The organism is Nitratireductor sp. B36, assembly GCF_020833685.1.
GTDB lineage: Bacteria > Pseudomonadota > Alphaproteobacteria > Rhizobiales > Rhizobiaceae > Nitratireductor.
Map to the genome: position 1 here is coordinate 906,821 of NZ_JACKZY010000001.1, position 57,407 is coordinate 964,227.

The 57,407-nt window shown below is 61.4% G+C and carries 51 protein-coding genes (1 of these 51 cut by a window edge); 21 read left to right on the forward strand and 30 right to left on the reverse strand.

What is annotated here, in order from left to right; translation table 11 throughout:
• Positions 1–34 precede the first annotated feature (34 nt).
• Complete coding sequence (locus tag H7H48_RS04530) at positions 35–574, forward strand: hypothetical protein (RefSeq protein ID WP_229447597.1); 540 nt, start codon at positions 35–37, stop codon at positions 572–574.
• 100 nt (positions 575–674) lie between these two features.
• The gene (locus tag H7H48_RS04535; RefSeq protein WP_229447598.1) at positions 675–1,088 is read left to right on the forward strand and encodes a hypothetical protein; all 414 of its coding nucleotides are present in this window, start codon (positions 675–677) and stop codon (positions 1,086–1,088) included.
• Here the strand turns inward: H7H48_RS04535 and glyS are convergent, their stop codons facing one another.
• A complete protein-coding gene (gene glyS / locus H7H48_RS04540; RefSeq protein WP_229447599.1) occupies positions 1,089–3,401 on the reverse strand; it encodes a glycine--tRNA ligase subunit beta in 2,313 nt (770 codons plus the stop codon).
• Between the two features lie 142 nt (positions 3,402–3,543).
• On the opposite strand from glyS, the gene H7H48_RS04545 reads away from it, so the two are divergent.
• On the forward strand, positions 3,544–3,789 hold the full coding sequence (locus tag H7H48_RS04545; RefSeq protein ID WP_229447600.1) for a hypothetical protein: 246 nt from the start codon (positions 3,544–3,546) through the stop codon (positions 3,787–3,789).
• 88 nt (positions 3,790–3,877) lie between these two features.
• Here H7H48_RS04545 and H7H48_RS04550 read toward each other — a convergent pair whose 3' ends face one another.
• From H7H48_RS04550 to H7H48_RS04570, 5 genes are all read right to left on the reverse strand, one after another.
• The gene (locus tag H7H48_RS04550) at positions 3,878–4,261 is read right to left on the reverse strand and encodes a VOC family protein (RefSeq protein ID WP_229447601.1); all 384 of its coding nucleotides are present in this window, start codon (positions 4,259–4,261) and stop codon (positions 3,878–3,880) included.
• A gap of 80 nt (positions 4,262–4,341) precedes the next feature.
• Complete coding sequence (locus H7H48_RS04555; RefSeq protein WP_229448103.1) at positions 4,342–5,268, reverse strand: glycine--tRNA ligase subunit alpha; 927 nt, start codon at positions 5,266–5,268, stop codon at positions 4,342–4,344.
• A gap of 97 nt (positions 5,269–5,365) precedes the next feature.
• Positions 5,366–6,079: a TylF/MycF family methyltransferase gene (locus H7H48_RS04560; protein ID WP_229447602.1), complete on the reverse strand. Its 714-nt coding sequence runs from the start codon at positions 6,077–6,079 to the stop codon at positions 5,366–5,368.
• Between the two features lie 64 nt (positions 6,080–6,143).
• The gene (locus tag H7H48_RS04565; protein ID WP_229447603.1) at positions 6,144–8,204 is read right to left on the reverse strand and encodes a tetratricopeptide repeat protein; all 2,061 of its coding nucleotides are present in this window, start codon (positions 8,202–8,204) and stop codon (positions 6,144–6,146) included.
• Between the two features lie 135 nt (positions 8,205–8,339).
• The gene (locus H7H48_RS04570; RefSeq protein ID WP_229447604.1) at positions 8,340–9,353 is read right to left on the reverse strand and encodes a polyprenyl synthetase family protein; all 1,014 of its coding nucleotides are present in this window, start codon (positions 9,351–9,353) and stop codon (positions 8,340–8,342) included.
• A 180-nt stretch (positions 9,354–9,533) separates the two neighbouring features.
• On the opposite strand from H7H48_RS04570, the gene H7H48_RS04575 reads away from it, so the two are divergent.
• The 8 genes from H7H48_RS04575 to H7H48_RS04610 all read left to right on the forward strand — a co-directional run bounded on the left by H7H48_RS04575 (position 9,534) and on the right by H7H48_RS04610 (position 15,644).
• Positions 9,534–9,773, forward strand: a complete 240-nt coding sequence (locus tag H7H48_RS04575; RefSeq protein WP_223005036.1) for a DUF2007 domain-containing protein — start codon at positions 9,534–9,536, stop codon at positions 9,771–9,773.
• Positions 9,766–10,548, forward strand: coding sequence for a tRNA1(Val) (adenine(37)-N6)-methyltransferase (locus H7H48_RS04580; RefSeq protein WP_229447605.1), 783 nt, complete (start codon positions 9,766–9,768; stop codon positions 10,546–10,548). Before H7H48_RS04575 ends, H7H48_RS04580 begins: the two co-directional genes overlap by 8 nt.
• Positions 10,549–10,631: 83 nt before the next feature.
• Entirely contained in the window at positions 10,632–11,507 is an 876-nt protein-coding gene (locus H7H48_RS04585) for a S49 family peptidase (RefSeq protein WP_229447606.1), read from the forward strand.
• A gap of 49 nt (positions 11,508–11,556) precedes the next feature.
• Positions 11,557–11,742 carry a hypothetical protein gene (locus H7H48_RS04590; RefSeq protein ID WP_229447607.1) on the forward strand — a complete coding sequence of 62 codons (186 nt, stop codon included), beginning with the start codon at positions 11,557–11,559 and terminating at the stop codon, positions 11,740–11,742.
• Positions 11,743–11,766: 24 nt separating this feature from the next.
• Positions 11,767–12,678 carry a 4-(cytidine 5'-diphospho)-2-C-methyl-D-erythritol kinase gene (locus H7H48_RS04595; protein WP_229448105.1) on the forward strand — a complete coding sequence of 304 codons (912 nt, stop codon included), beginning with the start codon at positions 11,767–11,769 and terminating at the stop codon, positions 12,676–12,678.
• Positions 12,656–13,210, forward strand: coding sequence for a molybdenum cofactor biosynthesis protein B (moaB, locus tag H7H48_RS04600; protein ID WP_229447608.1), 555 nt, complete (start codon positions 12,656–12,658; stop codon positions 13,208–13,210). The genes H7H48_RS04595 and moaB overlap by 23 nt, the downstream gene beginning before the upstream one ends.
• A 323-nt stretch (positions 13,211–13,533) precedes the next feature.
• On the forward strand, positions 13,534–14,688 hold the full coding sequence (locus tag H7H48_RS04605; RefSeq protein WP_229447609.1) for a PA0069 family radical SAM protein: 1,155 nt from the start codon (positions 13,534–13,536) through the stop codon (positions 14,686–14,688).
• Between the two features lie 212 nt (positions 14,689–14,900).
• Positions 14,901–15,644: a ribonuclease HII gene (locus H7H48_RS04610; protein WP_229447610.1), complete on the forward strand. Its 744-nt coding sequence runs from the start codon at positions 14,901–14,903 to the stop codon at positions 15,642–15,644.
• Between the two features lie 172 nt (positions 15,645–15,816).
• Here H7H48_RS04610 and H7H48_RS04615 read toward each other — a convergent pair whose 3' ends face one another.
• From H7H48_RS04615 to H7H48_RS04650, 8 genes are all read right to left on the reverse strand, one after another.
• Positions 15,817–16,296, reverse strand: coding sequence for a F0F1 ATP synthase subunit B (locus H7H48_RS04615; RefSeq protein ID WP_229447611.1), 480 nt, complete (start codon positions 16,294–16,296; stop codon positions 15,817–15,819).
• A gap of 9 nt (positions 16,297–16,305) precedes the next feature.
• A complete protein-coding gene (locus H7H48_RS04620) occupies positions 16,306–16,887 on the reverse strand; it encodes a F0F1 ATP synthase subunit B (protein ID WP_229447612.1) in 582 nt (193 codons plus the stop codon).
• A 65-nt stretch (positions 16,888–16,952) separates the two neighbouring features.
• On the reverse strand, positions 16,953–17,177 hold the full coding sequence (locus tag H7H48_RS04625) for a F0F1 ATP synthase subunit C (RefSeq protein ID WP_065816112.1): 225 nt from the start codon (positions 17,175–17,177) through the stop codon (positions 16,953–16,955).
• 127 nt (positions 17,178–17,304) lie between these two features.
• Positions 17,305–18,054 (reverse strand): F0F1 ATP synthase subunit A, encoded by a 750-nt coding sequence (locus H7H48_RS04630; RefSeq protein WP_229447613.1) that lies wholly within the window; start codon positions 18,052–18,054, stop codon positions 17,305–17,307.
• A gap of 39 nt (positions 18,055–18,093) precedes the next feature.
• Entirely contained in the window at positions 18,094–18,447 is a 354-nt protein-coding gene (locus tag H7H48_RS04635) for an AtpZ/AtpI family protein (RefSeq protein WP_229447614.1), read from the reverse strand.
• Between the two features lie 245 nt (positions 18,448–18,692).
• Positions 18,693–19,877 (reverse strand): cell wall hydrolase, encoded by a 1,185-nt coding sequence (locus H7H48_RS04640; RefSeq protein ID WP_229447615.1) that lies wholly within the window; start codon positions 19,875–19,877, stop codon positions 18,693–18,695.
• Between the two features lie 168 nt (positions 19,878–20,045).
• Entirely contained in the window at positions 20,046–21,476 is a 1,431-nt protein-coding gene (gene der / locus H7H48_RS04645; protein WP_229447616.1) for a ribosome biogenesis GTPase Der, read from the reverse strand.
• Between the two features lie 20 nt (positions 21,477–21,496).
• Positions 21,497–22,162 (reverse strand): tetratricopeptide repeat protein, encoded by a 666-nt coding sequence (locus H7H48_RS04650; RefSeq protein WP_229447617.1) that lies wholly within the window; start codon positions 22,160–22,162, stop codon positions 21,497–21,499.
• A 213-nt stretch (positions 22,163–22,375) separates the two neighbouring features.
• On the opposite strand from H7H48_RS04650, the gene H7H48_RS04655 reads away from it, so the two are divergent.
• The gene (locus H7H48_RS04655; protein ID WP_229447618.1) at positions 22,376–23,365 is read left to right on the forward strand and encodes a polysaccharide deacetylase; all 990 of its coding nucleotides are present in this window, start codon (positions 22,376–22,378) and stop codon (positions 23,363–23,365) included.
• A 59-nt stretch (positions 23,366–23,424) separates the two neighbouring features.
• Here H7H48_RS04655 and H7H48_RS04660 read toward each other — a convergent pair whose 3' ends face one another.
• On the reverse strand, positions 23,425–25,014 hold the full coding sequence (locus tag H7H48_RS04660; protein WP_229447619.1) for a BCCT family transporter: 1,590 nt from the start codon (positions 25,012–25,014) through the stop codon (positions 23,425–23,427).
• Between the two features lie 423 nt (positions 25,015–25,437).
• Between H7H48_RS04660 and H7H48_RS04665 the strand changes: the two genes are divergently transcribed.
• The 3 genes from H7H48_RS04665 to H7H48_RS04675 all read left to right on the forward strand — a co-directional run bounded on the left by H7H48_RS04665 (position 25,438) and on the right by H7H48_RS04675 (position 29,021).
• Positions 25,438–25,707: a YMGG-like glycine zipper-containing protein gene (locus tag H7H48_RS04665; RefSeq protein WP_229447620.1), complete on the forward strand. Its 270-nt coding sequence runs from the start codon at positions 25,438–25,440 to the stop codon at positions 25,705–25,707.
• A gap of 249 nt (positions 25,708–25,956) precedes the next feature.
• Positions 25,957–26,922 (forward strand): sugar-binding transcriptional regulator, encoded by a 966-nt coding sequence (locus H7H48_RS04670; protein ID WP_229447621.1) that lies wholly within the window; start codon positions 25,957–25,959, stop codon positions 26,920–26,922.
• Between the two features lie 44 nt (positions 26,923–26,966).
• The gene (locus H7H48_RS04675; protein ID WP_229447622.1) at positions 26,967–29,021 is read left to right on the forward strand and encodes a bifunctional aldolase/short-chain dehydrogenase; all 2,055 of its coding nucleotides are present in this window, start codon (positions 26,967–26,969) and stop codon (positions 29,019–29,021) included.
• 678 nt (positions 29,022–29,699) lie between these two features.
• Here the strand turns inward: H7H48_RS04675 and H7H48_RS04680 are convergent.
• From H7H48_RS04680 to H7H48_RS04690, 3 genes are all read right to left on the reverse strand, one after another.
• A complete protein-coding gene (locus tag H7H48_RS04680) occupies positions 29,700–30,755 on the reverse strand; it encodes a substrate-binding domain-containing protein (RefSeq protein WP_229447623.1) in 1,056 nt (351 codons plus the stop codon).
• Between the two features lie 37 nt (positions 30,756–30,792).
• On the reverse strand, positions 30,793–31,782 hold the full coding sequence (locus tag H7H48_RS04685; protein ID WP_229448107.1) for an ABC transporter permease: 990 nt from the start codon (positions 31,780–31,782) through the stop codon (positions 30,793–30,795).
• A 78-nt stretch (positions 31,783–31,860) separates the two neighbouring features.
• On the reverse strand, positions 31,861–33,375 hold the full coding sequence (locus H7H48_RS04690; protein ID WP_229447624.1) for a sugar ABC transporter ATP-binding protein: 1,515 nt from the start codon (positions 33,373–33,375) through the stop codon (positions 31,861–31,863).
• A 292-nt stretch (positions 33,376–33,667) separates the two neighbouring features.
• Here H7H48_RS04690 and mtnK point away from each other — a divergent pair, with 292 nt between their 5' ends.
• On the forward strand, positions 33,668–34,933 hold the full coding sequence (mtnK, locus tag H7H48_RS04695) for an S-methyl-5-thioribose kinase (protein WP_229447625.1): 1,266 nt from the start codon (positions 33,668–33,670) through the stop codon (positions 34,931–34,933).
• A complete protein-coding gene (gene mtnA / locus H7H48_RS04700) occupies positions 34,930–36,039 on the forward strand; it encodes an S-methyl-5-thioribose-1-phosphate isomerase (protein ID WP_229447626.1) in 1,110 nt (369 codons plus the stop codon). The genes mtnK and mtnA overlap by 4 nt, the downstream gene beginning before the upstream one ends.
• Before the next feature lie 128 nt (positions 36,040–36,167).
• Here the strand turns inward: mtnA and H7H48_RS04705 are convergent, their stop codons facing one another.
• The 8 genes from H7H48_RS04705 to H7H48_RS04740 all read right to left on the reverse strand — a co-directional run bounded on the left by H7H48_RS04705 (position 36,168) and on the right by H7H48_RS04740 (position 44,513).
• Entirely contained in the window at positions 36,168–36,935 is a 768-nt protein-coding gene (locus H7H48_RS04705; protein WP_229447627.1) for an SDR family NAD(P)-dependent oxidoreductase, read from the reverse strand.
• A gap of 83 nt (positions 36,936–37,018) precedes the next feature.
• Complete coding sequence (locus tag H7H48_RS04710) at positions 37,019–37,801, reverse strand: SDR family NAD(P)-dependent oxidoreductase (protein ID WP_229447628.1); 783 nt, start codon at positions 37,799–37,801, stop codon at positions 37,019–37,021.
• A 2-nt stretch (positions 37,802–37,803) separates the two neighbouring features.
• Positions 37,804–38,640 carry a purine-nucleoside phosphorylase gene (locus tag H7H48_RS04715; RefSeq protein ID WP_229447629.1) on the reverse strand — a complete coding sequence of 279 codons (837 nt, stop codon included), beginning with the start codon at positions 38,638–38,640 and terminating at the stop codon, positions 37,804–37,806.
• A 23-nt stretch (positions 38,641–38,663) separates the two neighbouring features.
• The gene (locus tag H7H48_RS04720; protein WP_229447630.1) at positions 38,664–39,983 is read right to left on the reverse strand and encodes an amidohydrolase family protein; all 1,320 of its coding nucleotides are present in this window, start codon (positions 39,981–39,983) and stop codon (positions 38,664–38,666) included.
• Complete coding sequence (locus tag H7H48_RS04725; RefSeq protein ID WP_229447631.1) at positions 39,980–40,894, reverse strand: ABC transporter permease; 915 nt, start codon at positions 40,892–40,894, stop codon at positions 39,980–39,982. The genes H7H48_RS04720 and H7H48_RS04725 overlap by 4 nt, the downstream gene beginning before the upstream one ends.
• Positions 40,887–41,948 (reverse strand): ABC transporter permease, encoded by a 1,062-nt coding sequence (locus H7H48_RS04730; protein ID WP_229447632.1) that lies wholly within the window; start codon positions 41,946–41,948, stop codon positions 40,887–40,889. The genes H7H48_RS04725 and H7H48_RS04730 overlap by 8 nt, the downstream gene beginning before the upstream one ends.
• Entirely contained in the window at positions 41,945–43,480 is a 1,536-nt protein-coding gene (locus tag H7H48_RS04735) for an ABC transporter ATP-binding protein (RefSeq protein WP_229447633.1), read from the reverse strand. The genes H7H48_RS04730 and H7H48_RS04735 overlap by 4 nt, the downstream gene beginning before the upstream one ends.
• 22 nt (positions 43,481–43,502) lie before the next feature.
• Positions 43,503–44,513, reverse strand: a complete 1,011-nt coding sequence (locus H7H48_RS04740) for a BMP family ABC transporter substrate-binding protein (RefSeq protein WP_229447634.1) — start codon at positions 44,511–44,513, stop codon at positions 43,503–43,505.
• Between the two features lie 214 nt (positions 44,514–44,727).
• Between H7H48_RS04740 and H7H48_RS04745 the strand changes: the two genes are divergently transcribed.
• On the forward strand, positions 44,728–45,096 hold the full coding sequence (locus H7H48_RS04745) for a cupin domain-containing protein (RefSeq protein ID WP_229447635.1): 369 nt from the start codon (positions 44,728–44,730) through the stop codon (positions 45,094–45,096).
• Between the two features lie 89 nt (positions 45,097–45,185).
• On the opposite strand, the gene H7H48_RS04750 is transcribed toward H7H48_RS04745, so the two are convergent.
• The 4 genes from H7H48_RS04750 to H7H48_RS04765 form a co-directional block, all read right to left on the reverse strand.
• Positions 45,186–45,899, reverse strand: coding sequence for a response regulator transcription factor (locus H7H48_RS04750; protein WP_229447636.1), 714 nt, complete (start codon positions 45,897–45,899; stop codon positions 45,186–45,188).
• A gap of 536 nt (positions 45,900–46,435) precedes the next feature.
• A complete protein-coding gene (locus tag H7H48_RS04755) occupies positions 46,436–47,191 on the reverse strand; it encodes a Crp/Fnr family transcriptional regulator (protein WP_229447637.1) in 756 nt (251 codons plus the stop codon).
• A 306-nt stretch (positions 47,192–47,497) separates the two neighbouring features.
• A complete protein-coding gene (locus tag H7H48_RS04760) occupies positions 47,498–48,703 on the reverse strand; it encodes a polysaccharide pyruvyl transferase family protein (protein WP_229447638.1) in 1,206 nt (401 codons plus the stop codon).
• Positions 48,700–50,109 (reverse strand): hypothetical protein, encoded by a 1,410-nt coding sequence (locus tag H7H48_RS04765; protein ID WP_229447639.1) that lies wholly within the window; start codon positions 50,107–50,109, stop codon positions 48,700–48,702. Before H7H48_RS04765 ends, H7H48_RS04760 begins: the two co-directional genes overlap by 4 nt.
• 325 nt (positions 50,110–50,434) lie before the next feature.
• Here H7H48_RS04765 and H7H48_RS04770 point away from each other — a divergent pair, with 325 nt between their 5' ends.
• From H7H48_RS04770 to H7H48_RS04780, 3 genes are all read left to right on the forward strand, one after another.
• Positions 50,435–51,136 carry a glycoside hydrolase family 16 protein gene (locus H7H48_RS04770; protein ID WP_229448109.1) on the forward strand — a complete coding sequence of 234 codons (702 nt, stop codon included), beginning with the start codon at positions 50,435–50,437 and terminating at the stop codon, positions 51,134–51,136.
• A gap of 255 nt (positions 51,137–51,391) precedes the next feature.
• The gene (locus H7H48_RS04775; RefSeq protein ID WP_229447640.1) at positions 51,392–53,326 is read left to right on the forward strand and encodes a non-ribosomal peptide synthetase; all 1,935 of its coding nucleotides are present in this window, start codon (positions 51,392–51,394) and stop codon (positions 53,324–53,326) included.
• Positions 53,323–57,407, forward strand: partial view of a non-ribosomal peptide synthetase/type I polyketide synthase gene (locus H7H48_RS04780; protein WP_229447641.1) — the 5' portion only. It continues 3,901 nt past the right edge of the window; the window shows 4,085 of its 7,986 coding nt (coding positions 1–4,085); it begins with the start codon at positions 53,323–53,325; its stop codon lies off the right edge, out of view. Before H7H48_RS04775 ends, H7H48_RS04780 begins: the two co-directional genes overlap by 4 nt.

Consider the following 57,407-nt stretch of genomic DNA (forward strand, 5'->3'; position numbering starts at 1 on the left):
CGCCAGAACCGCCAATGATTGGGGGGCAGGAAGAATGCAGTCATGGCCGATCAAGCCACTGCTCGTCAGCATGCTGCTCGTTTTGGCGGGCGGCACGAAGGCGACTTCCTTGCTCGAGCTGACAGGCAGATCCGCGGAACACCCCACATCGACAGTCACTCTAGAGGAATTTCAGCGGAAAACGCCTGACCGGCCTGTTTTGCTTGAAGCACCCCTGTCCTACCCTGCCCCTTCGCTCGGCCCGTCGTTCTCGGCGGAGAAACTTCGGCTTTCGCCCTCCATTGTCGGCATAGGAACGGCGCTGCCCGACATGCATCCCGAAGCTGGAGAAACCACCAGCGCCATTCCACATGCGCCGCGCCGCATGCCGCAAATCATCCGGGGTGGAGAAACCGGTTCTGCCCCCCCGCGAGAGGTGGCCGCTCCGTATCAGGCCACCTCGCCGGAGCCTGTGTCTCGGCCAGACCGCAAACCTGCATCTCGCCCGCATCCTGAAAATGAAAGCAGCGCGGCCGCGAAGCCTCCTGCTTCTGCGCCACCGCCCTCGCGCGCGCCAGTGGGCCAGCCCGAATAGGCTCCTGCCATAAGGCTGACAGGAAAGCATTTCCCGGTACGCTTGACGTTCCACGCAGCGCGGCGCACCCTCCGCGCATCATTGTCCGGAGACCAACGCCATGCTGACCTTCCTGAAAATCCTGCACCTGTTCGGCCTCATGCTGGGCGCTGCCGGCGGTCTGGGCGGCATGATGGTGGCCATACAGGCCAAACGCTCCGAGGGCGCGCCGCCACCAGCCCTTCTGGCGCTGCGCCCGCGCTTCACACTCATCACGCTTTCAGGCGTTGTGCTCCTGTGGCTGACAGGCCTTTGGTTATGGCTGGTGCGCTATGAGGGCGCGCTTTTGAGCACGGCCTTCCTGCTCAAACTCGTGGCGGCAGCCTTCATCCTTGCCGTCGCCCTGCTCGGTTTCATGGCTGTCCGGCGCGGCCAGCCCGGCACGCCACCTCCGGCCTATCTGCAGCGGCTCGGCCCGCTGGCGGGCCTCGCCTCCTATATCGCCGTGGCGCTGGCGGTCTACGTTTTCGGCTAGCTACCCGGTGATTTTCGAGAAATCCGCGACCTGTGCCGTGGCGCTGCGAATGCGTGAAAGCAGCGCCAGCCGGTTTGCCCGAACCGCTTCGTCATCCGCATTGACCATCACGCCATCGAGGAAGGCATCGACCGGCTGGCGCAGCCGCGCCAGGAAGGAGAGCGCCTTCACATAATCATTGGCGGCGATGGCCTGACCGGCAAAGTTCTCCGCCTCTTCCAGACTGTCGAAGAGCGCCCGCTCCTCATCGGTCTCGAAGAGCTTCGCATCGACCGTCCCGGCGATGGCCGTCCCCTTCTTTTCCGCATCGGCCACGATGTTCGCTGCCCGCTTGGCGCCCGCCAGAAGGTTCTCGCCATCCGTGGTCGCCAGAAACTCCGAAAGCGCCTCCACGCGCCGCACGATCAGGAGGAGATCGTCCGCATCGTCAGAGATCACCGCATCGATCAGATCATACCGCGCACCCTGATCGCGCAGATAGACCTTGAGGCGATCATGGAAGAAGGAGAGGAGGTCACTGGATTCTTTCAGTACAATTTCATGCTTTTCTACGATTATTTCTTTTGCACGACCAGGATCTACTTCACGTTGAAGTATACGATTAACATCTTCTACATCCCCGTCACTCAACCCCAAATCGGCCACGACCTGAAAGGCCTCTCTCTTCTGATCAAAAGAGCGGAAGTGCTCATCCACGACATGCAACGCAAAAGTCCGAGCGAAGGAGACCTTAAGGCCAATCTGAATAGATTTTTCCAGAATTATCCGGATCACACCCAGCGCCGCGCGTCTCAGCGCATAGGGGTCCTTCGATCCCGTCGGCTTCTCGTCAATCGCCCAGAAACACACAAGCATGTCCAGCTTGTCCGCCAGCGCAACAGCCACGGCCACCGGGTCGGTCGGCACGGCATCATTCGGCCCCTGCGGCTTGTAATGATCCTCGATGGCCGCCGCCACCGCAGCACTCTCGCCTTGCAGTTCGGCATATTTACGGCCCATGAAGCCCTGCAGTTCGGGGAATTCGCCCACCACCTCGGTCTGGAGATCGGCCTTGGCCAGATGCGCCGCGCGCACGGCCTCTGCCGGGTCCGCCCCCGCCACAGGCGCAAGCTCCTTCGCCAGTGCCGCGATCCGCGCCACGCGCTGACCCTGCGTGCCGAGCTTGGCATGGAAGGTCACGCCCAGATGGTCGAGCCGCGCCATGCGCTGGTCGAGTGGCTTTGAAAGATCGAGCCCGAATTTTTTGGCCGAGGCTTCAAGCTTGCCGAGATCAGGCAGGTCCGCCTGGTCCGTCTTCCAGAAATAGAGCGCATCGGAAAGCCGCGCCCGCACCACCTTGCCATTGCCGTGGGCGATTTCCCTGCCGCCGTCCTTCGCCTCGATATTGGCGGTGATTACGAAGCGATTGGACAGCTTTTCCGTCTCGCCCTGCGGGCGGCAGACAAAGCACTTCTGGTTGGCGCGGATCGTCAGCCGGATCACCTCAGGCGGGATCGTCAGATAGTCTTCCTCAAATTCCCCCAGAAGCACCACCGGCCATTCCACGAGGCCCGAAACTTCCTCCAGAAGCCCCTCGTCTTCCACAAGCTCCAGCCCGTTGGCGAAGGCGAGATTGCGCGCGTCGTCGAGGATGATGCGCTTGCGGCGGTCGGGGTCGAGCACAACCTTCGCCGCTTCCAGCTTCTCCACGTAATCATCGAAGCGTCGCACGGTGATGGCGCCCGGCGCATGGAAGCGGTGGCCGAAGGTGACATTGCCCGAGCGGATGCCGTCGATCTCGAAATCGACCACCACCGGCTCCTCGGTTTCCGGCCCGAAGGTGCACAGGATCGATTGCAGCGGGCGCACCCAGCGCAGGCTGCCGGGCTTTGCCGATGCCGCGCCCCAGCGCATGGATTTCGGCCACGGGAAATTGCGGATGATGCCCGGCATGATCTCGGCGACGATCTCTTCGGCCGCCCGGCCGGGTTTCTCGATCACCGCGACATAGAAATCGCCCTTCTTCGGGTCGTTCTGGATTTCCGCCTCATCGATGGAGGAGAGCCCCGCCCCGCGCAAAAAGCCCTGAATGGCCTTTTCCGGCGCGTCGGTGCGCGGGCCCTTGCGCTCTTCGCGCACATCCTTGGAGCGGGCGGTCACGCCGCGAATGTCGAGCGCCAGCCGGCGTGGCGTCCAGTATTCGGTCGCCGCCTCATAGGTGAGCCCCGCATCCACCAGACCGTCCGTCACCAGCTTCTTCAAGTCGCCGGCGGCCTTGCGCTGCATGCGGGCTGGAATTTCCTCGGAGCGGAGTTCGAGAAGAAGATCGGGCATTGGGAGGTCTCTGAAAAGCGGACTGTATCGCGCCCGGCAATAGCAACTCCGCCCGCCAATGTCACCCGCCACGCGGTGCGAATGAACCTTTTCATCGCTCGGTGCGACTGACCGGTATCAGATCACCACCCGGACGAGAACCATGACAGCCGCCCCCGCCCTCCTGCATTCCATCGCGCTCAGCGCCTGCCTGATCCTTCAGGCCATGCCCGGCAGCACCGAGCGCCCCTCCGGCATCCGCCGCGCCTTGCAGACGCTTTCGGCAGAGCGAACACCAGTCACCGTCATCCCGGAAGCCCGAAGGGCTATCCGGGACCCATTGGAAGAACATCAGGAGGCGCGGCCCGGTTCTGTTTGGGCGACCCTCGGCGATGCCGGTCTCTTCTGAGGAAATCGGCCCCGCTGCTCAATGGGTCCCGGCTCTCCCTTTGGTCGGCCGGGATGACGCGGATAAGGTCCGACCGAGAAACCAGAACCTACTCCTGCGGCGCAGGCGTCATCCAGCCGATCATCGCGCCACCCGGCTCGCGCAGGATGGCGATGCGGCCAATGCCCGGCACATCGAAGGGTGCACGCAAAACCTCCGCACCCTTTCCCTTCGCCTTTTCCAGAACCCCATCCACGCCATCGACCGCCAGATAGGGCATCCAGTGCTCCTCGACGCCGTCGAAATCCGGCCCTGCCATGGGAAAAAGCCCTGCAACCGGCGTGTCTCCGACCTTGGCGATCCAGTAGGTCCGACCGTCACCCATATCCATGCTCTCAAAGGTCCAGCCCACCGTGTCCGCGTAGAAGGTCTTCATCTTCTCCGTGTCGCGGGTCATCAGTTCGTTCCAGTGGAAACAACCATGCTGTGTCATGATGTCCTCCCTTGGCCCCATACGAAAAACGGGGCGCATCCATGATACGCCCCGCCGCTTCAATCACCAAAGAAGATCGTTCAGGCTGCCGCCTTCTCCGCGCCACCCGCATCCGTCTGCAAAAACGCCTCGCCACAGGCCTTCGCCAGTTCGCGCACCCGCAGGATATAGCTCTGGCGTTCCGTCACCGAGATCACGCCGCGCGCATCGAGCAGGTTGAAGACATGGCTTGCCTTGATGCACTGGTCGTAGGCAGGGAAAACGCATTTATGCAGATGCCCCTCATCCGCCGGTGCACCGGCCGCAAGGATCGCCCGACACTCGGCCTCGGCATCCTTGAAATGCTGGAACAGGATGTCCGTGTCGGCATATTCGAAATTGAAGCGCGAATATTCCTGCTCGGCCTGCAAAAACACGTCGCCATAGGTCACCTTGGCATCGCCTTCGAGGCCGTTGAAGTTGAGGTCGTAGACATTGTCCACGCCCTGCACATACATGGCAAGACGCTCAAGACCATAGGTCAGTTCGCCTGCCACCGGCGCGCATTCGATGCCGCAGACCTGCTGAAAATAGGTGAACTGCGAAACCTCCATCCCGTCGCACCAGCACTCCCAGCCAAGGCCCCAGGCACCCAGCGTCGGGCTTTCCCAGTCGTCTTCCACGAAGCGCACATCATGCGTCGCCATGTCGAGGCCGATGGCCTCCAGCGAGCCGAGATAGAGCTCCTGCAGGTTGGACGGGTTGGGCTTCAGGATCACCTGATACTGGTAATAGTGCTGCAGGCGGTTCGGGTTCTCGCCGTAGCGACCGTCGCTGGGCCGGCGCGAGGGCTGAACATAAGCCGCATTCCACGGTTTCGGCCCGAGCGAGCGCAGCGTCGTTGCGGGGTGAAACGTGCCCGCGCCCACTTCCATGTCATAGGGCTGCAGGATCACGCAGCCATGCGCGGCCCAGTAATTGTGCAGGGTCAGGATAAGTCCCTGAAACGAGCGCGTGGGGTGCGTGATGGGCAGATCGGTGCTTGGCGCGGTCACAATGCTTCTCCGGATGGTGCCGGCACGTCCTATTCCGCGCCCCGGCAAGCGTCAAGGCACAGCGCGTTTTTCATACCGGCTGCTTCCTGATGACAGCGTGCGGCAGCGTCCGCTCCAGCCGCAATGAGGCATTCTCGGCCAGCACTTTGTCCACGGCGTTTCGGCAGCCCTCATAGTCGTTGTAATCGTCGACGATCACCACCCCGCCCGGGCTCAGGCAGCGGGATACCGATGTGAGGCAGAAGAGGACCGGGTCGTACCAGTCGCAATCAATATGCACCAGGCAGAAACGGTCGCTCTCAGAGGGTAAAAACGTCTCTTGAAACAAGCCTTTGCGCAGGATGATCGATTGGTTGTCGACGCTCAGCCCAAATTTTTCGAAGGATGAGACGACCCGGCCATACAGATCATCCACGTAACCGTAATACTCGCCATCGCGAATGCCGGTCGACTTTCCCTCGGCAATCACCTTGAATCGGTTGTGCGCATCCGAGGCATCGCGATCAGTTGGCGGGGGTATCCGACCGAACACGTCGAAGCCGAGAAATCGGCGCTTGCCCCGACTTTTGGCCAGCACGATCGCAGACCCACCCAGCGCCATGCCGAACTCGGCAATATCTCCTGGAACATCTTGTGCCACCACGCGCTCAAGCTCGGCGTTGAGCGATGCCATGCGCTCGAGCGGCAGATAGGTCAGCCCGTCTCTCATCACCTCCCGTGCAACGGGCGGCAGGGACAGTTTCTGTCTGCGTTTCGTGAGCGAGCGCCGCAGTTTCTGAAACATCCCCACGTTTAACCCGCCCGTTCTTGTCGTGAAGGAAACACGAAAACGTTAGCCGTTCACAATCTCATTGTTCCTGGGGAGGAAGCCGAATTTCCTGTCCGGCCCGAAGCAGATCGGGATTGCGCTGAAGATCCGGATTGACGGCCAGAATATCGCGGAACCGCTCGCCGTCGCCCAGTTGATCGACAGCGATGGACCAGAGGGTCTCACCATCCTTGATCGTATAAAACGCGTCACCCGTAGCCGTCTTCTCCGGGGTCTCGACCGCCTTGGTTTCGGTCTTAGGCTCTTCGGAGGCTTCCGGCTCTGCGGTCTTCCCGGCAGTTGGTTCTTCGGGCGTCGCCGTCCCGTCGACGATCACTTTCTCCGGCGTCGAAGCCTCAGCCAGTTTCTTCGGTTCTTCGTCAGGCAAACCTTCCTTCAGCTTCTTTTCCACCTCGGCGAGCAATTCAGGCTCCGGATCGAGGTCGCGCGCATGCGACCATTGATAGGTGGCTTCCAGCTTGCGGCCCGTGCGCCAATAGGCGTCGCCAAGATGGTCGTTCAGAACCGGGTCCTCGGGACGCAGCGAAACCGCGCGCTCAAGCTCCTTCGCGGCTTCCTCGTAGCGGCCAAGCCTGTAATGCGCCCAGCCAAGCGAATCGACGATATAACCATCATTGGGACGAAGCTCGACGGCCCGACCGATCAGTTCGAGCCCCTCTTCCAGCTTCATGTTCATATCGACCCAGGAATAGCCCAGATAGTTGAGCACCTGCGGCTGATCCGGATAAAGCTCCAGCGCCTTGAAGAAATTCGGCTCTGCCTTCTCCCACTCCTTCAAACGCTCATAAGCAATGCCGCGCTGATAGAAGAGGCTCCAGTGCTCACGTTCCGGCTCGGCAATTCGCTCGACCGCTCGGTCATAAACACCGGCGGCAGATCGATAATCCTTCTGTACCGCATAAACACGGCCCAGGGAGAGATATGCACGAATATCGTCGGGGTCTTTCTCTATAGCGGCATTGAGATAGGTTTCAGCCTCCTCGTGCCGGTCGAGATCGGCAAGATTAAGCCCGGTCTGAAGCTCGGCCAAGCGGCGCCAGGGCGAGCCGGGCTTGATCCGGTCATAAAAGCTGATGGCCTTTTCCGGCTCACTCTGCTGTTCGGCCAAGGAGGCAAGCTGGACGAGGATGTCGTCATTGTCCGGGCTCAGCGCCAGCGCATAATTCAGGTAGAGCTTCACAAAAGGCTCGCCGCCACCGCGATTGAGAGCGGTGGCGATGTTAAGCAGGATCTCTGCCGCTCCGGCGCGAGGATCAGGAATCGGAAAAGCCACCGCATCGCCAGCCTCGATCTTTTCACGCAGAATTGTCGTGGCAGCGCGGCCGGTGATGTATTTCTCGCCATTTTCAAGCGCTGCGAGCGCCTTGTCCTTCTCGCCGCGTTCGGCCAGCCAGGACGCATAGGCTTCAGCCGCGCGCATATAGGTGTCCGGGCCCGCCGACGCGGCTGTCACGTCACCCAGCAAGGCATCGAACGCTTTCTCGGCCTCGGCATTCTGCCCACTTTGTGCGAGCATCAACGCGCGATGGTAGGAGCGGAACAGGCGGTACCAGTCCGGCCCGTCGAGTTCTTCAAGCGACGATAGAGCCTGGTCGGTCTGCCCCTGCCCCAACTCCGTCCAAGCGGACATGATTGACGTGATCAGGCGGTCGAGATCCGATTCCAGAACCAGTTTCAGCCAGTTCTCAGCCTGCGCATAGTTTTCACCGCGCAGCGCATCGACCGCGAGCCCCAGCCGTGAAAAACGTTCCATTTCGGGAACGGATTTGAGCGCACGAGCATGGGGCAGCGCATCATCGAAGCGCCCTTCGGCGACCAGCGCCAGAAGCAGGCTTTGCTGAATGGCCTGATTGTCGGGCTGGAAGGCAAGCGCCCGCTCGTAATAATCGATGGCGCTCTCGAAATCATTGTCCGCCTCCGCAGCGCGGGCGGCCAGGAATGCTCCGGAGAATGATGAAATCGCGATCAGATCACGATCGTCGGCACCGCTCTCTTTTGCCATCGCGAGCTGAGGCGCGAATGCGAGGAACCCCGCAAAGCCCACCGTTGCCAACAGTCCGGAGTTAAAACGCTTTCTCATTGGCCATCCCGCTGCATACTTAACCTCATCTCTTCTTCCTCCGCCGAAGCGAAGAGGTAGGGAATCCCTGCTTTCCTCGCAGACAAGCATGGCCTTTTTGCGGAAACGCTTCAACGAGAACTGTTTCCCCTGCTATCAGGTCACGCGACTGATGCAGAAATCAATCACATCGAGAAGCGCGTCTTTCTGCGGCGTCGGCCTGAGCGGAGCCAGCGCATCGCGGGCGATCTCGCCAAAGTGGCGCGCCCGTCCGATCGTGTCGCCGATGGCTCCATGCTTGTGCAAAAGCCCGATCGCCTTCTCGAGCGCCGCGTCGTCGCACTGATTGTCCTCGATGGCGCTTTTCCAGAAGGCCCGTTCATCCGGGCTGCCGCGGCGATAGCTCAGGATCACCGGCAGGGTCACCTTGCCCTCGCGAAAATCGTCGCCGACATTCTTGCCGAGGTCCGAGCTCTTGCCGCCATAGTCGAGCGCATCGTCGACAAGCTGGAACGCCAGGCCGAGATTGGTGCCGTAGGAGCGTAGCGCAGCACGGTCGTTGCGGGTAGCGCCCGCCACCACCGGCCCCACTTCGGCGGCCGCCGAGAAGAGTGCAGCCGTCTTGGCCTTGATGACGGCCAGATATTCGTCCTCGGTCGTTTCCAGATTCTTGGCGACGCTGAGCTGAAGCACCTCGCCCTCGGCAATGACGGAGGCTGCCGTGGAGAGAATATCGAGCGCGTCGAGCGAGCCGACCTCGACCATCATGCGAAACGCCTGGCCGAGCAGGAAATCGCCCACCAGAACGCTTGCCTGGTTGCCCCAGATCATGCGGGCAGTCTTGCGGCCCCGGCGCAAATCGCTTTCGTCCACCACATCGTCATGCAGCAGCGTGGCCGTGTGCATGAACTCCACGCTGGTGGCGAGCTTCACATGCCCTTCGCCCTCGTAACCAAACATCTGTGCGGCAGCGAGCGTCACCATGGGGCGCAGGCGCTTTCCGCCGGAATCGATGAGATGCTTCGCCAATTCAGGGATGAGTTCGACATCCGAGCCGGCCTTCGAGAGAATCAGCTCGTTGACGCGCGCCATTTCGTCAGCGGTCAGGTCCATGAGGCTTGCAACGGAGGCCGCGCCACGCTTGCCATCGAGATTCAACACTACACCCACAGATGGTTCTCCAATCACGACCAGGCACGGTCAGGAAAAGACCCTGCCGAAACGTCCAAACTTTCCCGGCAATCTAGTGCCCCGCCCCCACGCGGGGCAAGCGGCGAATGCGCACGGTGCGCTTACCCGCCAATCACGAAGTCGTTTACAGGGGTTGCGCAAACTGTCAACGTCGCGCCCATGATCGAACTTGTCCGTACCAATGATCCCGTGGTCATTTCCTTTGTTGAGAGCCTCCTGCGCGACGCCGGCATTGCTTGTTTCGTCGCGGACCAGAACATGAGCATTATGGAAGGCTCGCTCGGCATCCTGCCGCGCCGTGTCATGATCGACGCGAATGACGAGGCGGCGGCCCGGCAATTGCTGAAAGATGCAGGCATCGGGGATGAAGCCCGTTTCGATGATGGAAACAATGCCTGACACGCGTACCGAAGGTTTGCACAGCGTCGATTCCTTCCATCGCGATGCGTTCCGGCTCGTCCAGCCCACGGGTCGCGGCCACCGCTCCGGCGTCGATGCCATGCTCGTGGCCTCCGCCCTGCCGGGCAGCCTTGAAGGCGCAGTTGCCGATCTCGGTGCCGGTGCCGGTGCTGCCGGTTTCGCCGTCGCCGCCCGTTGTTCCAAAACCTGTGTCACCCTTGTCGAGAATGCCCCGGAAATGGCCGAATGCGCCCGCCGCAGCATTGCACTGCCGGAAAACGCCGCCCTTTCCGACCGTGTGCTCCTCATCGAGGCCGATGTCACGCTGTCAGGCGATGCGCGCGAGAGGGCCGGGCTTTTGCGCAATGCCTACGCGGCGACAATCATGAACCCGCCCTTTAACAGCGCCAGCGACCGCGCCACGCCGGATGCATTGAAGCGCGCCGCCCATGTGATGGACGACACGCTTTTCGAAACCTGGCTGCGCACGGCAGCCGCCATCACCAACCCAGGCGGATTTCTGGCGCTGATCGCTCGCCCCGCCTCGCTGTCGCCCATTCTCCAGGCGCTTGAGGGCCGTTTCGGTGGCGCCCGCATCGTCCCGGTGCATGGCCGCGCCGGCAACCCGGCCATCCGCATCCTCCTGCGGGCGCAGAAGGGCAATCGTGCCGGGCTGACGCTCGAACCGCCCCTCATCCTGCGCGACGCCGACAACCAGGTAACAGAACGCGCCGAAGCGCTCACCAATGGGCAGTCTGCACTTTTCGGCGATTGAACGAGCCCGGCCATTGCACGAACCGCGCAAATGCCTACATGCTCACGAACAACACGTTCCATTCTTCTGGAGTAAGCACGCCCTTGCGACGCCTTGTCAGCCGCCTCGTCCCCAAAAAACTCCGCGGTGATGCCGTCACCATTCCTGTGATCCGGCTTTCCGGCGCGATCATGCCGTCCAATAGCCTGACACGCCAGAACCTCTCGCTTGCCACCACCGCGACCGTGATCGAGAAGGCGTTCGCCGTGCCCGATGCGCCGGCCGTCGCCATCGCGCTCAATTCGCCGGGCGGCTCGCCCGTGCAGTCGCGCCTGATCTTCCGCCGCATCCGCGATCTGGCGGTGGAGAAAGACAGGAAGGTCTTCATCTTCGTCGAGGATGTGGCCGCTTCCGGCGGTTACATGATTGCCGCAGCGGGCGACGAGATCATCGCCGACCCCTCTTCCATCGTCGGCTCCATCGGCGTCGTGTCCGCCGGCTTCGGCTTTCAGGAGCTTATCAAGAAGATCGGTGTTGAGCGCCGCGTCCACACGGCCGGCCAGAACAAGGCGATCCTCGATCCCTTCCAGCCGGAAAAGAAGGAAGACGTCGAGCGCCTGAAGGCCCTGCAGCTCGAGATGCACGAGATGTTCATCAATCTCGTCAAGGAGCGGCGTGGCGCCAAGCTCGCCGACGATCCGGAGCTTTTCACCGGCGCCTTCTGGACGGGCACCCGCGCGCTCGATCTCGGTCTGGTCGACGGTCTCGGCGACATGCGCTCCGTTTTGAAGGAACGCTATGGCAAGAAAACGAGACTCGCGCTCATCACCCAGCCGCGCGGCCTGTTCGGGCGCAAGCTCGGTATTTCCAGCAGTGCCGGCAGCATTCCGGATCTCGGTGCTGCAATCGCCGGCAATGCCGCCACGGGTCTGATCGAGGCTGCCGAGGAACAGGCGCTCTGGCGCCGTTTTGGACTTTGACGAGGCGCGCCCGGGCGTTAAACTCGCGCGCGAAACCGGAGGATCGACAATGCCGCAACTGATCTTCTTTGCCGCGGTCGGCGTGGTGGCCTATTTCGGCTACCGCAAATTCGTCCGCGAGGCAGAGCGCGTCACCGCAAAGGCGCGGCGTGCGCGCAGGGAAGCGGCGAATGGCAGCATGGGAACGCTCGTCTACGACCCGAAGACCGGCGAATACCGCGTCGCCAAAGACTGATACCTGAGTAGAAGCATGCAAAGCATGATCGCTCCCGCCAAGGTGAATCTGGCGCTGCACGTCACCGGACGGCGCGTCGACGGCTATCATCTGCTGGACAGTCTTGTCGCCTTTTCCAGCCATGGCGACCTGCTCGAGGTGGAAGGCGGGGCGGAAGACGATTTCTTCGTTTCCGGCCACTTCGCCGCCCATGTCCCCATCGGCGAGACCAATCTGGTCACCCGCGCCCGCGATCTTCTGCGTGAAACATTCGGGGAGAGAGCCGGCGCACCCGTCCATCTGCACCTTGAAAAGAACCTGCCCGTCGCCTCCGGCATCGGTGGCGGTTCGGCCGATGCGGCTGCCGCGCTCAGGCTTCTCGTCCGCCACTGGCAGATCGACGTCGACGAGGTCGCCCTGGCAGAGCTCGGCCTTCGCCTCGGTGCGGATGTCCCCATGTGCCTGTCATCGAAACCGCTTCTTGCGCGCGGCATCGGCGAAGCGCTTGAAGAACTGCCGCATTTCCCCGCGCTGCCGCTTGTTCTCGTGAACCCCAACATCCCGCTCTCCACGCCAGATGTCTTTTCAGGGCTTGAGCGGCGCGACAATGCTCCCCTGCCCGCCCTCGACACGTTCCCCGACACCGCATCGGCCGCCAAATGGCTCGAAGCCGCTCGCAACGATCTGGAAGAACCGGCCTGCCGGCTCGTACCGCAGATCAGGGATGTGCTTGGCGCTCTCGGGGAAGCGGGCGCGCTTGCCGCCCGCATGTCCGGCTCCGGGGCCACCTGTTTCGGCGTCTTCGGCTCGCCGCACAAGGCGCGTCAGGCCGCATCCATTCTTGAAGCCCGTCATCTCGACTGGTTTGTCCTTGCCACCCAAACCACTGCCCCAGAGCACGGCCAGACCGAGCACAGCCAGATCGAGCATGACCATGCCCACTACGCCCGCGCGTGAGTTCATCCCCGTCCGCTTCGCGGTGCTGACCGTTTCCGACACGCGTGGCCTTGAAGACGACCGCTCCGGCCAGACCCTTGCCGAACGCATCGATGAGGCCGGCCACACGCTCGCCGATCGAAAGATCGTGGCAGACGATATCGAGGCCATCCAGATGGCCGTCAAACTGTGGTGCGCCGATCCCGGGGTCGATGCCGTCATCACCACGGGTGGCACCGGCTTCACCGGGCGCGACGTGACGCCAGAGGCTCTGGAACCGCTGTTCGACAAACGCATGGATGGCTTCTCGCAGGTCTTCCACCGCATCTCCTACGAGAAAATCGGCACCTCCACCGTCCAGTCGCGCGCCACCGCAGGGCTCATCGACCAGACCTTCGTCTTTGTCCTGCCGGGCTCCACCGGCGCCTGCCGCGATGCCTGGGACGGTATCCTGAAAGACCAGTTCGACTACCGGCACATGCCGTGCAATTTCGTGGAAATAATGCCGCGCCTTGCCGAGCATCTGAAACGCGGCGGCGGCAAGTCCGCCTGATCCTTTCCTGAGCCTGAAAAGCTGAAGCATTTTGCAGTCAGGTGGAATCACCTGACGTCCGCACAAATGCGGAAAAACAGACAGATAGAGCGGAGCAGCGTTTCCGTGAAACGATGAACCGCTCTGAAAACTGCGGCACCATTCCCGCGAACCCTTTTGCACGCCTGTGGAAAACTCGCGCGCCTCGATTTTGCCAAAAGTTCTTGCTTTGTTCTCATTCATCGAATAGGAATAGATTCATCGGCAGCGACGCTGATTCTGCTTTCGGCTTTGGTCCCCGCGTACCGGAAAGCCAGCGAAATCGCTCAGTCATGGAGCAAGCCATGGAACAGATTGTGAGAGCAGATGCAGCCGCCTTCGATGGTGGCGGGGCCGCGATGGCCAACACGGTGATCGACCGGTCGGGCATTCGCATCGATTCCGAGCGCCGGCGGGGCCGGGCCGCGGGCATCAACCCGTCAGGCCGCTATGAACCGGTTTCCCGTCATGTCTTTGACGATGGCTGGGGTTCACTTGAGGAATTGCCGCCTTTCAAGACCGAGGTCCAGGTGGAGAGGCCGCGCACCATCATTACGCGCAACACCTCGCCCGATATTTCCTTTGACCGCTCCATCAATCCCTATCGCGGTTGTGAGCATGGCTGCGTCTATTGTTTCGCCCGCCCCACCCACGCCTATATGGGTCTGTCGGCGGGGCTCGATTTCGAGGCAAAGCTCTTTGCCAAGCCGGATGCCGCCCGGCTTCTGGAACGCGAGATTTCCAAACCCGGCTACCAGCCGCGCACCATCGCCATCGGCACCAACACCGATCCCTACCAGCCCATCGAGAAGAAATACCGCATCATGCGCGAGATTCTCGAAGTGCTGGAAGCACATGACCACCCGGTCGGCATCGTCACCAAATCGGCACTTGTCATACGCGATATCGACATTCTTTCCCGTATGGCGGAAAAGGGGCTGGCCAAGGTCGCGCTTTCCGTCACCACGCTGGACCGCAAGCTGGCGCGCACCATGGAACCGCGCGCGGCCACTCCCTCGCGGCGGCTGGAGGCCATCCGCGCGCTGACCGAGGCCGGCATCCCCACATCCGTGATGTTGGGCCCCGTCATTCCCGGCCTCACCGATTGCGAGATCGAGCGCATTCTGGAATCGGCCGCCACCGCCGGCGCGCGCGAGGCGGGCTATATCATCCTGCGCCTGCCGCTCGAGGTCAGCCCCATTTTCAAGGAATGGCTTCTGCGCCATGCGCCCGACCGCTATCGCCACGTTCTTTCCCTGATCCGCTCCATGCGCGGCGGCAAGGATTACGACGCCGAATGGGGCAAGCGGATGAAAGGCACCGGCCCCTATGCCTGGCAGATCGGCCGGCGCTTCGAGATCGCGGCAAAGCGGCTCGGGCTCAATCAGGAAAAGCGCAAGCTGAGAACGGACCTGTTCAAACAGCCGCAGCCGGGAGGCGAACAGCTCATGCTGCTTTGACAGCGCCCTGCCCGATCCGCCTCCTGCTTCGGCATCGCAGATCGACGCATCGGAGCGGCACCCTGTTTCCGTAAACGGCGCCGTTTCCGACAGCCCCCCTTTCCCGTCCGGCTTGCATCCCCGTAGCCGACGGAAGCTTCCCGGCCCATCCGCCCCCTCGTTGCCGGGAGGCCCTTGCGGAGAATCGGAAGCGATGCGAGCATCGCCGCACTATGGCTCGCACGCGTTCCGATTCTCCCACTCTTTTTGATCTGCCCGTTCGCCCCGACTTCCAGATGGAGGCCGCGCTCCTGCGCGAGGGTCTGGCCCCTGTGGCAGGGCTCGACGAGGCAGGCCGCGGTCCGCTGGCAGGCCCTGTGGTCGCCGCCGCCGTCATTCTCGACGCGAACCGTCTTCCCGACGGGCTGGACGATTCCAAACGGCTTTCCGCCGAGGCGCGCGACCGGCTGTTCGAAGCCATTATCGAGATGGCCGTCAGCGTCTCCGTTGCATCTGTCTGCGCGGCAAGCATCGACCGGTCCGACATCTTGCGCGCCAGCCTTGAGGCCATGCGCCGCGCAGCGGCCGGGCTTTGCGTCACGCCGCTGTTTGCACTGGCCGATGGCCGCGATGTGCCGCCGGGGCTGTGCTGCCCGGCGCGTGCCGTGGTGAAGGGCGATCAGCGCAGCCAGTCCATCGCCGCTGCCTCCATCGTCGCAAAAGTCACGCGCGACCGCATGATGATGCGCGCTGGCGGTGTCACGCCCGCTTATGGTTTCGAAGCCCATATGGGTTACGGCACCAAGCGCCACCGCACAGCTATAACGCAGCATGGCGCAGTATCGCGCCTGCACCGGATGAGCTTCGCCCCGCTGCGCGATCTGGGCATCACGACGGCCGCTTCCAGTGGGAAAGCCGTCGCGCAGCCACTGGTGAGGATGAGCGACGGCGAAGCCGTGGATCCCCAAACCGCCTGAACCCTCCTGGCATGTAGTTAAGCCCACCTGGCCGCACAATTGCGCTCAGACCGACACGGTGGCCGCTGCGAGGCGAGGAGCCGGATGGCTTCAGGCGACGGAAATCCACACAGAAAAAAAAACGCCGCCGGAAACCGGCGGCGTTTCAAATTGCTCCGCTTTCGAAAGCTCGTCAGTTCAGCTTCGACTTCACGTCCTGGATTGAAGCCTTGAACAACTCTCCGCCCGTCTTGGCATCGACCTTCTTGGCCAGAACGCTGCGCGCAGCTTCCACGGCGAGGTCCACGGCGCTCGCGCGCACTTCGTTCACCGCGTCCTGCTCGGCCTGTTCGATCTTCTGTTCGGCAAGGGCTGTGCGACGGGCGACATATTCATCCGTCTTCTGCTTGGCTTCCTTGACGATCAGCTCGGCCTCGTGCTTGGCGGCGCTGACGATGTCCTGCGCCTCCTGCTCGGCTTCCTGCCGCTTGCGCTGATATTCGGCGAGCAGCTGCTGCGCGTCTTCACGCAGCTTGCGGGCCTCGTCCAGCTCGTTGCGGATGCGTTCGGCACGCCCGTCAAGCGCGCCATTGATCATGCCGGGCACCTTGAAATAGGCAAGGACCCCCAGGAAGATGATGAGGGCAACAAACGCCCAGAATGTCGCGTCCATGGCCCTCTCCTACTGCTTCACGGACTTGACGGCGGCTTTCGCCGCAGTCTTGTCGAGCTGGCCGCCGACCAGTTCCTGGACGATGGATGCCGCTGTGTCCTCGGCAATCGTACCCACGTCCTTCATGGCCGTTTCCTTGATCGAGGCGATGCGCTTCTCAGCCTCATCGAGCTTGGCGTCGAGCTGCTTCTCGATCTCACGACGTTCCGCATCCGCTTCCGCCTTTGCGGCGTCGCGGGCTTCCTGGCCGATGACATTGGCCTTCTTGCGGGCGTCAGCCAGTTCCTGCTCATAGGCAGCAACAGCCGCGTCCGCCTCTTCCTTCATCCGCGCCGCCTGGTCGAGGTCCTGGGCAATGCGGTCACGCCGCACTTCCAGAATACCGCCGATGCGGGGCAGCACGACGCGCTTCAGGAACAGGTAGAACAGCCCGAAGGTGATCGCCAGCCACAGGATCTGCGACGGAAATGTGGACGAATCGAAAGGCGGGAAGCCGGCCTCATGTGCGCCGTCTGACGCCACGCCGGTTTCCGAATGGGTCGCTTCCGCGGCGTCTTGCGCCGAGGCTGCGAATGCCGATGCCACAAACATTGTCTACCTCTTTTAAAACCGGCCGGACGCCCGAAAGCGGCCGGCCACGCACACGAAACGCGCGCTTAGGTGAAGAGGAGGAGCAGAGCGATGAGCAGCGAGAAGATGCCGAGAGCTTCCGTAACGGCGAAGCCGAAAATCAGGCGGCCGAACTGGCCGTCTGCTGCCGACGGGTTGCGCAGGGCGCCCGAAAGATAGCTGCCGAAGATGTTGCCCAGGCCCAGAGCTGCACCGGCCATGCCGAAACAAGCGATACCGGCGCCGATAGCCTTTGCTGCTTCTACTTCCATTTTAAAACTCCTTGTGATCGCGGATTTGCGTGTTTTCTTCAGACTTGGCGGAAACCGCCGGTGAAACCTGTTTTCCTCTGACCGGCCCTTGAGGCCGGAACGAAGCCGATCTTTTCAAACCTCTTGATCAGTGGCCGGGATGGACGGCGTCGTTCAGATACATGCAGGTCAGAACGGCAAAGACGTAGGCCTGCATGAAGGCGACGAGGAATTCGAGACCGGTGATCGCCACGGTCATGATGAGCGGCAGAACGGCGCCGGCAACACCGGCCGCGCCAAGGGCGCTCATGGAGGTGACAAAGCCGGCAAAAACCTTGAGCGTGATGTGTCCGGCCAGCATGTTGGCGAAAAGACGAACCGAGAGGCTGACGGGGCGCGACAGGAACGAGACAATCTCGATCAGCACCACCAGCGGAACCACGACACCGGGCACACCTTGCGGCACGAAGAGCTTAAGGAAGCCGAAACCGTGCTTCCAGAAACCGTAGACGACCACCGTTCCGATCACCAGAAGCGCGAGCGCGAAGGTGACGATGATATGACTGGTCACAGTGAAGAAGTAAGGGAAGAGGCCGAGCAGGTTGGCCATCAGGACGAACATGAAGATCGAGAACACGAACGGGAAGAAACGCATTCCGTGCGAGCCCGCCGAATCGCGCAACATGGAGGCCACAAACTCGTAGCTCATCTCCGAGATGGACTGAAGCCTACCGGGAACCAGTCCACGGCTCGACGTCGTCAGAAACAGAAATGCACCGGCGGCGACCACCGTCGCAACCATGAAGGCGGACGAGTTCGTAAAGGAGAAATCCAGTCCGCCGACCTCAATCGGAATCCACTTGGAGATCTGGAACTGATGGATCGGATCGTTGGCCACCTGGCCCCCCTCACTTCTGGTCTGGCGCCCGGGCGCCGTTCACTTCTTCTCAGGATCCCGCCCATCATCCGATGAGCGAATCCCAAATTCAGCAACAAGTCCCGCCGAGCGCAGGACATTGAGAACACCCGCCCCGAAACCCAGGAGCAGGAAAATGATCAGTCCCCAGGGAGACGTACCGGCAAAATGGTCGATGAACCACCCAAGAGCAGCGCCGACACCCACGCCGGCAATAAACTCGCTGGACAGTCTGAGCGCCTGCGCGGCGCCCGCCATATCGCCCTTCGTCTTCCCTTCACCGCCGTCTTGCTTCGCCGGTCGTTTCTCTGCGAGAGCCTTCTCCAGATCGGCGCGCCGGCGCTCCAGGTCGTCCGGCTGATCCTTGTCGGCCACCGCAATCTCCGTACCGGGTTTGCTGGTCAGCGGCTATCCGCTTGAAAGTCGCGCGCAACATAGTGAGCACCCACGCCCCAGTCAAGCCGCTGTCGACGCCATTCACAAAGACGAAAATACATTGAAAAACAACATGATGCCTGGATGCGACAATGCGCGCAGCGGCAAATGACACCATGAAAACGGGAATCGCGGCATCTCCTGCCGCGTTTCAGCCCGTCATTTGCGCGATTTCGCTGCCCTTATCAGTTCCAGCCGCCGCCATAGGTGCGGTAGAAAATATGCTGGCCGATCTTTTTCATCCGCTGCATGGCTCCCGCCCAGCGCGGATGCACATAGGTCGCATGATAGTGTGTGGAGGAGCCGACTTCGGGCAGCCAGATCTTGCCTGCGGTTGTGGCCATGGCCACTTCCTGCGCCGTCTTGAAATGAGCCGGGCTGGCCACACGGTCGCGAATCCCGTCGCAGGCAAAGGAAAACTGGCAGCGGTTGCGCCATTTCTCGTTCTGGTAGACCACCCCGCAGATGGTGTTGGGGTAGGTGGGATTGCGCACGCGATTGAGAATGACTTGCGCCACCGCTGCCTGCCCTTTCACGGATTCGCCGCGCGCTTCGAAGTAGATGCCGGCTGCGAGACATTGCTGCTCACGTTTGGAAAACACCGTCTCGGGAAGCGGTTGCCGCGCCCAGGGATGATCCTTCGCGTCCACCGGCGGAATAAACCGCCCGCCTGCCGGCTCCTCCTCGCGCAGGATGCTGGCAAATGGCGAGGCTTTCGCATAGTCGGGCTTCTGCGGCGCGTAAGCCGTGGCAAGAATGTCAGGCTGATCGTTGTTGACCAGCTCGGCGATCGCGCGTGGCAGCGTCGGGTCCGCCTTCCTGTCCTTTTTCATATAGAAGGCCGAAGCGATACGCACTTCCTTGCCCTTGATGTCAGGATCGACGAACGCCATCAGCGGCTGATCGGTTGAGGGCTTTTCGAGAAGAAAACTGGTCTTCTCAAAGATCGTGCCGGCTTCGAAAAGTTTCGGCGGCTGGACCGGCACGACCTGAACAAGCCGACCTGTCTTTTCCGCACGGTTGATCCGCTCTTCGTCCGGCGTGGTGCCGGTGAACCCTTTCTTGCCGCGGAAGGCGATCTTGCCGATGCCTGGGGCAGCTATGCCGGAACCGGAAATGCTGCCCGTCTTCAGGTCGCCATCAACAAAGGGCATCTCGGCCTGATGGATCGAACCGGCAACGGATTTTTCCACGAAGGCCGCCCAGCGCGGCCCCGTGCCCTCTTCGCCGGAAACCAGTCCGGCCATGTCCTGATGCGCGACAATACCTGGAAACCCGATCCAGAACCCCAACGCCACCAAAGCTGGTGCCAGAAAGGAACGCGATTCATCAACCGCTTTGCGCGGTACTCTTCCACTCCGACGAAGCACCCACACTCTCCGCTACGCAACTCAACCCGATTTCCAAAACCATATTTGGTTAACCTTGATCACTGGTTAACAGGCTGGCCGGTCTTTGAGGCGCAGCAGCGAACGCAAACGAAAACGGGCCTTGCGATGCAAAGCCCGTCATCTTTTAAACGCGTGGTGATACCGCCTTCAGCGGCGTTTCTTCGCCCGCCCCGCATAGGGGTTGTCGGAGGTGCGCAGCGCAACACGGATTGGAACACCGTAGAGATTGAACGTCTCTCGCAAGCCGTTCATGAGATAGCGCACATAGGATTGCGGCATCGCTTCAGGTCGCGAACAGGAGACAACGAAGCCCGGCGGCCGTGTCTTGATCTGCGTTATGTACTTCACCTTGAGCCGGCGTCCGGCCACGGCCGGTGGCGGATGCTGTCCCGTCGCGCCTTCCAGCCACCGGTTGAGGCGGCCCGTCGAGATGCGGCTGTTCCAGGTGCGATGGGTCTTTTCCACCGCTTCCATAAGCTTGTCGAAGCCGCGCCCGGTCTCCGCAGAAATTGGAACCGCCTGCAGCCCGCGCACCTGCGGCAGAAGCCGCGCCGTCTTCTCATGCAGTTCGGCAAGCGTCTCCTGCCGGTCCTCGATCAGGTCCCATTTGTTGAAGGCAATGACCGGCGCCCTGCCCTCTCGGATGATCAGGTCGGCGATCTGCAGGTCCTGTTTCTCAAACGGGATGGTCGCATCAAAAACCACGATCACCACTTCGGCAAAGCGCACGGCGCGCAGCCCGTCGGAGACGGAGAGCTTTTCCAGCTTTTCCTGTACGCGTGCCTTGCGTCGCATGCCGGCCGTATCGAAGAGCTTGATCTTGCGGCCACGCCACTGCCAGTCGACGGAAATCGAATCGCGCGTGATGCCGGCTTCCGGCCCCGTCAGCATGCGTTCCTCGCCCAGAAGCGCGTTGATCAGCGTCGACTTGCCGACATTCGGTCGCCCCACAATTGCGATCCGCAACGGTTTGGACGAGTCGTAGACCGCCTCTTCTTCCGAATCGGGCTCGATGTCCTCTCCGACGGCAATCTCGTCCGTTGAGACAACGAGCTCCTCGGGATCTTCCGCCAGCGCTCGCTCCTCTCCAAGCGCCTCGACGATGGCGTCACGCAGATCGGACATGCCAAGACCGTGTTCCGCCGAAACCTCGACCGGATCGCCCAGTCCCAGTTCCCATGCGTCGAGAACGCCGCTGCGGGCTGCATTCACGTCCATCTTGTTGGCGACCAGCACGACCGGCTTGCCGCTGCGGCGCAGGAGATTGGCGAAGGTTGCATCGTCGGGCATTACACCGGCGCGGGCGTCGATCATGAAAAGCGCAATGTCGGCCTCGTCGATCGCCTGCTCGGTCTGGGCACGCATGCGCCCCTCCAGTGTCGGCGCTGCAGCACTTTCCAGACCGGCCGTGTCGATCACCTCAAACTTGAGGTCCTGAAGGCGGGCGGGATGGGAGCGGCGGTCGCGCGTGACACCGGGTGTGTCATCGACAATAGCCAGACGACGGCCGGCAAGCCGGTTGAACAGTGTCGACTTGCCGACATTCGGCCGGCCGATGATTGCAAGCTTGAAGGCCATCTTGGCTCACCGCTCTCTGGCTATTCCGCCGGGCTCGATCCGAGAATCAGCTCAATCATCATCTCGGCGCGCTGGCGGGTGTTGCGGGGGGCCTCGGCATCACCGGAAATCTGCTGGAAAAGCTGAAGCGCGTCGTCGCGCTTGCCTTCCTTCCATGCAGCAAGACCAAGCGCCTCGCGCGCCGTGTGCCGCAGTGCGTTTCCGTCCGCCGTCAATGTTTCAACGCGCGCTGAAACATCGGCATAGGATCCGTGATCCACCAGAAGGAGCCCTGCCCGAAGGCGAGCAATGTCGGCGATCACATCGGTCACCGAGCGGTCCGCCGCAATGGCATCGAATGCCGCCACAGCGCCGTCCGTGTCGCCATCGGCAGCCAGAACGGTGGCAGAACGCATGCGCGCCAGCAGCGGATAGGAGCCGTAGCCACTCTCTTCCAGTTCCTTGAAAGCGGCAAGCGCTTCATCGTTCTCGCCCTGGCGGGCAAGTTCCAGTGCCTGGGAAAAAGCATCGCCCGAAGCATTCGCCCGAGAGGATGTCCAGCGCTCATAACCAACATAGCCGGCAGTGGCGAGGACAAGAAGAACGGCGGCACCAATGGCAATGGGGCCGAAACGACGCCACAGAGATTTGAACTGATCCTGGCGAAGCTCTTCATTGACTTCGCGAATGAAACTGTCGTCGGACATATGCGACCCATGCTTGGCGGGCATTTCCCGCGCTTTTCCGGTTTCCGGCTTTTTAGACGAAATTTGCCGCCATGGAAGGGGGGGCTGGCATTTCGTCTCTATTCTGTTGTTTCGGGGGCAACTCCCGTTGCCGTAAAACGATATTGCTTTCCAAACTCGGCCATATTTGGCCAGTAACGCTGCCCTTCGAATTGCATAGCGGATTACGTGATCATGCTCAAATTTCTCTGCGCCGGTGCAGCAGCACTTGCGTTGACTGGTTCCTGTTTTGCCGGGAACACCGCAGCGGCGAAGTCGCCACAATACGTGATCATCTCCTTTGACGGTGCCCTGCATCTGGAACAGTGGGAGCGCAGCCGCGCGCTTGGCAAGGAAACAGGCGCGCACTTTACCTACTTCCTTTCCTGCGTTTATCTCCTCTCTCCCGAAACGCGCAAAACCTATCAGGCGCCAGGCATGGCCCGCGGACGCTCGAATGTCGGCAGCGGGTACTCTCGCGAGGATGTCGAGGGTCGACTCGGTCAGATCTGGTCCGCCCGCGCCGAAGGGCACGAGGTGGCAAGCCATGGCTGCGGTCATTTCGACGGAAAAAACTGGAGCGCGGACGACTGGGCGCAGGAGTTCGATCAATTCGCGACCATTGTCGCCGATGCCTGGAAGCTCAACGGGATCAAGGGTGAACCTGAAGGTTGGCGGGATTTCGCCCGCAAGGAAATACGCGGTTTCAGAGCCCCATACCTTTCAACGAGCAAGGGACTGTTCAAAACACTTGAAAAGAAGGGCTTCGCCTACGACGCCAGCGCTGTTTCGCGCGGCCCTGTTCTGCCCAGAACCCGCGACGGCGTCGCGCATTTTTCTCTCCCGTTGATACCGGAAGGTCCACGCGGCAGACAGGTAATTGCCATGGACTACAACCTCTATGTGCGCCACTCCGGCGGCAAGGAGAAGCCGGAGGCAGCGTCCGCGTTTGAGCAACGGGCGTATGATGCCTTTATGGACACGTTCGACAAAGAATATGAAGGCCGCCGCACGCCGGTTCAACTCGGTTTCCATTTTACCCTCATGAATGATGGTGCCTATTGGAACGCGCTGGAGCGCTTTGCGCGCGAAGTCTGCGTGAGAGACGACGTGGAATGCCTGAGCTACCGGGATTATCTGACTGCCGTCTCCGAAGCCGAAGCCCCGGTCCAGGGCGGAACCTGATTGAAAAGAGCCCCGGCATGCCTTGCCGAGGCTCGTCTTCAGCACTTTTTCGCGCCCGTTTAGTTGCCGATTTCCCGCTCGTGCCGCAACGCCTTGAAGGTGGCGTACAGCATGACGGTCAGCAGGATCGCGAACGGAAAGCCTGTCGCGATTGCACCGGCCTGAAGCGCGGCCAGTCCGCCGCCAAGCAAAAGAACGATTGCGACCAGCCCTTCGAAAATGGCCCAGAAGACACGCTGCGCTATCGGCGCATCGATCTTGCCGCCGGCCGTGATCGTATCGATGACCAGCGAGCCGGAATCCGACGACGTGACGAAGAAAACGATGACCAGAATGATGCCGATGAGCGAGCTCACACTGGCAAGCGGCAGGTCGGCCAGCATCGCAAACAGCGAAAGTTCCGGCACGTAATCCACGACCGTCTCCTGAACGCCCGTATAGCCCTCGGTCAGGAACTGCTCCATTGCGGTGCCGCCGAAGGTGGTCATCCACAGGATCGACACGAGGGTGGGAATGATCAGAACGCAGGTGATGAACTCACGCACCGTCCGTCCCTTGGACACCCGGGCGATGAACATGCCTACGAAAGGTGACCACGAAATCCACCAGGCCCAGTAGAATGTGGTCCAACCGTGCATGAAGCCTGTGTCTTCACGGCCGATCCAGTTCGACAATTCCGGCAATTCCTTCACATAGGACCATGTATTGGAGAAAAAGCCGGTGAGGATCGCCAGCGTGGGGCCGAAGATAATCACAAACAGGAGAAGAAGTATGGCGAGCACCATGTTGATCTCGGAAAGGCGCTTCACGCCCGCATCCAGTCCCGCCACGACAGAGATCAAAGCAATGCACGTGATCCCCATGATGAGGAGGACCTTGATCGTGTCCGTGTTGGGAACACCATAGAGCTCGTTCAAGCCTGCAAGCGCCTGCGATGCACCAAAGCCAAGGGACGTTGCCAGACCGAAAAGCGTTGCAAACACCGCCATGATGTCGATCAAATGACCGGGCCAGCCACGCACCCGCTCGCCCAGAAGCGGGTAGAACGCCGAACGGATGGATAGCGGCAACCCTTTATTATAGGCGGCAAGCGATAGCGACAGCGCCAGAACCGCGTAGATCGCCCAGGGATGAAGGCCCCAATGAAAGATGGTCGCTGCCATGCCCATCTCCCGGGCCGCAGGCACGGCGCTCGCCACGAGTTCGCCATCGGCCAATGGTGCCTCGAGACCAAGCGGCGGATTGTTGAAATGATACATCGGCTCGAGCACGCCGAAAAACATCAGGCCGATACCCATGCCGGCCGCAAAAAGCATCGCGAACCAGCCGGAATAGGAATATTCGGGCACAGCATCCTTGCCACCCAGCCTGACCTTGCCCAGTGGCGTCAACGCCACGACAATACAAAACAGCACGAACAAATTGGCCGACAGCATGAAGACCCAGTCAAAGGTCGATGTCAGCCAGACGCGCAGTCCGCCAAGTGCGCTCCCCGCCGCTTCCTGAAACATCAAGGCGATGATCACGAAAGCGATGATGAGGACAGCGGAAACAAAGAAAACGGGATTGTGAACGTCGAGACCAAGCAGCCGAATATTGTCCTGCCCGGGTTCCAGCCCGTGATCCTCCTCAACGATTTCATTAGACATGTCTCACTCCATATCTGTCCGAGGCTGGGAGCAAATGACAGAGTGGCCGCCCGTCCCCGGAACATTCCTCCACACTCGGGACCGTGAACCAAAACACGTGATCGCACATGGTCTGTATGCGACCTTGTCCGTGCGGATTGAGACCAGACTCACGCAAATCGAAGACGGATGGAACCCTGTTTGGCCAAAATTTCGCCCATAAATCGCCAAACTTCGCCGTTGCGGCGTGCAAATTGGCTTCGATCAGGCGCCATTTTCACACAACAAGACGAGAAATCGACACAAACTGAGCTTGTGTCCCGGACTTTTGCCGGATTTTATGTCCATGTTATACGGCTATAGGGACACCATTAACTGAATAGCTTCAGACGGAACCAAATCGATGTCTGTGGCTTATGATGAAAAACCATTTGGAGAGGATACATGAAAAAGTCACTGCTTCTCGTACCGGCGCTGCTTCTCGGTGTTGCTGCCTGCACCCCAACTGAACAGGGCGCGGCATTTGGCGGTGCCAGTGGTGCGGCCATCGGTGCACTCGCTTCCGGTAACAAGGTCGAAGGCGCCATCATCGGCGGTGCCATCGGTACCGTGGCGGGCGCCCTCGTCGGCCGCGCCTCGGAAAACAGCAACCGCTGCATCTATCGCGACGAATACGGCCGCCGTTACGAAGCCCGCTGTCCGCGCGGTTACTAACCGACAGCTTTCCGCGGGCACAGCCTGCGGACTGACTTATGCAAAGGCCGGGATGCAGAACGCATCTCGGCCTTTTGCTGTTCCTGTCTCCCAGCCGCGCAAGCGCCCCCCTTCCACCGGAGCCGGCTGTCCGGGCCAGAGCCATTCCAGGGAGGTGCAGACGCCACCCGATTCACGTGACTTCCTGCCTCGCCTTGGGTGAATTGACTTTTGTCAATCGCCGTGAATAATGTCGAAAGGAGGCGCGGAATGGCTTATCGTCCTGCAGACCAGATCATACACAAGGCCGCGTGGCTATACTACACGCATGGCCTGCGTCAGGACGAGGTGGCGCAGCGGCTGAACATTTCGCGCGCATCCGTGGCGCTCTATCTGCGCAAGGCCCGCGAGGCCGGCATCGTCAACATCTCCACCTCCACACACCTCTTCAGTGGCGAGCGTCTTGCCCGTCAGATGGAAGATGCCTTTGATCTGGAGACCGTTTGGCTCGTGGGCGAGAATTCCCTTTCGCCCTCGCCTGCCTCCGAAATCCCGACCCTGGCTGCCAATGTCTTTCTCGAAATGGTCGAGAACGGCTATCAGGTCTGCGTCGCCTGGGGCCGCACCGTCTACGACATCGCCGACGCCATGAGCTATGCCGACCGCGAAGGCGTGACGGTAGTCGAAATGTGCGGCAATCTCGGCTCTCCCTATGCTTATCGCCCCGACCAGTGCACCATGGAAATTGCCCGCCGGCTCAACGCCAAGGGCCTCAATTTCTATGCCCCCCTTGTCCTGAGCACGCAGGAACTCGCCCGTGCCCTGCGCGAAGAGCCCGTCATACGCGAACAGCTCGACGGTATCAGCGCCTGCGATCTCGCCCTCTTCACCGTCGGAGCGCTCGACACCGACAGTCATGTCATAAAATGCGGTGCCCTCAGCATCGAAGAGCTGGAAAAGCTGAAAGGCATGGGCGCCACCGGCGTCATCGCCGGGCAGATCATCACCGCCGATGGCAAACTGCTGGACTGTGACTACAACCGCCGCATGATCTCGGCTGATTTCGACGCCATCCGCGCCATACCGAAGCGCCTGATGGTGGTGCAGGAGGACGAGAAGCTCGAACCTCTCAAGGCCGCCATCGCCGGGCGTTTCTTCACCCATCTGGTCACCACCTCCTCCATGGCGGCAGCGCTTTTGAAGCACCATGCCGCCAGTGAACCGACGCCGGCCTGAACCTCGCCGGCAATCGCAACCCTTCAAGACAATACAGGACCGACATGCAGAACCTCTGGAAAGACAGCGAAGCCGAAAAGTTCGTCGAGCACTACGCCGCAAAGGGCGTCGACCGCGATCTGGCGCTGCGCGTCTACACGACCCGCCTTCTCGGCGGCGAGCCGCGCCTTGTCCTGCATGGCGGCGGCAACACCTCGCTCAAAAGCAAGGCGACCGATATTCTGGGCCGCGAATATGACGTGCTCTGCGTCAAGGGCAGCGGCTGGGACATGGGTGTGATCGAGCCCGAAGGCCTGCCTGCCGTGAAGATGGACGCGCTTCTGGCCGCCCGCAAGCTCGATGCGCTGGCAGACGAGGACATGGTCGCCATGCAGCGCGCCAATCTCATCGATCCGGGCTCCCCGAACCCCTCCATCGAGACCCTGCTGCACGCCTTCCTGCCGCACAAATTCGTCGATCACACCCACTCGACCGCCATCCTCGCGCTGGTCGACCAGAAGGATTCCGAAGCGCTCTGCAAAAAGGTCTTCGGCGACCGGCTCGGCTTCGTGCCCTACATCAAGCCGGGCTTCGACCTCGCCAAGGAAGCCGCCGACATCTACGACAAGAACCCGTCCGTCGAGGGCCTGATCCTCGACAAGCACGGCATCTTCACCTTCGCCGAAGACGCGAAGACGGCCTACGATCTCATGATCGAGTTCGTCACCATGGCGGAAGATTATGTCGCCAAGAACGGCAAGGCTCCCTTCAAGCCGGTGGCGCTTCCCAGGGAGCTCGCCACCCCGTCCGAGATCATGCCCTATCTGCGCGGCGCGATCGCTATTGACGAGGGCGAGGGCAAATATGGCGGCATGGTCTGCGATTTCCGCACCTCGCCGAAAATCCTCGATTATGTGAACGCCGACACGGCAGAAGAGCTCGCCACGCGCGGCGTTTCCACGCCGGACCTGTCGATCCGCATCAAGACCGGCCCCATGGTGCTGCCCGCCCCGGAGGCCGGCAAGCTCGATGACTATGGCAAGGTGATCCGCGAAAAGGTCGCGGAATTCTCCGCTCGCTACAAGGACTATTTCGAGACCAACAACGCCGCCGACGATGTCGAGCGCACCATGCTCGACACCATGCCGCGCCTCACACTGGTGCGCGGGCTCGGCCTTATCGGCCATGGCCGCAGCATGAAGGAAGCGAAGATCGCCGCCGATGTCGGCGAGATGCTGGTGGAAGCCGTCACCGGTGCCGAGGCCATCGGCTCCTTCCACCCGCTCGCGCTGTCGGATCTCTTCGAGTTGGAATACTGGTCGCTTGAACAGGCCAAGCTCGCCTCCAACAAGCCCAAGCCGCTGTCCGGCCAGGTCACTCTGGTCACCGGCGGCGCTGGCGCCATCGGTGCGGCCACGGCAAAACTTTTCGCATCGCAGGGGGCCCATGTGGTCGTCGTCGACATGCATGCCGACAAGGCCGAAGAGGTCGCGAAATCGATCGGCAATGCCGCCATCGGCATCGGCGCCGACGTGACCGACGCGACAGCCGTGCGCGCCGCCTTCGACAAGGCGCGCGATGTGTTCGGCGGTGTCGACATCGTCGTCTCCAACGCGGGTGCGGCCTGGGAAGGCAAGATCGGCGAGCTGGAAGACGCCACGCTGCGCAAGAGCTTCGAGCTCAATTTCTTCGCCCATCAGAGCGTTGCACAAAACGCGGTGCGCCTCTTCAAGCAGCAGGGCACCGGCGGCGTTCTCCTCTTCAACGCCTCCAAGCAGGCGGTCAATCCGGGGGCGAATTTCGGCGCCTACGGCCTGCCCAAAGCGGCAACGCTCTTCCTCTCGCGCCAATATGCGCTGGACTACGGCTCCATCGGGGTGCGCTCCAACGCCGTCAATGCCGACCGCATCCGCTCGGGCCTCCTGACCAACGAGATGATCGCCAACCGCTCCACCGCGCGCGGCGTTTCAGAGAAGGATTATATGGGCGGCAATCTTCTCGGCCTCGAGGTCCGCGCTGAGGATGTGGCGCAAGCCTTCCTGAACCACGCCCTCGCCGAACGCACCACCGCCGACGTCACCACCGTCGACGGCGGCAACATCGCGGCAGCGCTGCGCTAATATAGAGCCGGCAGTCCCTTCATCCGCCTGCCGGCACCTTCTCCCCGCAAACGGGGAGAAGGAGGAAGCTTCGATTTTCACGCCTCCATTCGCAATGTTGAAACAGCTCCGCCACCCTCTCCGCGCTTTCCTTCTCCCCGCGAGCGGGGAGAAGGTGCCGGCAGGCGGATGAGGGGCGAGCGCCAACACTGCAAAGAGCGCGCCCGCCATCCCGCCCTCGCCCTTCGACAGGCTCAGGATGAGGGCTTTCGTTGCCACCTCAGCGCGAGATTCACCTGCCCCTATCAAGCCGCCCCCCCCTTTCCATGTCCTTTCCCTGTCCTTTCCCTCATCCTGAGCTTGTCGAAGGGCGAGGGAATGGACACGCACAATCATCGCCACGCTTTCCTTCTCCCCGCCAGCGGGGAGAAGGTGCCGGCAGGCGGATGAGGGGCGACCACCAACCGCCCTGCGATTGGGCGCGGCGTACCAGCAGTGACCCTCCCGGCATAGCCCCTCGGGTCGAGGCCCGAGGGTGACGAATGGCAGAAGCGGTGGCGTCAATCTCCAACGCCGAAGATTTGCATCGCCCCACCCCCAATTCGTCATACCCGGCCCCCGAGCCGGGTATCCATGCCTGAACGGCAAACAAAAAGGGCGACCCGAAAGCCGCCCTTTCCATTTCATCCCAATCACGCCTCAGTCGCGCGCAGGCAGGGGCATCCAGTCCGGCACGGCCACATCGGCATGGGCAAACTGCGGCATCTTCGCCGAAAGGTCGTCCATGTTCTTGATGTCGCCGTCGTTCAGCGCCTTCTGCGTAATCAGCGTCGGCGGAACGATGACGCTCTTGCCCGGCTCCTCACCGGCCAGAAGCATCGCAAGCGCGCGCACCGAAACCTCGCCCACGACAGCAGGGTTCGTGGCAGCCGTCGCCACCCAGGCGCTGCCCGGCTCGCGCATGGCGGAAATGTCGGCCGTCGAAACGTCAGCCGAATAGATCTTGATGCTGTCGGAAAGGCCGGCCTCGTCCACGGCGATCTTCACGCCCTTGGCGAATTCGTCATAGGGCGCGAACATGACCTGGATGTCCGGGTTTGCCGTCACCACCGAGCGCGCCTGATTGGCGACCGAATTGGCGATCGGATTGTCAAGCGTGCCGAATTGCGCCACTTCCTCGATGCCCGGATATTTTTCCTTGAACTCACGCCAGGTTTCGTCGCGGCGATCGAGCGGCGCAATGCCGGCCACATAGACATAGCCCGCCTTCCACTCTTCGCCATTGTCCTTGATCGCCTGTTCCAGCGCCAGCCGCGCCAGATCCCGGTCGGACTGCTCGATCTGCGGGATCGCGTCATTCTCGACATTCACGTCAAAGGCCACGACCTTGATGCCCGCATCGACGGCGCGTTGGGCCGCTTCCTTCATGGATTCGGTCAGGCCATGCTGGATGATGATGCCATCAACGCCAAGCGCAATCGCCTGATCCACCATGTCAGCCTGAAGGGCGGCGTCCTGCCGGCTGTCGAGCACGCGCAGGTTCACGCCCAGCGCCTCGGCCTGCTTTTCCACGCCCGAAAGATAGGCCTGGAAGAAGTCGCCGGTGGAAAGATAACGCACCAGCGCGATTTCCACGTCGCCCGGGTTGTCGAATGGCGCGGGCTTGTCCTGTGCGCCGGCTCCTGCCGGCAGGAGCATGGTGGCGCCGGCGAGTGCCGCGGCCATCTTGCCCAGAAGTCTGCGTGAAATGTTCATGTTCTTCTCCTCCACTGCCTGTTGCTCTTGTTCCGCGCTATCGGGCATTCCTCCCCAGAAGCGCAAAGGTAAAGATCAGCGCGATGACAAGCACCGCCCCCTTGACGAAATCCTGCGTGTAATAAGGCACGTTCATCATAGTGAGCCCCTGCAGGAGCACGCCCACGAACAGCGCCCCGATGGCCGTGCCGAATGCGTTCGGCTTGGCTGCACCCAGCACCGCAAAACCGATCAGTGCCGCCGCCACCGCATCCAGAAGCAGATTGTTGCCCGAGGCGATGTCGCCGCGTCCCAGGCGCGCTGCCAGAAGAATGCCGCCGATGGAAGCGAACACGCCCGAGATCACATAGGCCCAGATGCGATAGGCCTTGACCGGCGCACCGGCGAATTCCGCAGCCCGTGCATTGGACCCCACCGCATACATCATGCGGCCAAACCGCGTGTATTCGAGGAAGAACCAGATCAGGATGGCAAGCACGATCAGCACCACCACCGAGGCCGGCACAAGATTTTCAATGAAGAGGTCGAACCGATGACGCCCGAGCGCCAGAAAGGCCTGGCTGAACGTGCCTTCGGCGGTCGAGCCATCAGGCAGCGTCATGCCGGTGGCGATGGAGCGCCCTTCGGTCGGGATGCGCTGCAAGCCGATCAGAAGGAACATCATGCCCAGCGTTGCCAGAAGATCGGGCACCCGCATGTAGCAGATGATCAAACCGTTGATCAGCCCGACCAGCGCGCCGATGGCAAGGCACACCAGAACCGCGACGAGCGCGTTCTGCTCCAGCACCACCATCACATAGGCCGCCGCCATCATGGAGCTGGTGGCGATGGAGCCTATGGAAAGGTCGAAACCGCCCACCACCAGCGTCGCTGTCACGCCCAGCGCCAGAATGCCGGTGATCGAAACCGACTGCAGGATGAAGACCGCCGCCTGCGGCGAGGTGAAGCCGCGCGTGGCCAGCGAGAAGAAGACGATCAGCCCCACAAGCAGGGTCAGAAAACCATAGCGGATGGCCAGCTCGCGCATTGAAAGCCCCTCTTTTGGCCGCGCATCGACCTTTGCTTCCACTGTGCTTTCCCGTGCCGTCTGGCTGTCCATGCTCACTCAGCTCCCTGTCACTTCCAAACGCTGCCCGGCAACCTCCGCCAGAAGCCGGTCCATGTCCACATCGGCATTGCGATGCTCGCCCACAATCGTGTTTTCCGACATGACGAGAATGCGGTCTGCTGTCTCCAGCGCCTCGTCCAGTTCGGTCAGAAAAATCAGTGTTGCGCGATCGCCAGCACTTTCGCGCAGCTTGGCCGCAATGTCGTGGCGGGCGGCAATGTCGACACCCTGAAACGGCTCGTCGAGGATCAGCAAGCGCGATGTCTGCGTCAGCCAGCGCGCCACCGTCACCTTTTGTTGATTGCCGCCTGAAAGCGTCGCCAGATCGTCGCGCTCGGAGCGGCAGACGATCTTCAGATCCGCAATCTGGTCACGCGCCGTCTGGCGCTCGGCCCGCCGCCGCATCACGCCCGCATTGGCGAAACGCGGCAGAAAGGGCAGGCTCATATTCTCATAGATGTTGAATTCCGGCACGATGCCCGTGGAGGCGCGGTCCTTGGCAACGAGGAAAACGCCATCCCGGATCGCGCTCTGCGGCGTCTTTGGCGCATAGGGTCTGCCATCCAGCTCCATCGTGCCCGACAGAGGCGCGTGAATGCCAAAAAGGGTTTCTGCTAGCTGCGTCTTGCCCACGCCCACAAGGCCCGTCACGGCCACGATCTCGCCCGCACCCAGTTCAAGCGAGATCGGCTTTGCGCCCTGTGCGATCCTCAAATCACGCGCCGAAAAGACCGGCGTCCCCGCCGCGCGCACATTAATGCTGTGGCGGCCGAGATTCTGCCCCAGCATGGCATTGACCGCGCCTTCGTAATCGAGCGGCTTGTCTTCGAACTGGCCGACAATCGCCCCGTCGCGCAGGCTCACGATCCTGTCGGCAACACGGCGGATATCCGACATGCGGTGCGAAATATAGAGAATGGCGACGCCACGCGCCTTCAGCCGGTCGATGAGCGCGAACAGCCGCTCGGCCTCATTGCTCGAAAGCGAAGAGGTTGGTTCATCGAGGATCATCACCTGCGGCTCGTGCGACATGGCGCGCGCAATCGCCACCATCTGCCGGTCGGCCAGCGAAAGGTCGGTCACTTCCGCGCCAAGATCGATCCCCAGCCCCATGCGCTCGGCCACGTCGCGCGCCTCACGCCGCACCTTGCGCGGATTGAAGAAGAAGCCGCGGCCCGCACCATTCAGCCGGTCGAGCACAAGATTGCTCGCCACGTCGAGCGCGCCGACAACACCATCATTGATGTTCTGGTGAACCGTCACCACGCCGGCCCGCATCGCTTCGGCGGGCGTGGCAGGGGAGAAGGGCTTGTCGCCCAGCATCATCACGCCGCGATCGGCGCGGTGGACACCGCTCATGATCTTGACAAGCGTCGACTTGCCGGCGCCATTGGCGCCCATCAGAACCGTGACCTCGCCAGCGCGCAGATCGAGCCCAACCCCGCGCAGAACGGCGTTCGGTCCGAATGCCTTGGTCAGACCGGCTATCCGAAAAATGGCAGTGTCGCCCATAGTCTCCTCCCAATATGACGCTATCAGGTAACAAGCATTTGTCAACACGATTGACAAATGACAGAGCCTTGGTAGCGTGTTGCCAGAATTGACGGCAGGAAAGTGTGGTGTCCCCGATCTCGGCCTGTGCCATTCACGCGCGCCCTTTCTGCAGGATCGGGGTGTGGGATGAACAGGCTGGCCTCGTGCTTCTTCTCCCCTCGAAAGGGAAAATTTGTGCGGGAACACGGGCAATAATAGGACGCGAACCATACGCCTCTTGCTCAGGCGAGAATGGGAGGAGACAGAAGAGATGAAAGAGAACGCCTTTGAGGCCCTGACGGTGGAGAGCCTGCCGGATCGCCTTGGCAGCATCCCAGAGATTGCCGATCGTCTCGGTGGCGCGCCCACCGCATGGAAGGTCCGCGAAGTGGGCGACGGCAATCTCAATCTCGTCTTCATCGTGGAAGGTGAGGCGCAAACGCTCATCATCAAGCAGGCATTGCCCTATGTCCGGCTCGTCGGCGACAGCTGGCCGCTTCCCCTGAAGCGCTCCTTCTTCGAATATCACGCGCTCACCCGCCAGGAAAAACGCGCGCCGGGCACCGTGCCTGCCGTCTATTACTTCGATGAGGCGCAGGCCCTCATCGCCATGGAGTTCCTGTCGCCGCACATCATCCTGCGACGCGCCCTAATCGAGGGGCAGGAGCTGCCGAAGATCGGCAGGGACCTCGGCCTCTTCATGGCCCGCACCCTCTTCCGCGGGTCCGACCTTTCCATGAAGGCGGCAGACCGAAAGGCCGATCTCGCGCTCTTCGCAGACAATGTCGACCTTTGCGACATCACCGAAAGCCTGGTCTTCACCGACCCCTATTTCGAAGCGCCGATGAACCGGCACACGCCCGGTCTCGACGCTTTGGTGAAGGAACTGCGCTCAGACCGCGATCTGAAGGTCGCCGCCCAGCGCATGAAGCACCTCTTTGCTACAAGAGCCGAGACCATGGTGCATGGCGACCTGCATTCGGGCTCCGTCATGGTCACGAAGGACGACACCCGCGTCATCGATCCGGAATTCGCCTTTTACGGCCCCATGGCCTTCGATGTCGGCATGTTGCTTGCCAATTACTGGATGGCTTATTTCTCCCAGCGCGGGCACGAGGAAAACGGCAGCCGCGCCTCCATGCGCGGCTATCTGCTTGGCGTCATTTCCGAGACCTGGACCACCTTCCGCGACGAGTTCGCCCATCTGTGGCGCACCGAGCGCAGCGGCATGCTCTATCAGGCATCGCTCTATGAAGATCAGAACGATGCGCTGGGTTCGGAGCAGGCGCTCAACCATGTGATCCACGATTTGTGGACCGACATGCTTGGCTTTGCCGGCATAGAAATGCACCGCCGCATTCTGGGCCTCGCCCACAATGCTGACTTCGAAGACATTGCCGACGAGAAGCTTCGCGCTGCCTGCGAGGCACCGGCTCTGAAATTCGGACGCCACATTGTGGTCAACCGCAAACACATTCAATCGCTGGCCGAGCTTGATAGGCTGGCCGAAGCACTCGACCAGGGGAAACTGTCATGAAGGTTGGAGACAAGCACTACCGCACCATCTGGGTGAACGAGGATGGCTGGTCTGTCGATCTCATCGACCAGCGCTGGCTGCCGCACGAGCTGCGCATCGAAAATGTGAAGACCGTCGAAGGCATCGCCACCGCCATCCGCGACATGTGGGTGCGCGGCGCGCCGCTGATCGGCGTCACCGCCGCCTATGGCGTTGCCATGCGCATGCGCGAGGATGCTTCTGATGCCGCACTCGATGCGGTGTGGGAACAGCTCCACGAGACACGCCCCACCGCGATCAATCTGCGCTGGGCGTTGGATGAAATGCGCGGCCTCCTGCGCGACATTGCCGAGGCCGACCGCGCCGAGGCGGCCTACAAGCGCGCCGCCGAGATCGCCGATGAGGATGTGGAATTGAACCGCAGCATCGGCCGGAACGGACTGGAAATCATTCGCGAGATCGCCGCCCGCAAGAAGCCCGGCGAGCCGGTCAACATTCTCACCCACTGCAATGCCGGCTGGCTGGCCACCGTCGATTTCGGCACCGCCACCTCGCCCATCTACCACGCGGTGGAAGAAGGCATTGCCGTTCATGTCTATGTGGACGAAACCCGCCCGCGCAACCAGGGCGCCCAGCTCACCGCCTGGGAGATGGCCGGCCACGGCGTTCCCCACACGCTGGTGGTCGACAATGCCGGCGGCCATCTCATGCAGCACGGCATGGTGGACATGGTGATCGTCGGCACCGACCGCACCACTGCCGATGGCGATGTGTGCAACAAGATCGGCACCTATCTGAAGGCGCTGGCGGCGAAGGACAACAATGTCCCCTTCTATGTCGCACTGCCCTCGCCCACCATTGACTGGACGGTGCATGACGGCGTGAAGGAGATTCCCATCGAGGAACGTTCAGGCGACGAGGTCTCTCTCGTCTGGGGCAAGGATGAGAACGGCAAGGTGCGGCAGGTGCGGATTTCGCCCGAGGCATCACCTGCCGGAAATCCCGCCTTCGACGTGACGCCGGCCCGGCTTGTCACCGGCCTCATCACCGAGCGCGGCATCGCCGATGCCTCACCCGAAGGGCTCGCCAAACTCTTCCCCGACCCGCCGAAATCGAACGCTGCGTGAATTTCAGAAAACGATTCAGAAATCCGGGAAAATCGCCTGTTTCTGAATCGTTTTCGGGAAAAATCGGACGTTTTCCGGAAAACCGAGAACCGCCGCTTTGGCACTAACCAAAGCGGCGGTTTTTTACATCAATAAGGCGTGTCGCCCCCATCAATGGTGATGGACTGTCCACGGATGATCGTTGCCGCATCGGACAACAGGAAAACGATCACACGCCCCACCTCGACCGGCTGGATGTGACGCCCAAGCTGTGCGGGAACCATCTGCTTCATCATTTCTTCCGACTTCGCCGCATCGCCACCGACGATGAAGTCAGCCACCGTCTTGAGCATGTCGGTTGCCACGCCACCCGGGCACACAGCGTTGACATTGATGCCGCGTGCTGCCCATTCGAGTGAGAGCGAACGGGTCAGGTTGATCACCGCTGCCTTGGAGGCGTTGTAGCCGGCCATGTTGGGATAGCCGACCTTGCCGGCATTCGACGCGATGTTGACGATCGCCCCGCCCTTTTCCATCTGGCGCGCGGCTGCCTGCGAGGCGAGGAGAACGCCCTTCACATTGACCGCCATTTCGAGATCGACGTCGTCTCCGGTCAGTTTGTCTGCCGCCCCGAGGCGCACCACGCCGGCATTGTTGACCAGCCCGTCAAGCCTGCCCATACGGGCCACCACCTCGTTGAACGCGGCCTCCATGCTGGCGCTGTCGGTCACGTCGCTTGCAGCCGCCATGACATTGGGTTCGCCGCCAAGATCCTTGAGTGCCGCTTCGAGTTTTGGCCCCGGCAGATCGAGCAGCGCCACGCGCCCGCCCGCGTCGATGATCGCCTGAGCGATGCCACGGCCAATGCCGCCGGCTGCCCCGGTAACCGCGATGACCTTGCCTTCAAGTGCCTTCATTCCAAGCCCCTGTCATTCTTCGGAACTCACCTCACGGTCTGATTCCGATTCTTGTTGTAATTGTCTGTTTCAGTTTGATTTTCTCACCAGGTCGAACGGGCGCTGACGCCACCATCGACCGTGATGTTCGTTCCGCTCACCCAGCGCGAAGCCTCGGAGAGAAGGAAGAGCGCGGCGTCGCCGATATCCTCCGGCTGGCCGAGCCGGCCAAGCGGTGCCGCCTCCTTCCAGCGGTTCACACCTTCGGGCCATCCTTCTTCAATGCCGTCGCGGTGGATCAGACCCGGAGAGACGGAATTGACGCGAATGCCAAGCCCGCCAAGCTCCAATGCTGCCGCCTTGGTGAACATCAAGAGCGCTGCCTTGGAGGCCGCATAATGGGCATGGCCGGGGGCCGGCTGATGCCCTTCGATGGAGGCAATGTTGACGACCGCACCACCGCCACCGCGCGTCTCGACATGGTCGGCGAAAGCGCGCGTCAGGAGAAACGGAGCGCCGGTGTTGATCGCCATCATCTGCGCCCAGCCGGCCTCGTCGATCTGCCTGAGCGCCTCGACGGGCTGGAAGCCGGCATTGTTGACCACGCCGTGAACAGAACCGAATTCTTCGAGCGCCGCTTGCATGAGAGAGGCCGCTTCGGCTTCCTTCGAAAGGTCACCGCCGGCAGCGAACGCCCGCGCGCCCAATTCGCCCGCAAGCGCCTCGGCGGCACTTTTGTTGCCATTGTAGTGACACACCACATTCGCACCCGCCTCATGCAGACGCCGCGCGATGCCGCTACCAATGCCGCCGCTGGCGCCGGTGACGATGACCGTGCGACCGGTGAGATCAAGCAGGGATGCGACGGGTGGGATGGTTGCAGCCATGATCAGGCTCCTTTCAGATTGGGCAGAAGCTTGGCCAGGATCGCCTCGATTTTGCGCCCGGCAATCTCGGCATTGGCAAACACCTCTTCGATCGTGTCGGGCTGCTGGTCGGGACCGCCGGTCGCCTTGTTGGTGATGGCCGATAGCCCGATGACGGGCAGCAATGCGTGCCCGGCGGCAATCACCTCGGTGACAGTCGACATGCCGACGGCATCCGAGCCGGAAGCGCGGTAATAGCGGCGCTCCGCCGAGGTTTCGAGGGACGGCCCCAGAACGCCCGCATAGATGCCCTGCCGCACGGAAATGCCAGCCGCATCCGCCGCTTTGCGCGTGAGCTCGAGCAGGTCAGGATCATAGGCGCGCGACATGTCGGGAAAGCGAAGGCCGATCTCATCGTCATTGGGCCCGACCAGCGGGTTCAGCCCCGTGAAGTTCATGTGATCCTCAATGAGCATCACGTCTCCGGGCTCATAGTCGGGATTGAGCGAGCCGGCGGCATTGGTGACGATCAGCGTTTCGGCACCGAGGCGCTTGAGCAGATAGACGGCAAGCGCGATGTCGCGCGGCGCCCAGCCTTCATAAAGATGCAGCCGGCCCTGCATCATGATCACGCGCTGGCCTTCCAGATTGCCGATCACGAAAGCGCCCTTGTGGCCGGGTGCGGTGGAGACCGGAAAGCCATCGACCTCTCCGTAAGGGATCGTGACGGCATCCTCCACCCGGTCGGCGAGCTGGCCGAGCCCCGACCCCAGCATGATGGCGATGGGTGCTGGCGCCCCTGCCCGCTTGGCAATCGATGCATGGGCGCGTTCAAGACGCGCGAGTTGGCTTTCGCTCATTTCATTCTCCCAGGGTTTTACTGTCAGGCCACGGTGGCGGCGATGCGCGGCGCGAGCTCTGCCACTGCGTCCAGTGTGTCGTCGATCGAGTGACGGGTGAGCACGCCATCGCGCACCACCTGCTCGCCACCGACGAACACATGGCGCACGTCGGATCTGGCGGTGGAATAGACGAGATGGGTGACGGGATCGAACATCGGCACCGCATGCGGGCGCTTCACATCGATCAGGATCATGTCGGCGAGCTTGCCTTTTTCGAGACTGCCCAGCCTGTCGGACGCGCCCAGCGCCCGCGCGCCGGAGCGTGTCACCATGGCCAACGCCTGATGGGTGGAGACGGCATCGGCCCGCTGGCTCGCGCCCTTGTGCAGCGTGGCGGCCAGCCGTAGCGCCATCCACATGTCGAGATCATTGCCGCTGATCGCACCATCGGTTCCGAGTGCGACATGGACACCGGCTGCCAGCATGTCAGGTATGCGGGCAATCCCGGAGGCGAGTTTCAGGTTGGACATGGGGTTGTGCGAAACGGTCGTGCCCGTGCGCGCCAGAATGGCGATTTCCTCATCGTCCAGATGGACGCAATGGGCGAGCGTCGTGCGCTCATCAAGGAGATCAAGATGATCGAGATGGCGGATGACGGAACTGCCATAGCGGCCTTCCACATCGGCCTGTTCGGCCTTCGTTTCCGCCGCATGCGTGCTGAAGAGCCCACCGTGTTTGTTTGTGATATCCCTGGCCGTCTTCAGGTTTTCGGGCCCCACCGTATAGGCTCCGTGGGGCATGGTTGCCGGGAAGACATCGTCTGCACCCGCAAACGCTTCAAAGAACGCCTCAGCACTGGCAATGCGGTCATCGAGCGTTGCGCCGTCCACACCCGGCCCATCGAAGAAGATGCCCCCCGTCGACACCCGCATGCCCACTTCGCGCGCGGCGCGAACCGTCTCCACCGGATACCAGAACATGTCCATCGTGCTGGTGACACCGGAGAGGAGCAGTTCGGAAAAGCCCAGAAGGCTGCCAAGATGCGAGGTCTGCGGATTGAGGATAGCGCCTTCGGCGGTCCACACCTTCTGCAGCCACGGCTCCAGCGGCAGATCCTCCACCAGACCGCGAAACAGGCTGTCGGCGGCATGGCAATGGCTGTTGATCAGCCCCGGCATCAGGATGTGCCCGCTGCCATCGATGACGTTGCGGGCGTTCCCCGCGGCCTGTTCGAGCGCTGCGCTCTCGCCAATCTGCGTGATGCGGCCATCTGAGACCGCAACGCCGCCATTTTGGATCACCGTCTGCTTTTCATCGCAGGTCACGACAATGGCGTTTTTGACAACCAGATCGACGGTCATGAAGCATCTCCTCTTGCGCGTCTTGCCCGCCACCATGACAGGGCAACCAGCACGATAAGGGTCGCCAGATACGGCATCATGTCGGTGAACTGCTGGGCAAGCCCCAGACCCTGCACGCGGAAGGACAGGCTGTCGACGGCACCGAACAGAAGCGCGATGAAGAAGAGCGGCCACGGGCGGCCACGGGTCAAGAGCACCGCGACAACGGCGATCCAGCCGCGCCCGGCGCTCATGTTTTCAACGAAGAGATTGACATTGGCGATGGAAAGCTGCGCCCCGCCCAGACCGCAGAGCGCGCCGCATGCAATGAGCGCCAGAAGCTGGACACGTTTTGGACTGACACCGCCAGCCCGAAGCGCCTGAGGGTTTTCTCCCGCCGCGCGAATGCGCAAGCCAAGCCGGTGGCGGGCGAGAAACACATGCAGGAACGGAACGCTGAGAAGCGCCAGGTAGAACGGCAGCGCCTGGCCGCTCAGGATCGGGCCGAGAAGCGGCACATATTCTATGAAGGGCAAACGGATGGGTGCGAACCCGGCAATCGCCGGATCGCTGAAGGCACCCGTGACATCGAAAATGGCGCGCAGGAAGAACGTGGTGAGACCGGCGGCGAGAAGGTTGATGGCGATGGAAACGACGATGGAATCGCCGCCGCGCCGCACATTGAACTCGGCAAAGACAAGCCCGAGCGCCATGCCGGCCACCATGGCGGTGAGCGCGCCTATATAGGGCGTTCCGGAGAAATAGGCCCCCAGCACCGCCGCAAACGCGCCCACGAGCAAAAAACCTTCCAGCGCGATGTTGAAGACACCGGCCCGCTCGCACAGCGCGCCGCCAAGGGCGGCCAGAAGAATGGGCGTGACAAAGCGCGGAATGGAGGCGGCGAAGGAAGGATCGGCGATCAGCTCAAACATGGCCGTCTCCATCGCCCCGCGAAGCGGTCAGCGCGCCGGAGACGCGGCTTGCCACGAAGAGGATGATGACCGCCTGCACGACAAGCGCAATCTCCTTGGGAACGCCGGCCGCCCGCTCTATGCCGGCGGCACCCGTCTGGACGGCAGCAAAGAAGAAGCCGGAAATCGGCACCGCCCACGGCACCATGCCCACCAGAAGCACCGCGATGATGCCAGTCCACGCATAGAGCGGCTGTACCAGCATGCCGTCGATATAGCGGTGGTGAATGCCGAACACGGCGATTGCGCCGACCATGCCGGCAATCGCACCGCTGAGCGCCAGCGTCTGCAGCGTGAGCCTGCGCACCGGCAGACCCACCGTGCGGGCGAAATCGGGCGAAAGCCCGTTGAGCCGCGTGTGATAGCCGTGGACGGTCCTGTAGCTGTAGATCAGCGCAAAGGCTGCCGCCACTGCCGTGAAGAGGATGCCGATATCGAGCCGGGTTCCCGGAAAATAGGCAAACCAGGTTTCCTGCGGCACGAGATGCGACTGAACCATGCCCGACTGCACGTCGCGGTAAGGGTGGGCCACCAGATAGGAGGCGATGTAGCGGATGGGGTAGTTGAGGAGGAGCGAACCGACAAGCAGCGGCACGCCCATGAAAAGCTGGAGCACCCCGGCAAGCAGCGCCCATAAGGCCCCGGCCAGCATGGCAGCGAGGATCGCCACGACAAGCACCAGCAGCGGCGGCCCCGGCATGAGCACGGCAACCAGCGCTGCCACCAGCCCGCCGGCGACAAGCTGCCCCTCCCCACCAATGTTGAACAGCCCGGCACGAAAGCTCAGCATGACCGAAAGCGCCATGCCGACAATCAGCGCCGAGCGGCTGAGCGTTGCCATCAGATAGGCGTTTCTGCGCCCGCCAAAAGCGCCGTTCCAGAAGCCCGAAAGCGCCTCGCCCACCGGTGCGCCGACAAAGAGCAGCAGCGCCAGAATGATCGCGGCGATCCACAGGAAGGTGAAGAGCCATGGCAGCGCGCTGCGGGTGGCCTTGCCGGCATCGAAAGCGATCATGCAGCAGCTCCAGGCGAAGCCGCGCCCAGCGCGTCGGCGGCACGCGAGGTCATCAATGCGCCGACGCGGTCGCGGCTGGCTTCGCCGCCATCCACCTCTCCGGCGATGGCGCCGTCATACATGACCAGAATGCGGTCGGACAATGCGATCACCTCGTCGAGCTCGGTGGAAACCAGAAGAATGGCGTGACCCGCATCGCGCATGCGCATCAACTCGCCATGGATGAAATCGATGGCGCCGATATCGACGCCCCATGTGGGATTTTCGGCGATCACCAGCGGGGTATTGCGCGAGAGTTCGCGCCCGACGACGAGCTTCTGCTTGTTGCCGCCCGACATGGTGGAGGCGGAAGCGCGCGGACCGGCCACGCGAATGCGATAACGCTCGATCAGGGAGCGCGCATACTGCGCCATGGCACCGTGTTTCAGGAACGGCCCGGCGGTGAAAGCGCCCGCATCGTCGCGGCCCGCATTAGCGTTTTCGCTGACGGAGGCGCGAAGGGCGAGCCCCATTCGCTGCCGGTCTTCAGGAATGTAGCTCATGCCGCCCTGCCGGCGCGCTTCCACATCCAGTTTTTGTATCTCATTTCCGCACAGGGTGATGGAGCCAGAACGCACGGGCTCAAGCCCTGTGAGCGCGCGGATGAGCTCTGCCTGGCCATTGCCGCTGACGCCGGCAATGCCGACAATCTCGCCTGCACGAAGATCGAAGGAAACGGGCCCGACGTCACGGCCGCGGCGCGCGACGGTGAGGTGATCGACGGCCAGCACCGTTTCGCCGGGGGAAAGCGCCTTGCGGGTTCTGGCCGCCGGGAGATCGCCGCCGACAATGCCACGGGCGATCTCGTCCTTCGAGGTTTCGGCAAGTGGTGAGGAGGCGACAAGACGCCCTGCCCGCATCACGCTCACCCGGTCGGCGATCTCCATCACCTCATCGAGCTTATGGGTGATGAGAACGATCGCCTTGCCCGCCTCGCGGAAGCTCTTGAGCGTTGCAAAAAGCCGGTCCTTCTCCTGCGGGGTGAGCACGGCGGTCGGCTCGTCGAGGATCAGGACTTCGGCCTCGCGGTAGAGAACTTTGAGGATCTCCACCGCCTGCCGCTCGCCGACGGAAAGGCGGCCGACGCGCCGGTCGAGATCGATGGCGACACCGTGGGTTTTGGCGATTTCATCGAGGCGCGACCGCGCGCGGGCGAAATCGACAAAGCCGAAGCGGCCCACCGGCTCGGCGCACAGGACGATGTTTTCCAGCACCGTCATCTCTTCCTGCAGCATGAAGTGCTGATGCACCATGCCCAGCCCATGGGCGATGGCATCCTGCGGCGAGGCCCAGCGCCGCGCCTTACCATCCAGACGGATCGTGCCGCTTGCCGGCGTGACCAGCCCGAAAAGCGCGTTCATCAGGGTGGACTTGCCAGCGCCATTTTCGCCCAGAAGCGCGTGGATTTCGCCCGGCTCGATGCCGAGCGAAACATTGTCCACGGCCGTGACCGGGCCAAAGCGGACGGTGACGTCCTGCAGGTCGATGCGCATGATGCGTGCTGCTCTGGCGCGCTTACTTGGCGAACATCGGGTCTTCGAGTTTTAGCGAGCCATCCTCGATCTGGCCTGCTACCTCGCGCATCTTGGCCACCACCTCCGGATGATCGGCGATGAGGCAGCCGCTGTCGGCCAGTTCGTCTTCCTCGAGCGCGATGGTCGATACGCCACCTTCCTTGAGGCCGAGCGCCATGGTGAGCTTCTTCTCGCCCTCAAGGATCGCGCCGATGGCCTGAACCATGGCGTTGTCGACGCGCTTCAACGTGACATCGACCACGTGGCCGGGCGCATTGGGGCACTGGTTCACATCGACGGAATAGACCTGGAAATCCTTTTCCTTCGCCGCCTCGAAGACGCCGAAATCACCGCCCGATGTGGCCGTGAAGATCTGGTCGGCTCCGGCAGCATTCATGGCCACGGCCTGTTCCTTGGCGCGCACCGGATCGGCAAACGGATTTTCGCCACCCACCCAGCGAATGTCGACCGAGGCGTCGGCATTCACCGACTTGACGCCATCGGCATAGGCGTCCGTGTAGCGGTGCAGGAAGGGGATATCGAGCGCGCCGACAACGCCGACCTTGTTGCTCTCGGTCAGCATGCCGGCGGCGACACCCACGAGATAGCTCGCCTCATATTCGCGGAAGACCGCGCAATGCACATTGTCGGGCCGGTCATCGATGCACTGGTCGACTATAAGGAACTGCGTGTCGGGCGCGGTGGGCGCGACCTGTTTGACAATGTCGTTGAACTCGAAACCAAGGAGCACGACGATATCCGCGCCCTCGTTGACGGCGGCGTTGACGTTTTCGAGACGGTCGGCAGCCGTGCGGCTCTCATAGGTTTCGACATCCGCGCCGTATTTCTCGCCAGCCTGCTCGATGCCAGCCTGGCCAAGCTTCAGGAAGGCGTTGACGCCGATCTGGTCGGGAGAGACGTAGACGAAAAATTTATCCGCCGCAGAAGCAGGGACGGTGAATGCTGTCGTTGCCAGAAGCCCCACCGCCAACCAGTTTTTCAAACCCCTCATGCCATTACTCCCTGTTTGGCCTCCGGATCGCCGTGCGTTCATTCGGACGCAACAGAACGATCTGATCTTCTGATGGAGCATCGGAATAAGCAGAAAACCGGTTTCCGCTTTTCGGTCCGATGCTTTAGTCGAAGGCATACTGACGCACCGACAGGACTTTGACAATTGTCAAGCTGACTGATCATTGTGGAAGTCTGAGCGAACGAGGTTGGTCATGCCCCCTTCATGGTTTGTACAAAATGCCGGTGTGCCGGAGTTCTGGACCGAGGAGCGGTGCTTCATCACCGAGTTGATGAACACGCCCGCTTCGCCCGAAACCTCGCTGGCAATAGCGCGTGTGGAACCCGGGGTGACAACCCAGTTGCACAGTCTGACGGGCGTTTGCGAGCGCTATGTCGTGCGTAGAGGCGAGGGTGTGGTGGAGATCGATGGGGAACGTCAATTCCTCTCCATTGGAGATCAAGCCATCATTCCGGCCGGTGCGGCGCAGCGCATCATCAACACCGGGACAGAGGATCTGGAGTTCTATTGCGTCTGCACGCCGCGCTTCACGCCGGAGACTTATGTGAATCTTGAAGATTAACACACAAAAAGGGGCCGACCTTTCGATCGACCCAAAACGTTTGCCGGCCTGAGTGTTTCGCCAGCCCTTTTGGTCCGGCTTCGTGACCGTCAGGACTGCATTTCACGAATTTTGTAAGCGACCTCGGTTCTGTTGGTCGCGTTCAACTTTTTCATGATGTTGCGAATGTGCACTTTGACCGTGCTTTCACACAGCTGAAGTTCATAGGCGATGATCTTGTTTGCCTTGCCGCGGCGCAGCGCCTCGGCAACTTCGGCCTCGCGGGCGGTGAAGAGATTGCCAAGGCCGACCACGCGGCTGCTGTTCGAATTGATGACATCGCGCATGGCCAAGACACCACTGGCAGGAACAAAAACCCCGCCTGCCCGCGCCAGAAGAATGGCTTCCGCGGCCACGTCGACACCGACATTGCTGGGAATGTACCCCTTGGCCCCGGCTTCCAGCGCCTTGAGTATCTGCCCCAGATCATCCGTATCAGCGATGACGATAACGGGTTGCTCTTCGAATTCTTCAGCGAGATCGTGGATTTCGTTGCAGATGCCCTGTTCGGTGATCTTGCGGCTGCCCACAATGAGAAGGACAGCTTTGGGATGACGTCCCCCGGCGATCTTATGCCATTCGTCCGAAGACCCGACGGCGAAAATGTCGAGAGAGGGGTTCTGCGTTTCCAGACTGCGGGCCAAACATTCTCGGTCCAGCACTCTGGGATCAATCAGAAGGACGAGTTCCCGATCCGTTTCGTCTCGTGCTTCGTCCCAGTCTTCCGGCGAGGGCGCTGCCAGTGCACCGCCCGATGCTTTCATGAGTCCGTGTAGATTATTGCTTCTGCTGCTTTGCCCTATCTTTGCATGTTCCATGACTAAAGCTCCCCAACACTCACCCAAGACAAACCCCAGTGATATTGGAGAAGCGCGTTCTTATTCTTATTGCACGACCCACCCTCCACCGAAAAGTCTAGCGGTGGCGCGAACCCCTCTCAGAGGCCCTCAACAGGATTATCACTTGGAGATTTATTATCCTCACGATTGGGGACATTTTGCATTAACATGGATCAATTTTATGCAAGAATCATTCAATATGATTATAACTGCAAAATACTTCATCAGGGTTGCGATCCAACCCCGCCACAAGAATAAATTGAATTATCTAACTTTTTCGGAGTAAATGCCCTCAATTTGCCTGCTGAGAGGCGATTTTCGGGACATTCACGCGGTTTTTCGTTTATTTCCGACAGTCTACATGAACAGACTGCTGCCGTGACAAGCACCCAGAAGCTGTAACCACAGGCATTTCATCCCAGTTGATATATCGGGATATACTACTGCTCGAAGAATAAATCTCAGGAGACGAGCGGATCGGCTATCGCCAGATAGGATCCCTCGAAGCCTGTGGCCTCGATCAATCCAGCGCGATTTTGAAACGTGACCACACCGCTGCGAAAGGACACGTAGCCGCTTTCGCGCAGTTTTCTCAAAACCCGATTGACGTGCACAACCGACAGACCAAGCGCATCGCCCAGGTCCACCTGGGTCAAAGGACAGGCAAAGGAGCTTGCTCCCTGCCCCTCATACACGCCGACGCGAAACGAAAGCTCCAGCAGAAGATGCGCTACCCTTTCGAAGGCGCCACGCCGGCTGATGTTGACAAAATGCTCTGCCGCACGAGCATAGCGCCGTGCCATTCCCTTGAGAATGAACTCGCGCACATGACGTGGATAGGTCGACAGATTTTCGTAGATCGCACCGGGAAACTCAAAGAGAGTGACCGCGGTAAGTGCCCTCACTTCCTCTCGGGCCCATTCGGTTGTGCCAACGGTGATCACATCGCCGGTCAGGGAAAAATCGACCACCGTGCGAGAGCCGTCTTCGAGCTCCTTGCCGTTGGACACCCACCCAGACACGACCAGAAGGACAGCGCGCTTCTGTCCATCCATATCCGCAATGGTATCACCGCTTGAATAGATGCGCTTTCGCAGTCCGGAGTGGTTCGACTTGTTCGCCCCCATCCCGAACATGCCACGAGCCGTTTCAGCCTCCAGATAATGCAGGATTTCCCTGTAATTTTCGGTGCCCCGAACCGGCATACTACCCCGCATTCTGCGTGTCCGACCACTTGCGGGTCGGCTACTGTCGCGACCCGAAGTACTCATGGGACAAATATCCGAGGTTTAGACACTCCACCATCAACCTCGGCTTTTCCTATAGTCCCCAGCAGTCGACAATACTCCAGAAAATTCTGCAACGGGACAGGGAGAACAGTAGACAACACGGCTCTACGCCCAAATCACAAATACGTTAGCTGGCTTGCAATATAGCAGACACAAAACCGCCTCACCCGACGGGCGGCCATCACTCTTTTGCGCGTTGGTTCTGGCATCTTAGGTATAATCCTCGCTCGGTTGTCATGCTCTTGCGGGTTGCAGGCCACAGGTCGATCTCTTCAGATCTTCGGCCAGATCTCCTATTGCTTCTCTCGCTTTCTCCTTGGATGGATGCTGAAAAAAAGCACCATCCTTCTGCGTCAGTACCTTCTGGATGCGCTCAGCAATGCTACCCACCCCTCCTTTGTGCGTCGGGACGAAGAAAGGTTCGCAATCAATCATCCGGAAAAACGCGCCGACCTTCTGATCCCATCCAAGACCGACGGGCGGGACACCGAGGGCATAGGCCGTGATACAAGCATGCAACCGGTGTGCAGCCACCACGTCGAGTGTACCGATCAGGGCAATCAGTTCCTGCGGAGTGCAGGGGCGTCTGGCAAAGCGGTATCGCGTGGAGACCACAGTTCGCGTTCCGGCGATCTTGTCTTCAATCTGCTTCAGAGAAGCCTGATCCTCCACCGCACCGTTGGTGAAAAAGAGCACATTGCACCCCGTCTCCTGCAATGTATCGGCCAAGGCAAGATAGTCGCCCACAGTTGCCAAAGGTATATCTCGCCCTGGGCCCGCGTGCCGCTTGAGAACAAGTGGATTTGTTACGCACAAACCAACCAGCGGGGGTACATGCGCCCGAACGGTGTTGGCTGCCGGCTGTAGGGTCAGAGCCGGATCGGGTGCAAGATCAGGGCTTGGCCAGTCAGGGAAATGCTGCCGCCAGTTCCGCCGCGCGCCGGGATCACGCACGGTGAGGCGAATGACACGGCACCTGCGCAACGTTTCGAACAACCTGACAGCGCGCGGCGACCAATTGCGCCCGACACCAACGGCGTGGATCGCAACCGGGCGGCCTGTCTCACGGCATAGCTCCAGCACCTGAGCGATCTTTAAAGGGAAATTCAGATCATCATCCTGGAAGAGATTGCCGCCCCCGATGATGACCGCATCGGCCTCGGCAATCTTCTGCCGCCACGTATCTCGTAGTGCGGACAATCTCGCGCCAATGACGCGCTCAACCAGCTTCCGGCGGAAAAAGGGGGGCATGGCTTGCAAGAGGCGCAGCGCCTGCGAACGCCCTGCATCTTGGGTCCCGTAAGACACACGACCGGCCAGATCCAAGGTTTCGATCTCAGCGCCCGGCAAGGCAAGCCCCAGTTCCCGCTCCAGGCATTCGGCCAGAATGCCATCTCCAAGATTCGGACTGTACCGAACGTTGAAGATAACAATCCTCATTGCGCCGTCTCCGCCGCTGCCGGCCGGAATGTCCTCGCGCGGGCAGGATTCCAACGCAGTGCAGCCGCACTCCCTGCAAGAACGTAAAAGAGAAGCCCGAGATCGTAGACGGTTCCCGAGATCATCGCTTCGCAAAGCCCTGCGAATACGCCCGCCTTGGCAGCTCGCATTGTCGTGTGCTCACGGATCCCGCCACCACTCTTCATCGAAAGAATGTTGCCAACGAACAATGCAAACAGAACCGTACCGATCAGTCCAACATTGGAAAGGAGTACAAGCGCATAGCTGGAGGCACGTGCACTGCCGAGACCGGCACCCCATCCCCATGTATCGAGAAAGACCTGAAACGCCACCGCATTCCATTGCATGCGCTCACGCGCTGATTGGCTGTTGAGCTTGGAGTAGAGCGTCTCGTCCAGAAATTCCTGCACTGCTTTCGCAAATTCGGGCATCAGCACGAGGATCAACATAAAGCAGAGCGGAACAGCGAGGATGGCGAGAGCTATGGCTCCCGGCCGGCCGGTGACATGTCCTGCATAAGAAGCCGGCAACGCCCGCCAGAAAAGAAAAACCACCACCATGGCGAGGCTGACCAGCGCCGTGGTGGAGGTCGAAAGAAGCAGAGCAGGCAACAGTAGGCCGGCGACTAGTCCGGTCGTCACCGTTCGCATGCGGTCAATCCATAAACTCGCGGTGAACGCGAACAGAACAATCGTGTAACCCGCAAAGGCCGAGGCCTCGGGAAATGTGCCCGAGATACGCTTGAAACCCGCCTTTTCCGACCCGGTCAAAAGCGCGTAATTCGCCGTGCGTATGAAATCAAAGAGATGCGCCGTGCCTGTGCGATAGGTGATCACGTCCAGAAGCGCGAAGACCAAATTGGCGACGGCAAGAACCAACATGGCGTTGATCACGTCGCGAGCTGTGCCGCCACATTTGAGATAGGCGTATGTAAAGGCGAAGCATAAGAGCCCGCCGACCGCATAGATCGTTTGGGTGATGTTGTTGCTGGAGAACGACAATGGCGTGAGATCGATGATGCGATGACCAGCAGAGGAGCGAAGCACAATCATCGTTTCGGTCACGCCCTCCATCAGGCGCGGCAGGAAAAGAGCTGAGAAAACCCCATAAACGGTGAGCAGCAACAACCATATGCCAGGCGATGCCGAAGACACCGCCGCAAAAACCGGTTTCTCGCCGAAAGCCATGAACAACCGCAGGCAATAAAAGGCGAGCAAAAGGCTGGGAACGAGAACCGAAGCGCCGCCCAGACCAGGCACACCGAATGCGGCAGCGGCACCAAAGAGTGTCGAAAAAACAATGACAAAAAAGGAAAGCCGGGGCGGAGAAACAAGCACGACCGTCCCAACAAGCAGAGATAAAAAACCCAACAACTCGATGGGCATGGTGCGCCTCGCCCTTTTGCCGCAGAAGCGACGTAAACCCGGCTAAGAATACCACGCAAGCGATTGAGCGTCGCGTTTCGGGGGGTACCACTTATGGTCAGTGGGCCAGCATTTGGCTGAATTCCGGGTCGAGCCAGGGCGATGTTACCCTGCCTGCCGGGAGGTAGCTGCAGTGCCGTTCACCCCAGTAAAAGCGCCTCATCTGACACGCAGGCGTGCACTCGTTGGCGGTGCAGCCGCTTTAAGCGCGTCACTCGTTCCCCTGTTGAGGCCTGTCTCATCACGCGCCGAGGATCAGTTCCTTACCGAAGATGATAGATTGAATATGGAGACCTTGCGGGTTTCCTTCGACGAGGATTTCTCCACGCTGGACGTTTCAGCCTGGGGGCCAGGAACACGCTGGATCGCACACACACCCTGGTCGGGAGATTTCGGCGGCGCGCGGTTCGCCAATCCCGGCGAGCGATCACCGTTCCGAATTATCGACGGCAAATTGCGCATTGAAGCCAAGCGCGACCCGGAAGGCGACTGGCAATCGGGATTGCTCGCCTCGGTGGATCCGGACGGGAACGGGTTTTCTCAACAATACGGCTATTTTGAAATGCGCGCGCAATTGCCGGAGGGGCCCGGTGTGTGGCCTGCCTTCTGGCTGATCGGCAAGGATCGCTCGAAGGCCACAGCCGAGATCGATATTTTCGAATTCTACGGGGACAAACCCGACGGTTACTCCTCGGTCGTCCATGTCTGGCACCGGGACGGGCGCCATTATTCGCGCTTTCATCGAAACGCGGTCTTCGTGGAGGCAAGGCCGGGTGCGTTTCACACCTATGGGGTGAAAGTGGATCCGGACTGGATCCGCTTCTATTTCGACCGCGAATTCGTGTGGAAGACAGAGACCCAGCCGGAACACCGGCAGCCGCTTTATATTCTGCTCAATCTCGCCCTGGTGGACGGACCAACAAGGAACGCCACCCCAGACCCCTCGCACATGATCGTCGACTATGTGAGGGCCTATCGCCTCGACTGAATTTCTAATGCTTTGGGATAGGCTTCGCCCTTCTCCCAACATCCTCCCCGCCGAATGGTTTATACAGACAAAAGCCCAAGACATCCGGTCGATCCGAAGATCATCCGGATGGCCATCTGTCTCTTTGCCGGCCTGCGTGAAATCCTTCTTCCCGAAGGCATGAGAACCATTTTTCTCCCGCGCCTCTCCTATAATCAGTGAGCGTTTTCGGATGCTTGAAACATAGGCGCGGGCTTTTTCGGGCGGGGCGTCTACATGCATCACAAACAGCAACGAGCTGAACGATCCGGTTTTGACAGAAGCGGCAGTGTCGCACAGATTGCAGCGCGGTGCGCCTACGAGCGCGATGCGACAGTGCACGATAGCGTTGCCAGGATCGCGCGCGCCAGACCGGATGCGATCGCCATCACATTCGATGGCGTGGAGCTGACGTATGGCGCGTTCGAGCATGCGGCAACGAAACTTGCCGCCCGTCTCATCTCCATGGGTGTGCGCAAGGGGGACATTGTCGGCCTTCTTCTGCCCCGTGCCGCAAAAACGCTGATCGCCAAGCTGGCGATCCTCAAGGCGGGGGCAGCCTATGCGCCATTCGACCCGGCCTATCCGGTTCATCACCTTTCCTACATGATCAGGGACAGCGCACCCCGCGCGCTCATGATCGATCAGGAAAGCGCTTCGCTTGCCGCCAGTCTGCCGGTAGCGAGAGACTGCCTTGTCGATGCAGACAAGGCGCTTGCGGCACCCACAGGCAACGGGCTGCAAGAAGCTTTTCCCGAAGTGGGCGGCGGGGATGCGGCCTATGTGATGTACACGTCGGGTTCGACCGGACGCCCGAAAGGTGTCGTGGTACCACATCGCGGCATTCAGCGGCTTGTTCGCGATCAGAATTTTGTCGAATTTCGCTCTGACGACGTCGTGCTGCATACGGCGACGATCTCCTTCGACGCAGCCACGTTCGAGATCTGGGGAGCGCTTTTGAACGGTGCGCGGCTTGTGGGCATCGGCGACCGCACGCTTTCCATGCAACGCATTGCCAATACGATTGACGAAGAGCGCGTCTCGGTGATGCTGCTCACCACCGGGCTTTTCAACCTCCTGGTCGATCATCCGAGCGGAGAGCTTGCCTCGCTGCGTCATGTCTTGTTCGGAGGGGAAGTAGCCTCGGCAGACCGTGCGCGGCGGTTCCTCGCAGCTCATCCCGAATGCCGCCTGACCAATGCCTATGGACCGACGGAAGTAACCGTAATCGCATCGACCTTCGATGTGCCGTCCGACTTTCGCGATGACACATTGCCGATTGGCCATTCCATCGCACACGGCCAGATTCACATTCTGGATGACGATCGCGCCGAGCTCCCACCGGGCCAGGAAGGCCAGCTTGCGGTTTCCGGCGACGGGCTCGCCATCGGTTATCTGAACCGGCCGGAGCTGACGCAGGAGCGCTTCGTCACGATCACCGCGAGGAATGGCGAGAGCCTGCGCTGCTATCTGACCGGCGACATGGCGGTGATGGATCCTGACGGGCTTCTGCATTTTCGCGGGCGGCGGGACCGGCAGGTGAAAATCGACGGCAAGCGCATAGAGTTGGATGAAATCGAAAACGCGCTGCGTCGCGACGAGGCGCTCGCCGACGCGGTCGTGCAGTGCCACCAAGCCGGCAGCGCACGGCGGATGGTCGCCTATCTGCGCCCACACTCCATGGGCGGCCTCGACGATATCACCTTCGCGGCAGGGGTGCTGAGGCGCCTGAAAGGGGTTCTTCCCGCTCACATGGTCCCTGGACGTGCGATCGTGTTGCAGAAGTTTCCGCTCAACCGTGCCGGCAAGGTTGACCGCTCTCGCCTGCCGGCCCCAACCGAAGCCCCGGCGGCAACGACGATAACAGAAGGGATAGAGGGCATCATCGCGCGGCACTGGCGCAGGGTGCTCGGCACCGACGCGGGCGGACTGGATCAGAATTTCTTCGATCTGGGCGGAACGTCGATGCAGCTCATGCGCGTCCACGCAGCGCTGGAACAGGAGCTTGGCCGCAGCATCGACGTGGTGAGCGTGTTCGAGCATCCGAAAATCCGCAGTCTGGCGCGCTTTCTTGAGAAAGCGCCAGATGGTGATCAACCGGGCTTTGAAGCCCGCAGTCGCGCTGCGCGACAGAAGCGGGTCATGTCGCAGTTTCGTCGGAGCAGACAATGAGCGCAGCGATTGCGGTAGAGCCTGAAACGGGACTGGATGAGGGCATCGGCAGCGTTGCGATCATCGGCATGGCCGGGCGGTTTCCCGGTGCGCCATCGGTCGATGCGCTGTGGCAGATGGTGCGCGGGGGGCGTCACGCCTTCCGCACCTTTGCAGCCGATGAAATCGAGGACGCCTATGACGAGGCGACGCGCGCCTCGCCGGACTATGTGCCCTCCCGCCCCTATTTGGACGATGTCGGCATGTTCGATGCGGAATTCTTCGGCATGTATCCGCGCGAGGCGGCGGTGCTCGATCCGCAGTTCCGGCTGTTTCTGGAAATCTGCTGGGAAGCGCTGGAAAGTGCGGGCTGCGATCCCTTCGGTGCGAAACAGTCGATCGGCGTCTTCGCCGGCTCGGCGATGAGCACCTATCTCATCAACAACATCCTGTCGGATCGACAAAAGGCCGAAGCCTTCACCTCCGGCTATCAAGTCGACATGTTCAACGAACTGGTGGGCGCGATCAACGACACGCTGGCGACGCGCGTGGCCTATAAGCTCGACCTGAAAGGGCCGGCCTTCACCATCCAGTCGGCCTGCTCCACATCGCTCCTGGCGGTGACGCAGGCCTGCCAGAACCTTTTGACCTATGGTTGCGACATGGCGCTGGCGGGCGGTGTGTCGATCTCGGTGCCGCAGAAGCGTGGCTACATCCACATGGAAGGCGGCATGGTTTCGCCGGACGGTTTCTGCCGGCCCTTCGATGCGCAGGCAGGCGGCACGGTTTTCGGCAGCGGCGGCGGCGTGGTGCTTCTGAAACGGCTCGAAGACGCCATCGACGGTGGCGATACGATCCATGCCGTCATTCGCGGCTATGGCGTCAACAATGACGGCGCGGACAAGGTGGGCTACACCGCACCCAGCGTTTCTGGACAGGCCGACGCGATTGCGGCAGCCCTTGCCAGTGCCGGCATCGACCCTGATAGCATCGGTTATGTGGAGTGCCACGGCACTGCCACGCCGCTCGGCGATCCCATCGAGTTCAACGGCCTGATGAACGCTTTTGGCGGCGATGGCGCTGAAGGCCACTGCGCGCTCGGGTCCGTGAAGGGGAATATCGGCCATCTGGACGCCGCTGCAGGCGTCACCGGTCTCATCAAGGCGGCACTCGTGGTGCGCGACGGCGAGATCCCGCCGGTGGCGAATTTCGTATCGCCCAACCCGCATATGGCACTGGAAAACAGTCCGTTCCGCATTCCAACGGAGCGCGTAGCGTGGGAAGCGGCGGGCGCAAAGCGCCGCGCCGGCGTCAGCTCGTTCGGGGTGGGCGGCACCAATGCACATGTGGTGCTCGAACAGGCGCCCGACCGAGACGGTCTTTCGGAGACATCGCCCGACCGCCCACTCATTCTCCCGCTTTCGGCGCGAAACGAGGCGGCGCTCGCCGCGATGCGCAAGAATTTGGCCGAAGCTCTGCGCGAGAGCACAGAGCCGCTCGCCACCGTGGCGCACACGTTGCAGCGGGGGCGGCACGCTTTTTCGCACCGAACGGCGATTATTGCGCGCACGCGCGACGAGGCGATTGCGGCACTTGAAGCAGAACGCCCGATCAGCGGCGAGGCAGCACAGGATGCCCCGCCCGTGGTCTTCATGTTTCCCGGACAGGGCGCGCAGCATGTGGGCATGGGCGGCGCGCTTTATGGGACCGAACCGGTCTTTGCCGAATGGATCGACAAAGGCGCTGATCTTCTTGAGCCTCTGATTGGCCGTGACATTCGCGATTTCATCCGGCTGCCCGATGGCGACGCGCCGCAAGAGCTTTCCGAAGCACTGCGCGACACGCAAATCGCCCAGCCCGCACTCTTTCTCGTCGAATATGCGACGGCAAAACTCTGGATGAGCCGTGGCCTCATGCCCGAAGCCATGATCGGCCACAGCGTGGGTGAATTCGTTGCCGCCACACTTTCGGGCACGATGCGCTTCGAGGATGCGCTCGGGCTGGTCGCAGCACGCGGGCGGCTGATGCAGAGCCAGCCCAGGGGAGCCATGGTTTCCGTGCGGTCGGATGCGGAAACGGTCGAAGCGCATCTTTGCGACGGGGTGGAGATCGCAGCCCTCAATGCACCGAAGCTCAGCGTCATCTCCGGCACGTTCGAGGCGATGGACGAGACATGCGCAAAGCTGGATGCCGCAGGCATCGCCTATAGCCGGTTGCACACCTCCCACGCCTTCCATTCGGCCATGATGGACGAGGCTGCCAGGGCGCTCGAAGAAGAGACGGCAAAGGTCGAATACGGTCCATCCACCATTCCCTATATTTCCTGTGTGAGCGGCGACTGGCAGACGGACGCGCAGGGCGCTTCGCCCGCATACTGGGCACGCCATTGCCGCGATGCGGTGCGCTTTGCCGACGGCATCAAGACCGTTGCGCGCGAGCGCAGGCCCGTTTTCATCGAGGTCGGCCCCGGCCGCACGCTTTCTGTTTTCACCGCGCAGACGCTCAAGCGCGATGACATCGCCGCCATTATCCAGTCCCTGCCCGAACACGACCGCGCATCCTTGGGTGAGGACGTTTTCGCCGAAGCCCATGCGCGGTCGTGGATCGCCGGCTGCGGGCTCGACTGGCCGGCCCTGCCAGAGACGGCGCGGCGGAAAATCCCGCTGCCGACCTATCCCTTCCAGCGCCAGATGCACTGGATCGACGCACCGACGCCGGAGAACCGGGCGCATGCGGCACTTGCCCATACGCTGCCCGATACACCGGTAAAAACAATCCCGACAGACGGAATGAGCCCAATGACCACCGCACCTGCAACAACCGACCGGCGTGCCACCCTGGAACGCGCCCTGACCGCCCTGCTCTCAGACCTTTCAGGCGAAGACCTGCCAGGCGATGCAGCCGGAGCGACCTTTCTGGAGCTTGGCTACGATTCCCTCTTCATCGGCCAATTCGCGCAGAAGGTGGAGAAGGAATACAGGATCAAGCTCTCCTTCCGCGAGCTGCTCGGCAACATTCCGACCATTCATGATTTGGCGCGACACCTCGACACCGAACTGCCGGCAGATACCGTGCAGGCGGTGTCTCCCTCTCCGGTGGCTCAGGTCCCCCCCACGCCGGACGTCGCGTCTGCTGCGCCATCTTCAGTGGCGAATGGAACTCCACAGGCACCTCAAGGGCTCGAGGCGCTTTTCCAGTCCCAGTTGCAGATGGCGCAGCAACTTTTCGCACAGCAGATGCAGACCATTCAGTCGCTTGGCGGCTCGATCCCGACGGCAGCGCCTTCAGCCACGCCGCAGCCTGCACCGGCCCCAGCCGCTGCGCCCGCGCCTGTGCCGGACACGAGCGGTGACGAGAGTGAGATCGGTGGCGGCCGCATCCGCGTGTACAAGCCCGGCGCGCAGGCCGGCGAAAAGGCGCTCACGGAGGAAAAACGCGCCTTCATCAACGATCTGGTTGCCCGCTATTGCGAGAAGAATGCCCGCTCCAAAGCGTTCACGCAGGAACACCGGCCGCATCTGGCCGATCCACGCGCGGCCTCCGGGTTTCGCATCGACTGGAAGGAACTGGTCTTCCCTGTCGTCTCCGACCGCTCGAAGGGATCGCGCATCTGGGACATAGACGGCAATGAATATATCGATCTCGTGAACGGCATGGGGCAAACCGCCTTCGGTCATGCCCCCGATTTCGTGGTCGAGGCGATCCGCGCGCAGACCGACAGAGGTTTTGCCATTGGCCCGCAGACACCGCTCGCCGGCGAAGTCGCGGACCTGATCAGCGAATTGACCGGGCACAGCCGCGTCACCTTCTGCAACACCGGATCGGAAGCCGTGATGGCGGCCATGCGGGTTGCCCGCACCGTGACGGGCCGCGACCGCATCGTCGTTTTCGGCAATGATTATCACGGCCAGTTCGACGAGGTTCTGGTCAAGGGCCGCAGCCGTGCGGGGCAGCATCGTACCCTGCCCATTGCCGCCGGCATCCCCGCAGATTCCCTGTCGAACATCACGGTCCTGCCCTATGGCGCGCCTGAAAGCCTCGACTGGATCCGCGCCAATGCGGACGAGCTTGCGGCCGTCATCATCGAGCCGGTGCAGAGCCG

Excerpts from the sequence above, each read along its gene's own strand:
- H7H48_RS04530 (WP_229447597.1), top strand. The coding sequence starts at position 35 with ATGCAGTCATGGCCGATCAAGCCACTGCTCGTCAGCATGCTGCTCGTT.
- H7H48_RS04535 (WP_229447598.1), top strand. The coding sequence starts at position 675 with ATGCTGACCTTCCTGAAAATCCTGCACCTGTTCGGCCTCATGCTGGGC.
- glyS (WP_229447599.1), bottom strand. The coding sequence starts at position 3,401 with ATGCCCGATCTTCTTCTCGAACTCCGCTCCGAGGAAATTCCAGCCCGC.
- H7H48_RS04545 (WP_229447600.1), top strand. The coding sequence starts at position 3,544 with ATGACAGCCGCCCCCGCCCTCCTGCATTCCATCGCGCTCAGCGCCTGC.
- H7H48_RS04550 (WP_229447601.1), bottom strand. The coding sequence starts at position 4,261 with ATGACACAGCATGGTTGTTTCCACTGGAACGAACTGATGACCCGCGAC.
- H7H48_RS04560 (WP_229447602.1), bottom strand. The coding sequence starts at position 6,079 with ATGTTTCAGAAACTGCGGCGCTCGCTCACGAAACGCAGACAGAAACTG.
- H7H48_RS04565 (WP_229447603.1), bottom strand. The coding sequence starts at position 8,204 with ATGAGAAAGCGTTTTAACTCCGGACTGTTGGCAACGGTGGGCTTTGCG.
- H7H48_RS04575 (WP_223005036.1), top strand. The coding sequence starts at position 9,534 with ATGATCGAACTTGTCCGTACCAATGATCCCGTGGTCATTTCCTTTGTT.
- H7H48_RS04580 (WP_229447605.1), top strand. The coding sequence starts at position 9,766 with ATGCCTGACACGCGTACCGAAGGTTTGCACAGCGTCGATTCCTTCCAT.
- H7H48_RS04590 (WP_229447607.1), top strand. The coding sequence starts at position 11,557 with ATGCCGCAACTGATCTTCTTTGCCGCGGTCGGCGTGGTGGCCTATTTC.
- H7H48_RS04595 (WP_229448105.1), top strand. The coding sequence starts at position 11,767 with ATGATCGCTCCCGCCAAGGTGAATCTGGCGCTGCACGTCACCGGACGG.
- moaB (WP_229447608.1), top strand. The coding sequence starts at position 12,656 with ATGCCCACTACGCCCGCGCGTGAGTTCATCCCCGTCCGCTTCGCGGTG.
- H7H48_RS04605 (WP_229447609.1), top strand. The coding sequence starts at position 13,534 with ATGGAACAGATTGTGAGAGCAGATGCAGCCGCCTTCGATGGTGGCGGG.
- H7H48_RS04610 (WP_229447610.1), top strand. The coding sequence starts at position 14,901 with ATGGCTCGCACGCGTTCCGATTCTCCCACTCTTTTTGATCTGCCCGTT.
- H7H48_RS04615 (WP_229447611.1), bottom strand. The coding sequence starts at position 16,296 with ATGGACGCGACATTCTGGGCGTTTGTTGCCCTCATCATCTTCCTGGGG.
- H7H48_RS04620 (WP_229447612.1), bottom strand. The coding sequence starts at position 16,887 with ATGTTTGTGGCATCGGCATTCGCAGCCTCGGCGCAAGACGCCGCGGAA.
- H7H48_RS04625 (WP_065816112.1), bottom strand. The coding sequence starts at position 17,177 with ATGGAAGTAGAAGCAGCAAAGGCTATCGGCGCCGGTATCGCTTGTTTC.
- der (WP_229447616.1), bottom strand. The coding sequence starts at position 21,476 with ATGGCCTTCAAGCTTGCAATCATCGGCCGGCCGAATGTCGGCAAGTCG.
- H7H48_RS04650 (WP_229447617.1), bottom strand. The coding sequence starts at position 22,162 with ATGTCCGACGACAGTTTCATTCGCGAAGTCAATGAAGAGCTTCGCCAG.
- H7H48_RS04655 (WP_229447618.1), top strand. The coding sequence starts at position 22,376 with ATGCTCAAATTTCTCTGCGCCGGTGCAGCAGCACTTGCGTTGACTGGT.
- H7H48_RS04660 (WP_229447619.1), bottom strand. The coding sequence starts at position 25,014 with ATGTCTAATGAAATCGTTGAGGAGGATCACGGGCTGGAACCCGGGCAG.
- H7H48_RS04665 (WP_229447620.1), top strand. The coding sequence starts at position 25,438 with ATGAAAAAGTCACTGCTTCTCGTACCGGCGCTGCTTCTCGGTGTTGCT.
- H7H48_RS04670 (WP_229447621.1), top strand. The coding sequence starts at position 25,957 with ATGGCTTATCGTCCTGCAGACCAGATCATACACAAGGCCGCGTGGCTA.
- H7H48_RS04675 (WP_229447622.1), top strand. The coding sequence starts at position 26,967 with ATGCAGAACCTCTGGAAAGACAGCGAAGCCGAAAAGTTCGTCGAGCAC.
- H7H48_RS04680 (WP_229447623.1), bottom strand. The coding sequence starts at position 30,755 with ATGAACATTTCACGCAGACTTCTGGGCAAGATGGCCGCGGCACTCGCC.
- H7H48_RS04685 (WP_229448107.1), bottom strand. The coding sequence starts at position 31,782 with ATGCGCGAGCTGGCCATCCGCTATGGTTTTCTGACCCTGCTTGTGGGG.
- H7H48_RS04690 (WP_229447624.1), bottom strand. The coding sequence starts at position 33,375 with ATGGGCGACACTGCCATTTTTCGGATAGCCGGTCTGACCAAGGCATTC.
- mtnK (WP_229447625.1), top strand. The coding sequence starts at position 33,668 with ATGAAAGAGAACGCCTTTGAGGCCCTGACGGTGGAGAGCCTGCCGGAT.
- mtnA (WP_229447626.1), top strand. The coding sequence starts at position 34,930 with ATGAAGGTTGGAGACAAGCACTACCGCACCATCTGGGTGAACGAGGAT.
- H7H48_RS04705 (WP_229447627.1), bottom strand. The coding sequence starts at position 36,935 with ATGAAGGCACTTGAAGGCAAGGTCATCGCGGTTACCGGGGCAGCCGGC.
- H7H48_RS04710 (WP_229447628.1), bottom strand. The coding sequence starts at position 37,801 with ATGGCTGCAACCATCCCACCCGTCGCATCCCTGCTTGATCTCACCGGT.
- H7H48_RS04715 (WP_229447629.1), bottom strand. The coding sequence starts at position 38,640 with ATGAGCGAAAGCCAACTCGCGCGTCTTGAACGCGCCCATGCATCGATT.
- H7H48_RS04720 (WP_229447630.1), bottom strand. The coding sequence starts at position 39,983 with ATGACCGTCGATCTGGTTGTCAAAAACGCCATTGTCGTGACCTGCGAT.
- H7H48_RS04725 (WP_229447631.1), bottom strand. The coding sequence starts at position 40,894 with ATGTTTGAGCTGATCGCCGATCCTTCCTTCGCCGCCTCCATTCCGCGC.
- H7H48_RS04730 (WP_229447632.1), bottom strand. The coding sequence starts at position 41,948 with ATGATCGCTTTCGATGCCGGCAAGGCCACCCGCAGCGCGCTGCCATGG.
- H7H48_RS04735 (WP_229447633.1), bottom strand. The coding sequence starts at position 43,480 with ATGCGCATCGACCTGCAGGACGTCACCGTCCGCTTTGGCCCGGTCACG.
- H7H48_RS04740 (WP_229447634.1), bottom strand. The coding sequence starts at position 44,513 with ATGAGGGGTTTGAAAAACTGGTTGGCGGTGGGGCTTCTGGCAACGACA.
- H7H48_RS04745 (WP_229447635.1), top strand. The coding sequence starts at position 44,728 with ATGCCCCCTTCATGGTTTGTACAAAATGCCGGTGTGCCGGAGTTCTGG.
- H7H48_RS04750 (WP_229447636.1), bottom strand. The coding sequence starts at position 45,899 with ATGAAAGCATCGGGCGGTGCACTGGCAGCGCCCTCGCCGGAAGACTGG.
- H7H48_RS04755 (WP_229447637.1), bottom strand. The coding sequence starts at position 47,191 with ATGCGGGGTAGTATGCCGGTTCGGGGCACCGAAAATTACAGGGAAATC.
- H7H48_RS04760 (WP_229447638.1), bottom strand. The coding sequence starts at position 48,703 with ATGAGGATTGTTATCTTCAACGTTCGGTACAGTCCGAATCTTGGAGAT.
- H7H48_RS04765 (WP_229447639.1), bottom strand. The coding sequence starts at position 50,109 with ATGCCCATCGAGTTGTTGGGTTTTTTATCTCTGCTTGTTGGGACGGTC.
- H7H48_RS04770 (WP_229448109.1), top strand. The coding sequence starts at position 50,435 with ATGGAGACCTTGCGGGTTTCCTTCGACGAGGATTTCTCCACGCTGGAC.
- H7H48_RS04775 (WP_229447640.1), top strand. The coding sequence starts at position 51,392 with ATGCATCACAAACAGCAACGAGCTGAACGATCCGGTTTTGACAGAAGC.